48 protein-coding genes (2 of these 48 cut by a window edge) are annotated in these 57,671 nt (G+C 43.7%); 30 read left to right on the top strand and 18 right to left on the bottom strand.

All coding sequences use genetic code 11. From position 1 onward, the window contains the following. The 3 genes from BS614_RS26170 to BS614_RS26160 all read left to right on the top strand — a co-directional run. A protein-coding gene (locus tag BS614_RS26170; RefSeq protein ID WP_074096092.1) for a non-ribosomal peptide synthetase crosses the window boundary here: on the top strand, nucleotides 1–2,059 show its 3' portion. Its footprint begins 2,120 nt before the window's first position; 2,059 of the gene's 4,179 nt are visible here — the last part of the coding sequence; the start codon falls outside the window, past its left edge; it ends in the stop codon at nucleotides 2,057–2,059. Between the two features lies 1 nt (nucleotide 2,060). Continuing rightward, entirely contained in the window at nucleotides 2,061–3,188 is a 1,128-nt protein-coding gene (locus BS614_RS26165) for an acyl-CoA dehydrogenase family protein (protein ID WP_074096091.1), read from the top strand. Between the two features lie 130 nt (nucleotides 3,189–3,318). After that, nucleotides 3,319–3,741 carry a GNAT family N-acetyltransferase gene (locus BS614_RS26160; protein WP_074096090.1) on the top strand — a complete coding sequence of 141 codons (423 nt, stop codon included), beginning with the start codon at nucleotides 3,319–3,321 and terminating at the stop codon, nucleotides 3,739–3,741. A gap of 223 nt (nucleotides 3,742–3,964) precedes the next feature. On the opposite strand, the gene BS614_RS26155 is transcribed toward BS614_RS26160, so the two are convergent. The 5 genes from BS614_RS26155 to BS614_RS26135 form a co-directional block, all read right to left on the bottom strand. Next, a complete protein-coding gene (locus BS614_RS26155; protein WP_074096089.1) occupies nucleotides 3,965–4,957 on the bottom strand; it encodes a hypothetical protein in 993 nt (330 codons plus the stop codon). A 688-nt stretch (nucleotides 4,958–5,645) separates the two neighbouring features. Next, the gene (loaP, locus tag BS614_RS26150) at nucleotides 5,646–6,218 is read right to left on the bottom strand and encodes an antiterminator LoaP (protein ID WP_074096088.1); all 573 of its coding nucleotides are present in this window, start codon (nucleotides 6,216–6,218) and stop codon (nucleotides 5,646–5,648) included. A gap of 1,983 nt (nucleotides 6,219–8,201) precedes the next feature. Next, the gene (locus tag BS614_RS32640) at nucleotides 8,202–8,453 is read right to left on the bottom strand and encodes a transposase (protein ID WP_167544422.1); all 252 of its coding nucleotides are present in this window, start codon (nucleotides 8,451–8,453) and stop codon (nucleotides 8,202–8,204) included. A gap of 24 nt (nucleotides 8,454–8,477) precedes the next feature. Then, nucleotides 8,478–10,016: a DUF554 family protein gene (locus tag BS614_RS26140; protein WP_084174751.1), complete on the bottom strand. Its 1,539-nt coding sequence runs from the start codon at nucleotides 10,014–10,016 to the stop codon at nucleotides 8,478–8,480. 386 nt (nucleotides 10,017–10,402) lie between these two features. Beyond that, on the bottom strand, nucleotides 10,403–11,014 hold the full coding sequence (locus BS614_RS26135; protein ID WP_074096087.1) for a TetR/AcrR family transcriptional regulator: 612 nt from the start codon (nucleotides 11,012–11,014) through the stop codon (nucleotides 10,403–10,405). A gap of 318 nt (nucleotides 11,015–11,332) precedes the next feature. Here BS614_RS26135 and BS614_RS26130 point away from each other — a divergent pair, with 318 nt between their 5' ends. After that, nucleotides 11,333–12,628, top strand: a complete 1,296-nt coding sequence (locus BS614_RS26130; protein ID WP_074096086.1) for a hypothetical protein — start codon at nucleotides 11,333–11,335, stop codon at nucleotides 12,626–12,628. Then, nucleotides 12,591–13,811, top strand: coding sequence for an SIR2 family NAD-dependent protein deacylase (locus BS614_RS26125; protein WP_074096085.1), 1,221 nt, complete (start codon nucleotides 12,591–12,593; stop codon nucleotides 13,809–13,811). Before BS614_RS26130 ends, BS614_RS26125 begins: the two co-directional genes overlap by 38 nt. A 49-nt stretch (nucleotides 13,812–13,860) precedes the next feature. On the opposite strand, the gene BS614_RS26120 is transcribed toward BS614_RS26125, so the two are convergent. After that, on the bottom strand, nucleotides 13,861–14,076 hold the full coding sequence (locus BS614_RS26120) for a helix-turn-helix domain-containing protein (RefSeq protein ID WP_074096084.1): 216 nt from the start codon (nucleotides 14,074–14,076) through the stop codon (nucleotides 13,861–13,863). Nucleotides 14,077–14,185: 109 nt separating this feature from the next. Between BS614_RS26120 and BS614_RS26115 the strand changes: the two genes are divergently transcribed. From BS614_RS26115 to BS614_RS26100, 4 genes are all read left to right on the top strand, one after another. Beyond that, complete coding sequence (locus BS614_RS26115; protein ID WP_074096083.1) at nucleotides 14,186–14,455, top strand: hypothetical protein; 270 nt, start codon at nucleotides 14,186–14,188, stop codon at nucleotides 14,453–14,455. A 199-nt stretch (nucleotides 14,456–14,654) separates the two neighbouring features. Beyond that, nucleotides 14,655–15,692 carry an ROK family protein gene (locus BS614_RS26110; RefSeq protein WP_074096082.1) on the top strand — a complete coding sequence of 346 codons (1,038 nt, stop codon included), beginning with the start codon at nucleotides 14,655–14,657 and terminating at the stop codon, nucleotides 15,690–15,692. A gap of 306 nt (nucleotides 15,693–15,998) precedes the next feature. After that, nucleotides 15,999–17,198 carry an MFS transporter gene (locus tag BS614_RS26105; RefSeq protein ID WP_074096998.1) on the top strand — a complete coding sequence of 400 codons (1,200 nt, stop codon included), beginning with the start codon at nucleotides 15,999–16,001 and terminating at the stop codon, nucleotides 17,196–17,198. A 197-nt stretch (nucleotides 17,199–17,395) separates the two neighbouring features. Then, the gene (locus BS614_RS26100; RefSeq protein WP_074096081.1) at nucleotides 17,396–17,779 is read left to right on the top strand and encodes a YhfM domain-containing protein; all 384 of its coding nucleotides are present in this window, start codon (nucleotides 17,396–17,398) and stop codon (nucleotides 17,777–17,779) included. A gap of 174 nt (nucleotides 17,780–17,953) precedes the next feature. On the opposite strand, the gene BS614_RS26095 is transcribed toward BS614_RS26100, so the two are convergent. Beyond that, complete coding sequence (locus BS614_RS26095; protein WP_036617246.1) at nucleotides 17,954–18,559, bottom strand: DedA family protein; 606 nt, start codon at nucleotides 18,557–18,559, stop codon at nucleotides 17,954–17,956. Nucleotides 18,560–18,951: 392 nt separating this feature from the next. Between BS614_RS26095 and BS614_RS26090 the strand changes: the two genes are divergently transcribed. The 4 genes from BS614_RS26090 (at nucleotide 18,952) to BS614_RS26075 (ending at nucleotide 23,918) form a co-directional block, all read left to right on the top strand. After that, nucleotides 18,952–19,254 carry an AbrB/MazE/SpoVT family DNA-binding domain-containing protein gene (locus BS614_RS26090; RefSeq protein WP_017687001.1) on the top strand — a complete coding sequence of 101 codons (303 nt, stop codon included), beginning with the start codon at nucleotides 18,952–18,954 and terminating at the stop codon, nucleotides 19,252–19,254. Beyond that, on the top strand, nucleotides 19,251–19,586 hold the full coding sequence (locus tag BS614_RS26085) for a type II toxin-antitoxin system PemK/MazF family toxin (RefSeq protein WP_074096080.1): 336 nt from the start codon (nucleotides 19,251–19,253) through the stop codon (nucleotides 19,584–19,586). The genes BS614_RS26090 and BS614_RS26085 overlap by 4 nt, the downstream gene beginning before the upstream one ends. Before the next feature lie 299 nt (nucleotides 19,587–19,885). Next, the gene (locus tag BS614_RS26080) at nucleotides 19,886–23,053 is read left to right on the top strand and encodes a GNAT family N-acetyltransferase (protein ID WP_074096079.1); all 3,168 of its coding nucleotides are present in this window, start codon (nucleotides 19,886–19,888) and stop codon (nucleotides 23,051–23,053) included. Then, the gene (locus tag BS614_RS26075) at nucleotides 23,040–23,918 is read left to right on the top strand and encodes an amidohydrolase family protein (protein WP_074096078.1); all 879 of its coding nucleotides are present in this window, start codon (nucleotides 23,040–23,042) and stop codon (nucleotides 23,916–23,918) included. Before BS614_RS26080 ends, BS614_RS26075 begins: the two co-directional genes overlap by 14 nt. A 127-nt stretch (nucleotides 23,919–24,045) precedes the next feature. Here the strand turns inward: BS614_RS26075 and BS614_RS26070 are convergent, their stop codons facing one another. Continuing rightward, entirely contained in the window at nucleotides 24,046–24,996 is a 951-nt protein-coding gene (locus tag BS614_RS26070) for a phosphotransferase family protein (protein WP_074096077.1), read from the bottom strand. Nucleotides 24,997–25,099: 103 nt separating this feature from the next. On the opposite strand from BS614_RS26070, the gene BS614_RS26065 reads away from it, so the two are divergent. Continuing rightward, a complete protein-coding gene (locus BS614_RS26065; protein WP_074096076.1) occupies nucleotides 25,100–26,263 on the top strand; it encodes an iron-containing alcohol dehydrogenase in 1,164 nt (387 codons plus the stop codon). Between the two features lie 154 nt (nucleotides 26,264–26,417). Here BS614_RS26065 and BS614_RS26060 read toward each other — a convergent pair whose 3' ends face one another. Continuing rightward, a complete protein-coding gene (locus BS614_RS26060) occupies nucleotides 26,418–26,843 on the bottom strand; it encodes a hypothetical protein (RefSeq protein ID WP_074096075.1) in 426 nt (141 codons plus the stop codon). 275 nt (nucleotides 26,844–27,118) lie between these two features. On the opposite strand from BS614_RS26060, the gene BS614_RS26055 reads away from it, so the two are divergent. Further along, nucleotides 27,119–29,176 (top strand): methyl-accepting chemotaxis protein, encoded by a 2,058-nt coding sequence (locus BS614_RS26055; RefSeq protein ID WP_167544421.1) that lies wholly within the window; start codon nucleotides 27,119–27,121, stop codon nucleotides 29,174–29,176. 100 nt (nucleotides 29,177–29,276) lie between these two features. On the opposite strand, the gene BS614_RS26050 is transcribed toward BS614_RS26055, so the two are convergent. The 6 genes from BS614_RS26050 to BS614_RS26025 all read right to left on the bottom strand — a co-directional run bounded on the left by BS614_RS26050 (nucleotide 29,277) and on the right by BS614_RS26025 (nucleotide 35,874). Further along, nucleotides 29,277–29,663 (bottom strand): RidA family protein, encoded by a 387-nt coding sequence (locus BS614_RS26050; RefSeq protein WP_074096996.1) that lies wholly within the window; start codon nucleotides 29,661–29,663, stop codon nucleotides 29,277–29,279. 8 nt (nucleotides 29,664–29,671) lie between these two features. After that, nucleotides 29,672–31,057, bottom strand: a complete 1,386-nt coding sequence (locus tag BS614_RS26045; protein WP_074096074.1) for an amidase — start codon at nucleotides 31,055–31,057, stop codon at nucleotides 29,672–29,674. 193 nt (nucleotides 31,058–31,250) lie between these two features. Continuing rightward, a complete protein-coding gene (locus tag BS614_RS26040; RefSeq protein WP_074096073.1) occupies nucleotides 31,251–32,282 on the bottom strand; it encodes an ABC transporter substrate-binding protein in 1,032 nt (343 codons plus the stop codon). Nucleotides 32,283–32,316: 34 nt separating this feature from the next. After that, the gene (locus BS614_RS26035; RefSeq protein WP_074096072.1) at nucleotides 32,317–33,189 is read right to left on the bottom strand and encodes an ABC transporter permease; all 873 of its coding nucleotides are present in this window, start codon (nucleotides 33,187–33,189) and stop codon (nucleotides 32,317–32,319) included. Continuing rightward, complete coding sequence (locus BS614_RS26030) at nucleotides 33,189–33,965, bottom strand: ABC transporter ATP-binding protein (protein WP_074096995.1); 777 nt, start codon at nucleotides 33,963–33,965, stop codon at nucleotides 33,189–33,191. Before BS614_RS26030 ends, BS614_RS26035 begins: the two co-directional genes overlap by 1 nt. A 229-nt stretch (nucleotides 33,966–34,194) precedes the next feature. Then, entirely contained in the window at nucleotides 34,195–35,874 is a 1,680-nt protein-coding gene (locus tag BS614_RS26025; protein ID WP_074096071.1) for a PucR family transcriptional regulator, read from the bottom strand. 218 nt (nucleotides 35,875–36,092) lie between these two features. On the opposite strand from BS614_RS26025, the gene BS614_RS26020 reads away from it, so the two are divergent. Together BS614_RS26020 and BS614_RS26015 are read left to right on the top strand one after the other, a co-directional pair. Beyond that, complete coding sequence (locus tag BS614_RS26020; RefSeq protein ID WP_074096070.1) at nucleotides 36,093–36,569, top strand: hypothetical protein; 477 nt, start codon at nucleotides 36,093–36,095, stop codon at nucleotides 36,567–36,569. Between the two features lie 157 nt (nucleotides 36,570–36,726). Then, a complete protein-coding gene (locus BS614_RS26015) occupies nucleotides 36,727–37,371 on the top strand; it encodes a hypothetical protein (protein WP_074096069.1) in 645 nt (214 codons plus the stop codon). 297 nt (nucleotides 37,372–37,668) lie between these two features. Here the strand turns inward: BS614_RS26015 and BS614_RS26010 are convergent, their stop codons facing one another. Continuing rightward, on the bottom strand, nucleotides 37,669–38,883 hold the full coding sequence (locus BS614_RS26010; RefSeq protein WP_074096068.1) for a peptidase M56: 1,215 nt from the start codon (nucleotides 38,881–38,883) through the stop codon (nucleotides 37,669–37,671). 474 nt (nucleotides 38,884–39,357) lie between these two features. On the opposite strand from BS614_RS26010, the gene BS614_RS26005 reads away from it, so the two are divergent. Continuing rightward, a complete protein-coding gene (locus tag BS614_RS26005; RefSeq protein WP_167544420.1) occupies nucleotides 39,358–39,765 on the top strand; it encodes a hypothetical protein in 408 nt (135 codons plus the stop codon). 150 nt (nucleotides 39,766–39,915) lie between these two features. Here the strand turns inward: BS614_RS26005 and BS614_RS26000 are convergent, their stop codons facing one another. After that, the gene (locus BS614_RS26000; RefSeq protein WP_244898202.1) at nucleotides 39,916–40,290 is read right to left on the bottom strand and encodes an iron-sulfur cluster biosynthesis family protein; all 375 of its coding nucleotides are present in this window, start codon (nucleotides 40,288–40,290) and stop codon (nucleotides 39,916–39,918) included. A 277-nt stretch (nucleotides 40,291–40,567) separates the two neighbouring features. On the opposite strand from BS614_RS26000, the gene BS614_RS25995 reads away from it, so the two are divergent. The 8 genes from BS614_RS25995 (at nucleotide 40,568) to BS614_RS25960 (ending at nucleotide 53,820) form a co-directional block, all read left to right on the top strand. Next, nucleotides 40,568–41,596, top strand: coding sequence for a LacI family DNA-binding transcriptional regulator (locus tag BS614_RS25995; protein WP_036617286.1), 1,029 nt, complete (start codon nucleotides 40,568–40,570; stop codon nucleotides 41,594–41,596). Nucleotides 41,597–41,776: 180 nt separating this feature from the next. Continuing rightward, nucleotides 41,777–43,048, top strand: a complete 1,272-nt coding sequence (locus BS614_RS25990; RefSeq protein WP_036668615.1) for an ABC transporter substrate-binding protein — start codon at nucleotides 41,777–41,779, stop codon at nucleotides 43,046–43,048. Between the two features lie 101 nt (nucleotides 43,049–43,149). After that, nucleotides 43,150–44,037: a carbohydrate ABC transporter permease gene (locus BS614_RS25985; RefSeq protein WP_017687021.1), complete on the top strand. Its 888-nt coding sequence runs from the start codon at nucleotides 43,150–43,152 to the stop codon at nucleotides 44,035–44,037. Next, nucleotides 44,030–44,875, top strand: coding sequence for a carbohydrate ABC transporter permease (locus tag BS614_RS25980; protein ID WP_017687022.1), 846 nt, complete (start codon nucleotides 44,030–44,032; stop codon nucleotides 44,873–44,875). Before BS614_RS25985 ends, BS614_RS25980 begins: the two co-directional genes overlap by 8 nt. A gap of 90 nt (nucleotides 44,876–44,965) precedes the next feature. Further along, nucleotides 44,966–46,462: a glycoside hydrolase family 30 protein gene (locus BS614_RS25975; protein WP_084174746.1), complete on the top strand. Its 1,497-nt coding sequence runs from the start codon at nucleotides 44,966–44,968 to the stop codon at nucleotides 46,460–46,462. Nucleotides 46,463–46,908: 446 nt separating this feature from the next. Then, a complete protein-coding gene (locus BS614_RS25970; protein ID WP_074096065.1) occupies nucleotides 46,909–49,947 on the top strand; it encodes a beta-galactosidase in 3,039 nt (1,012 codons plus the stop codon). A gap of 439 nt (nucleotides 49,948–50,386) precedes the next feature. Then, nucleotides 50,387–51,739 carry a glycoside hydrolase family 43 protein gene (locus BS614_RS25965; protein WP_074096064.1) on the top strand — a complete coding sequence of 451 codons (1,353 nt, stop codon included), beginning with the start codon at nucleotides 50,387–50,389 and terminating at the stop codon, nucleotides 51,737–51,739. Nucleotides 51,740–51,975: 236 nt separating this feature from the next. Further along, nucleotides 51,976–53,820: an RICIN domain-containing protein gene (locus tag BS614_RS25960; RefSeq protein ID WP_074096063.1), complete on the top strand. Its 1,845-nt coding sequence runs from the start codon at nucleotides 51,976–51,978 to the stop codon at nucleotides 53,818–53,820. 130 nt (nucleotides 53,821–53,950) lie between these two features. On the opposite strand, the gene solA is transcribed toward BS614_RS25960, so the two are convergent. Continuing rightward, entirely contained in the window at nucleotides 53,951–55,042 is a 1,092-nt protein-coding gene (gene solA, locus BS614_RS25955; protein ID WP_244898201.1) for an N-methyl-L-tryptophan oxidase, read from the bottom strand. A 177-nt stretch (nucleotides 55,043–55,219) separates the two neighbouring features. Here solA and BS614_RS25950 point away from each other — a divergent pair, with 177 nt between their 5' ends. From BS614_RS25950 to BS614_RS31650, 4 genes are all read left to right on the top strand, one after another. Further along, the gene (locus BS614_RS25950; protein ID WP_074096061.1) at nucleotides 55,220–55,468 is read left to right on the top strand and encodes a GNAT family N-acetyltransferase; all 249 of its coding nucleotides are present in this window, start codon (nucleotides 55,220–55,222) and stop codon (nucleotides 55,466–55,468) included. 129 nt (nucleotides 55,469–55,597) lie between these two features. Then, complete coding sequence (locus BS614_RS25945; protein ID WP_074096060.1) at nucleotides 55,598–56,353, top strand: exodeoxyribonuclease III; 756 nt, start codon at nucleotides 55,598–55,600, stop codon at nucleotides 56,351–56,353. Nucleotides 56,354–56,587: 234 nt separating this feature from the next. Then, nucleotides 56,588–57,571 (top strand): alpha/beta hydrolase, encoded by a 984-nt coding sequence (locus tag BS614_RS25940; protein WP_074096059.1) that lies wholly within the window; start codon nucleotides 56,588–56,590, stop codon nucleotides 57,569–57,571. 50 nt (nucleotides 57,572–57,621) lie between these two features. Continuing rightward, a protein-coding gene (locus BS614_RS31650; protein WP_017687030.1) for a hypothetical protein crosses the window boundary here: on the top strand, nucleotides 57,622–57,671 show its start. It continues 97 nt past the right edge of the window; only the first 50 of its 147 coding nucleotides appear in the window; it begins with the start codon at nucleotides 57,622–57,624; the stop codon falls past the right edge of the window.

Genomic DNA, 57,671 nt, shown 5'->3' with positions numbered 1-57,671 from the left:
GAGTTATTTGAACAAGTTAGACTATTTACTTATTGGTGGTGAGGTACTTCACAACAATACGCTAAATGAGTTGTATGATCTGACGAACCCTAAGTTGCTGAATTTGTATGGACCAACAGAAACGACAATCTGGTCTGCACTTAAGGAAATTAAAGGTGAAACGCGATCCAATATTATTGGAGTGCCGATTGCAAATACTCAGATCTATATTACAGACAGAGACATGAAGATACTTCCGTCAGGTTTAATTGGCGAATTATGTATAGGTGGCGATGGGTTAGCTAGAGGTTATTTCAACAAAGAAGATCTTACGAAAGAGCAATTTCCGTATGTCAAGTCACTTAATCAACGGCTATATCGCACAGGGGATATGGCGAAGCTATTGCAGAATGGTGATATTGAATTTATCGGAAGAATGGACAACCAAGTTAAAATTCGCGGATATCGAATAGAGCTAGAAGAGATCGAAAGTGCATTGCTTGGTGTTAGTGGAATAGAGCAAGCTGCTGTTGATATTTTTACAAATATGGATGGAAGTAAATACGTTCGCTCCTTTTTTGTTACAAACCAGGAGTTAAATATTGATGAGATAAGATTATTTCTTGGCAATAAGCTCCCTGAATATATGATTCCTTCTAAATTTATCAGGTCAAAAGAGTTACCGCTTACTCCAAATGGTAAATTAAACAGAAGAGCTTTATCTACTCTTGCAGAACAATATGAACTAAATATTGTGAATCTGCCAAGGACAGAAATGGAGAAAGCAATAGCTGAAGTCTGGTCGAAGCTATTGGATGTTACATTGATTGATGTTGATCAATCTTTCTTTGATATTGGAGGGCATTCTATTACGGCTCTTAGATTTGAATATGAAATGGAGCAACTTGGTTTACCACTAAAAGTAACCGACTTAAATAAGTTCAAAACAATAAGTAGGCTCGCGTCCTTCGCTGTTGATAATCAACATATAACATCAAGTAGAGAGAACGCAGATGAGGGTGATTGGCCGATAGTGGAAATCATGGAGGAGAAGGATGAGAGTTCTGTCATCATTGAAAATATAGAGCCATACAATAAGGTGTTTTATAAAAGCTGTTTTTATAATTCGTTATTTCCATTGATAGAGCTTTATCGTAATAATGTTGAAACTTTTCTTTCTAATGATTGGATTGTTTTCAAATGGGACAAGGAGGATCCATTTTTTGCAGATATAAATAACTATCTCCCTATGCAGTCGCTAGAAGAGTTGCTGAGTCAGCAAAATATTTCGATGGTAACCAAAAAGTATACTGAAGACATTATAGATGAAATTATAAGATCGTTGAAACAGAAAAAGCCAGTTATTATATGGGTTGATTGCTATCATGAGTCAATTCGACAAGAAACTTATCAAAAAGTTCATTTACCGCATACGTGGCTAGTGTATGGATACAATGCTGATTTGAGAGTTTTTTATATTATTGAGCATTTGAATCAATTTAGTCTTAATTATGCTCCGCAAATGATTTCGTATGAAGATTTAAAGAATTGCTACAATGGTTTTAAAAATCAATTTGGGGATCATTATGATGGACCTTTATATTATGAATTCTGTGATTTCATGGACCCTACAATACAACACGAATCGAAAATAACAGATAGAGGGGAGCAGCTCCAAAAGCATTTACAGTGCAACAGGCAATTGGCAGACCAAGGAATTGAGGACTTAAACTCGTATATTTATTTCTTTGAATCTACATTATTATGTGATTTCCAGTGTCTGTTGGATCATGCTGAAGAAGTAATTGATCAACTTACCCGCCAAATGAATACGAAACATTTGGAGAGAGTTCGTGATGAGATTATCTTTGGCAAACATTCCTGTATGCTAATAGAACGATTGGCTGAATTATGGACAGAAGTACGCAATAATGTTGTAAAACTAATTTATAGCGGCAGAATAACCGAGAGACAAAAAGAAACCTTGAGCGAGACTTTTGCGAACATCCTTCAATTTGAAATGGATTACCTTCATGAATGGTATGAGGGAATACCAATAAAAACTAGGGAGATAAACTAATATGACATTCACATCTATATTTCTAGACGAGGCTAAGGAGTTTTCGGAATGCCATATAAGACCGATAGCCAAACAAATGGATGAGAAAGAAGCCATCTCTCTAGAGTTAGTCACTATGTTCGCTCAAAAAGGATACTTATCATTGCCTTTTTCTGAAAAATTTGGTGGAAAATCGATGAGTCCTGTACAATATGGATTATTCATTGAAGAAATAGGAAAGGCATGTTGTACAATGAGAACCCTTCTTACTGTCCAAACTTCATTGGTTGGCGAGACATTGGCGAAATATGGTTCCGAGGAGCAGCAAAACAAATGGCTGACGCAAATTATAACGGGTAAAGGTATCGGAGCCTTTGCACTGACTGAGCCTGAGATTGGAAGTGATGCTTCTCAAGTTAAGACAACATACGAGAATTGTGGAAAAGGATATAAAATCACTGGCAAGAAAAAATGGATATCATTTGGGGATATTGCAAATTTCTTTATTGTAATTGCACAAAATGCAGGTAAAGTATCGGCTTTTATAATTGATAAGGAAACAGAGGGGGTCACGACATCACCTATTAAAGGATTATTAGCTGGTCGGGCGACTCATATAGCTGAAATAACGTTTGACCAAGTTCTGATACCTAAAGAAAATTTAATTGGTCCGGAAGGAGGTGGATTTTCTTTTGTAGTAAATTCTGCTCTAGATCAAGGACGCTATAGTGTTGCATGGGGAGGTGTTGCGATCGCACAAGAATGTTTAGAACAAATGGTACGTTATGCATGTTCAAGAACTCAATTTAGTACTCCAATTATTAATCATCAGTTGATTCAGAAGATGATAGGTGATGCTATAACTGAAATAAATGCTGCACGAGCATTTTGTAAGAGTGTTGGAGGGCTTCGTCAAAATAATGATTGGACAGCTATAGAAATGACGGGAATGGCCAAATACTTTGCATCAAAAGTGGCAGTAACAGTATCAAGTGATGCTTTACAAATTCATGGTGGCAATGGGTTTTACAATGAATATTCCATTGAAAGACTCTTTCGGGAAGCGAAAGTATTAGAGGTAATTGAAGGCACATCGCAGATTCAACAACAGAGTGCCTCGAAATTTGCCATTCAAGTGTATGGTCATTAACCGAGGAATACTATCATCAAATAGTTTTTTTAAGAAGATTCTAAAAACATTTAGTGGAACTTAAAAAAAATGTTAATCAAATTGATTATTAATCATGACTTTCTTTATTATGAGAGGAGAAAATAAAACTATGAATTATAATATTGTGGAGAGTAACATGGAGGACGCTAATTTTATTGAAGAGAGAATCGTAGAATTTAATGCATCAAATGTACCATTTACTGCACCTATACCTTTCTCAAAAATAAATAAGAATATTAAGAACGAGAACGGGGAAATTATTGCAGGGATAAATTGTGTATACTATGCTTGGCATTGTTTACTCATCGATGCCCTTTGGGTAAATTCCGATTATAGAAATAATGGGCTCGGTACGGATTTGTTAAACAGTATTGAGCTTAGCGCAAAAGAGTTTGGAATAAAGCTAATTCATGTTGATACATTTGATTTTCAAGCTAAAGACTTTTACATCAAACTTGGATACGAGGTTTTTGGAGTCCAAAATGACTGCCCACCTGGACATAAACGTTATTATCTGCAAAAAACAATCTAAGTAATTCCTTTCAAGTTTTGATTGATACAAATCTGACCCGAATGATCAAGAAGATAGAGCAACATTAAGATCTTCCGGGTCGGATTGGTAAAGTCCTCGTTGAAAAGTTTCAACGAGGACTTTTTTTATTTCTTCTATTTCATAGATAGAATTATCTTTGTATAGGTGTAGAAAAATTATACATTGTAATAACTTATCTATATGCGATTTTTTAGCTTGTGGATTAATATAACAGTAACCCTGATAGTCTTATCTCATAGAGAATCTTATTCAGAGCATTAGTTTCTTTAATTACTAGTAAGTCTATGGAGGACAATAAATTTGATAAAAGATTGGAATCACCAGTTAGGATATACTTCAGTATAATATTCCTTTGAACTTTAGCTAAGTTTTCTATTTCCTGATATTCGGAATAAATACTAGGGTCTCTTAGATATTTCTTTTCTTTCAAATATACTATTCTCTCAACCATACACGACTTATGTTCTAATAAAATATGGAAGGGACGTATATCTGCTTGATGAGAACTTAATTTAATCATTTCGATATATTTCTTGATATACTCATATGTTCTGATTCCAAATACAGGGTTAGGTGGCAAAAAACCATTTCCTTGATTGGTGTTTATAGATAATAGGTAATCATTTATGGATCTAACTATACTCTGGATATTAGTTTGTGGCTTAACATAATTGTTATAGCAGTACAAAATCGTAAGTTTATAATCAGCATTAAGGTATGCTTCACCAAATTCTTCAAAAGTTACCTGAGTTTTAGCGAAGTTTTGATTTTGATCGAATCCTAAAATGTTAAATTTCTCATTTTCATATCCATATATAAAAATATTATGGGTAAAGTGGTTATGTGAATTTCTTTCAGAGATATAGAATTCGTCAACATGTGTATAAACATAACAATCTTTATTAATACTATTGATAACATAATCAATAATATTAATATCGCTATTTAGAAATTCTGGTTTAGAGGCAAAGGCCTCCAAACAGGGGTAACTAAATAAACGATCATTAGGAAAATAAAAATCGATAAAATGATCATTTTTAAACTCAAAATATTCAGTGTTACATACTAGTTGAATAAAATTATTATGAAACCATGGAAGATAATCATTATAATTCCCGATAATAGATAATGGATAAGCATGGTGTAAAAAACCAAAAACTTTAGGATTGGAAATAGGAAGTACTTTAGAATTCATTGTATAACTCTCCTATGTAAAAAAAATTAAAGCAAAGTTAGAAATATTAAACAAAAGATTCTCTGCTTTATTATAAAAAGTGTCTTTCTTGCGTAATCATTCATGTATTAATGATAACCGTTCATTATGGAATAACAACATGGTATATTCATACATTTTAGTAGATTTCAAAAGAAATTTTTGAATATAAGATAAGTAATAAAAATTGAGTGACTGAACATAACTCGATTGAATGATACACCTAGATATTACTTTAAAAGATCGAAATACATTAACTTCATGGGGATTATATACATACGGTTAACGACCTTTTGCACTACTTACCACCATTAAAGCGACTTTCGTCCGCGACCCTTAATGTACGAAAAATACTACACTGTATTGTAGCAGGGGAGGAGTATCTGTATGCCACATGTTGTCTCATATGACGTACTTCTTTTTATGATTGTTTGTGTAATTCGAATGGCTAACTATTAGTCTTCGATGATTTAAATCATCATATGTTCATTGATCCTTTGCATCAGATATCTGAATTCCCAACTCAGATTTTATGATTTTATCAATATAAGGAAAAAACCAAATTAAAAAAATAATTACAAATGCTTGTGTACTTCTTTAAAAAAATTGAATCAAATCTTTTGAGAATGTATTCGTTTTGTTGAATAAGCTTTCCTCAAAGGTATTATTCTTAACTTAGCAAATCATCTAGCCTAGTATCCGATGCTTCGAAACCAATATCAACATATTTCTCTTTACCCATAATATTAATTGTGATTTTTGCTCGTTGCTTCCGCTTATCGATTTTCCTTATGCGGTCCTCCTTTCCAATTAATGGCCCAGATACAATATTCAGATTCCCTTGATCCAAGCAAAATTTCGAATATTCCATAGTATCATTTTGAGGATTTAATAGTTCTAAGAGCAATTTCATTTCATTATCTGTGATGGACTTGAAAAATGCATCTTCATTTTCAACAGCGGCATCAAATATAATATCCTTTTTATTACAATAATTGAGGAATGCAATTATGTGAGGTATTTTCTTGAGTTTGTTGTATTTGCAGAAGTCCATCTTTGTTTGTATAAAAACGTAGCCAGGAAACATTTTTTTTACAACATGATTGACCTTACCATTTTTCTTTTCCGGTACCATTCTTTTCGGAATGCAACAATTGCATCCTATTGTTCCTATATAATTTTGAATTTGAAGTTTCACATAGTCTTCCTCACCATTTTTAACAAATAAAACATACCATTTCATGAAAGTCCCACCCGCTTTTTTTGATAACTTAGTAATATGCTGCACTTACAAATTAAATAGTTTCATAAAAAGAAAAATTTAACAATAAACATACTTAATAATATTAGAAATGTAATTTATAGTCAACCACTATTATATAAATTTCAATATATTCGATAAAATATTTTTTTTGAATTTATTCTTGCTTTTTAAGAGCAATTTCCTGTGAGGCTTAGATTCAGAGGAATTTCATGAAAGAAATTGATGGCATATTCTACATTAAGCTCCGAGAAATATAGAAATAGATGAAACGGACTTTTAAAGAATACTCTTGGTTGATTAAGTCTTCCGTCAATTTATTGTAGGAAAGAATTAATTTCAGAGATTATGGAACCTTTCATGTAACAGGTGTATTTGAAGACGGCGCTTCTTGAGTTAAGGGGATTTCTGCATTACGAGAGAAAAAAGAGAAGCCTGGTTGCGATGGAGAGAGAAAAAAGGACTCTGATTGATGTCAACGGGGTGATTAATTAGGTTTAATATTAAACAGCCTGAGTTTTAATAAGAGACGACTTCAGTTCGCATGGTCATAGTTTCATAGAGGAAAGAGGAGTCCGGTTCGTTTAAATTGTGGTAGTCAAAATACTATTCGAAGACAGGGAGGTTACTTCGTATATTGATCTAGATGATTACTGTAAAAAAAGATCTTAATATCCTAGTATGTGACCACAATGATCGATCCACGGGCAGGGTAGCCGTGTGATCTCTGAGGATACACTAAACTAAAGATAAGCTTTAGGATGATTTTTCAGTATTAGAAGATAATTTACGTGTTCTTAAGAATGGTTGCTCTTAAGTTTATACTAACTGATATTCCAGATTTACTTCAAAACGTAGTTAAGTCAATCGATATACTGATACATACTGAGAGAGAGTTATGTCAAAGAATATTATTTAGTTTAAAGTGATAGTGGCTTGAAGGTATGTGAAAATTGTGCGTTCTTAAGAGATTAATGACTATGGGGATTCAGTGTTGTTTGAAGACGACTACGAGTATAAACAATAAAATTGATTTTAATACGTACCCTAAGGAGCTGGCTTCGCTCTCGTAGAGGTACGTATTGGATATGCAGCAACTTTGGCAGATGTTTTTTGGGTAGTGTTGGATCTAATACCAAGTATGATGTGTTTCATGTAGAAAAAGTTTTTCATCATGTAGTGAAAGATTTAAAAGTAATCTGCATCTGGTTCGTTCGCTAACGATGGCAGTCGCTGTATTGCACATGTTGAGGGTAGGAGGGGGAGTATGCCCCGCTTTATCCAGCATCTCAGGTAGAACGGCTCACGTTCGTGATTCAAAATGTTGGCATAACCAGTGTAGTTACGGAGCGTAGATCAAATTCCGTTTTTTTTGATTTATTCCCAATATGTTCTAAAATTTTATTCTTTAATACTATACAAATATATCCCCCCTAGAATTTCATCGAATAAACTGGGGCTTATTCTAATGTCTATTCTAATGTCTATTCTTAAGGGGATACCAATTCAAACGCCAGTTTACTGTCAAGCTTCTTTTTCAGTTTCCTGCAAAAAAAGATCTTGAACATCTAAATTGCATAGCTCCCTGCTTTGAAGACAACATAGCCTATCCGGTCTTTACGGGTCCCTAGCAGTAGTTGAGAAATAAATGATAGTCGTTATTGCTTCTTATCAGTTTGTAAATGATTTCCCGAACAAAGAGGTGTTTAAAATGAGGAAAATCGTACTCGTTAAATATACAAAAGTCAAATAAGATTTCCTAATGAAGTCCAGTTAATGATATGTGTTTTAAAAATATTACTTGGACGTGTCCGAAAACTCATTACTGAGTCAATTAAAAAATAGCAGCCACGTATACAAATGACAAGAATAACTTAGAAAGCTTGTTATAACGAGTGGCTACGCGGCGAAAATGTTTGTTTTATTGAAAAAGCACTCCACTAAGTGGCGTTCTTTGTGCAAAAACTAATCGACTTTCCATAGTTTTCGACTGTTAGCTTTAGGTGGAATGATATAGGAGGCCTGTTCCTTAATCCAATTCCGAATAGCTTCTGAGCGATAAGCTTTGTCTAAAAGAATATGTCTTCCCATAATATCAAATTCCCGAAGTAAATCTATCGCTGGAACGGAATCATAGACTCGGCCACCTGTCAGAAGAAATGCGAGTGGATTTCCTAATCCTTCAACTATAGTTTGAAGTTTTGGTTGTCTTTCCACCACGACGGATGCCGATGTGCTGATTTACTTAGTGTCCTTCTGCGTTTTTTTAGCACCGGCACTGTGTTGATGGTGAGAAGTAACTCTGTATCTTCCCATTTGCAAAAAGGTATTATCTCCCTGTAAAGCACTTTGTAGTGGCCCCAGAATCGGGATCGATCCCACGCACAACAATGAGATGGCAACCGTTAATCCTTCATTTAAACCATTGGACGAGAATTTGGTCATGATGTTGGACAAGATGTTCTCGAAATTAATCAGTTGCCCAATGATCCCGCCTAAGGTGAGGAGGATGATAAACATAATCTGATATTGGCTGGTGGATATGCTGCTCATGGTTGTACTCATGCTATGTTCCAGCGGATTTTGCTCCATGATAATCAAATCAGCATGTTTTCCGATATCCACCGTTCCTGTTACATCTTCAACACCGAGGATTTTCGCATTGGTTCGGGTCACCATGTCGATGACCTGTTTGTTGTTCAGGTTAGCCTGTCTCATGTAGTGGTCCATTTCTCTCCACATATCATAGTGAGTCACGTAAGGCATGGCGGCATCAGTACCTATTCCGATGGTGATGTCGTTTTCGATCGCTTGTTTTACGCCTTTGAGCATGGAATCGTAGACCAGTTTGGAATTTTCTTTTACCGTTGCACTTACCTTTGTTACGCTGGTATCCAGTGAAGCGGATGGATAAGCGGCTTGCAGGGTGGGGATGAGTGCGGTGTAGCCATTCAGGGTATTGGGATTATTTTTATACAAACGAATGATTTCGTCATCCATCTCCGAACCGTGCTCGATGGTATCGACGCCACCTTGTAACGCAACCCGTACGCCTTCCGTGCTTTCCACATGCGCTGCCACCCGCAAACCAATCTTATGCGCTTCATCGCAGATCGCCGCAACTTCCTCCACCGTCATCTGTAAACGGCCAGCTTCGCCGACCATTTTCGCATCCGTCACGCCACCCGTCACACAGATTTTGATCAGATCCACGCCGTGTTTCACATTGAGCCGTACATTTTTCCGTGCTTCCCACGGCGAATCGCCCACCAGAGCGAGGAATGGGGCACCATGTCCGCCCGTGACACTTAGGAAAAACCCGGAGACAAGCAGATTAGGGCCGACAAATTCACCATTATTAATCTCATCCCGCAGCTGGACGTCCGTGTAAAAGAATTCCCCCATACTGCGCATCGTTGTGACACCCGCATGGAGTGCGGTCAGCGCGTTGCGTTTCATTCGTTTTTTCAAAACGTTTCTACCAAACTTGGTGTTCAATATCCAATCATAGGCAAACTGCAACAAGCCTTCACTGACCGAGAGACTGAACGGTTTACCATCTGCAAAGAGGTGCACGTGTGCATTAATCAGTCCTGGCATCACGTATTTCCCTGAGAGGTCAATTGTTGTGTAGTGACTTGGGATGACCAGCTTATTATCTTTGCCGATATCCTGAATCAATCCTTGTTCATTGACGAGAATCGTCATGTTCTTTTGCAGATTGCGGTTCAGATCGCCGTGGATCAGATTGACGTTTTTTAATGCGTAAGCGGTGTTCATGTTGTGTTCCTCCTTAGAATGTGGGGGTGAAGCTATATAAGTTGAATGATGGGTATGTACACTTGTCACTCCGATGACAGTACAACCTTCGGATCTCTGTTATCCCCAAATCTTATTGATACCCTCTTATTAGGGGGAAATCCGGTGATAAAGGCGAACGCTTCGCTTCCTCTGGTTATTTCTGTCCTCTCCGTTATCGTGTAAATGTAGGCTCAACTTAGATAGTTTGGTAAATGGTAAATATCCAACTTGAAAAATGAATTGATAATTCGTTTTTGAGTCAAAAAAATAGGCTGATCTATGATGAGGTTTTTTTGCGTGCAAACCAAGTGAAGTTGATCTGATCTGCACGCTTTGTCAACACAGTTTAAGTGATGAGAGGAGCATTATTCGTTGAGACTCTTCATGCCGTACAGTCTGTATACATACAACGCATCAAAGATTTGCTTCCGGCTGTCCTCACTCATCTCTCGCTTCAATAGATCCAGGTTCATGTCGATCACGTTGTGTGCGAGGATGTTCAGCAAGATCAGGTTCTCCTCGGTGCCAATCTCATACCGTTTATATTGGTTCTTGAGGTAGGCCTTCTTGGTTTCGATCATCAGCTCAACAAGTTCATTCTTGGCGTTGGTGTAAATGGTGCCTTTACTCTTTTCAAAGATAATCACGATCTGATTCCGGTATTTCCGTAATACGTTCACCTGTTCCTGCAACAGCGCTGACTTTCGCTCGCTATCTGTTTCCTCGAACAAGGTCTGGTTATCAAAGTGAATCGTCTCCACCAGCACATTTTTCAAATAATCCACCAGATCCGGCGGCACGACGGCGTAGAATAGTTCCTTCTTGTTCTTAAAATAAGTATAGATATTGCCCACGGAAATATTGATCTCATCCGCGATATCGCTCATTTTGGCATCCACATAGCCTTTTTCAAAAAAGACTTTGAGCGCCGCATATTCAATCTCTTTCCTGACTTCGTCTTTCTTGGCTTGCACCATCGGGAACGACTCCTTAATAGTGAATGGTTGGTTCGTTATTAGATTAGACTTTTTTGAGGGAGGTGTCAAATGGGAGGTGCATTACTTAAGTATTGCTTCTAGATATATAATAATCTGTAATAAGGGTATATTTAGAAATTATAGATAAATGATAAAAATATAGATTTGAAATTAATATTTAGGTTTTAATTCAAATATAGACTTTTATTTATAAAAGTAAAATTCTAACAAACATATGCTCTCTTGGTAATACAACTTTATTGTTATAAGATGATAGTACTTTAAGGTATGCATGTAAAAAACAGATGGAGGCATTTTATGGAACCAGAGAAACTGTACATTTTTAATGGAAAAAAGTTTATTGACCATATTAAGCCTGAAAATTTTGTGAAAAGATTAAACACGGAGTTAAATATAAACGAAAATTCAGATGAGGGTTTCGCAGTTCTATACGAAAACCTGATTAATAATCATAGAAATCTAAAGAAAGATTTTGATAAAATTTTTTTTGAAGAACTATTTTATGGTAGGCTCACTCATACTTATATTCATAAGATTGCTACAAAAACTCTTCATCCTAAAGAACTTTTCCTAAAAAGGGTTGAAAAGATTATTGATGGATTCAAAGCGAACGTCACGAATGAACTACATTCTTTTATGACGACACGAGGATTCTATATTATGGATTTGCTTCATGTAACAAGAACAGATGCTAGTTTTATGGCGGGATTTGATTACACTGAAAAAGAAGGTTTGATTGAAACAGTTAGGTTTCTTATTGGTCGGAACGTAATGAGAAAAAGAGTGCAAAAGAATAAACCTAATGAAACTGTTCCTGAGTATTTACTAGCAGGAGTGGAAATAGACTTTAATAAGCAAAGTATTTTGGTACTGCATAAACATACAACTAATGTGCAAGATGAAGCAGATAATGAAAAAATGAATACTCCCTCAATCTTATATAATTTCATAATGGAGAAGGTAATTAACCCATTAGGTATTGATATTGAATTTTCACAGGAAAAAGATCAGGAAGGGATGTCAACTTTCTGTAAGTTCTTGTTTAATAAGCTGATTGATGATGTTAGAACAGATTTATATGAAAAATCGAGAGCTGAAATCAATAGATTTAGTACAAATGCAATAATCTTGCTAAACGATTGTAAGAACCCGGTTACTGAATCCCAGCAAAAAGAGCTTGAAGCAAAAGTTTCAGCCCTTCTTTTAGGGATTTATATAATGAATAGCATTAACGAAAAAGAAATGAGTCTAAAAGCCAAGTCAATGGGTCTTCAAGGATATCCAACTAGGATCTCTTATAAAAATTCACGAGCAAATAAAAGTTCTACAGGAAATACAAGAGCAGATAAATCTATTGCTAATGCAGATACTCTATATAGTTTATTGACAGATTTCGAAAGTACCAAGTATTTAGAAAGTTGGTCTATGTCTTGGTTTACTGAACCTAATAAAGGTTCAAACATTGATACGATTCAGACTACTATAGAAGCGAAAAAAAATTATTTTAAAGTAATTTTTGGTGCTAAACGCCATTTGAATAAGGAGATCATCCACAATGTTATTGACAACCTTAATTCCTATAGAGTTTATTGACAACTCTATTCCAAAGATAATTAGATTTTTAGATGAAAATCAAGTCCATGGATTTAGTGATGACTTCATAAACGAGCATTTTGTTGAAGAACATTTCAAACAAATGATAATGTGGATCTTGGAACAAAGCTCCAGAACTATTTACTATACTTGTGATTTAGAGAACAATGAATTTGGCTACGTTTCAGAACAAGAAAATGAATCCTGTAGTGTTTGTGGCGAACTGGTCACCAACAGACTTGCACATGATTTAAGTAATTTATATACTTTACCTTCAGAAAATGTAGAAGCTTTAAAACAAAGCATTAAAGAATACCAACGGAAGAAATACTTTTATGCACCAACCTACGATAATCTTCAAGACTTAAAAGAGGAGCAAAAAAATCTTGTGCCGTTCATAGGGGCAGGGCTTTCAGTTCCATTAGGCCTGCCAAATTGGACTCAACTACTAAAAGAGTTGGCGCCAAAGTTTCCTGAGGAACATCAACGTTTAACATACTTAGAATATACAGAATCAGGAGATCTTCTTAAAGCATTGAGCTATTTAAAAGAAAAATCTACACGTTTGAATCGAGACGATCAAATAAAAGATAAAATTATTGAAATTATCAAAGCTTCAAAGAATAATGATGTACTTGTAACGGAACATAACATAGGGGATATACTAAAACTTAAAGCAAGCGTGTATATTACAACAAATTACGATCATTGTATAGAGGATTTTAGCTCCCAACAAAACAGTTACTGTCCTCCATTATGTTTGCAAGATATCGACAATATGCCAAATCTCTTCAGTGCAACAGGGCAAGTTCTTCATATACACGGTCACATTACTAGAAAAGAAACGATGATAGTGACTGAGGAAGATTATGCTAAGCTATATGAAGAAAAGGAATTAATGGACAAGTTAAAAGTTATTCTGGCTAGTAGAACTTCTTTCTTTGTTGGCTTTTCTTTTAACGATAAGTTCTTCGAAGATATGTATGAAAAATTCCATGATGTGTTTAAAGGGCACCATTATATGGTGATAGCAAATCCTACTATTGAAGAAGTTAGAAGATATAATCGGGATAAGGATATTAGAGTAGTTGGTTTAAATCTTGGAAAGAACGAAGATGGTTCAACAAACTATAATGATTTTATCCCAGCATTCAGGACTCTTATTAATTATATTGTAGAATAAGGTTATTCTGACTGTTTATGCGTAATTGGATTCAAATAAGTTTAGAAACCTAAATATCCCGAATCTCAATAATTTCCCTAATATCATCAATATCCAACGCTTCTGCAATGCGCTCAATATGAGCAAAGTTGATATTCTCACGTTTCCCAGACTGCAACTCACTCAACGCAGCGTGTCGGATATCAGACAATCTTGCCAGTTCGCGCAGTGAGATATTATGTTTTTCCGTAAGTTTATGAATATTAACAACGACTTTCTTTGCCATGCTGAATCACTCCTAAATTTTCCATATGGTCTTGACGTTACGCATGAGCGTACCATATACTTTTTGTATAACTGGTACTCTTATGCGTACCAATTTTAGGAGTGGTGACATGACAAGTACCAACAGCGAAGACCTCGCTTTGCAGTACGTACAACTCATCGAACAAGAAGACGATTACTTGAGTCAACTGGTCACATGCAACAAACTCATCCTAGATGCCATGGACATAATCGCCAAGCGAGCAGGAGTCTTGCACATGGACACAGTAAAACAGGCTGCGTATCACCTTCATGCCATGGAACAGGATCTAAACCGCAAGTTATTTGAAGTTCGACTGGAGAAGAGCATCTTGGCAAATCAAATGAGCCAGTCTACATAAAGTCAACTTAACTAAAGGACAGTGCAGGATCACACAAGATGATCTTGAACTGTCTTTTTGCCTTCCCATCGAAACGTTTTTCCCTCCGAATTAAGCATTGACTTTCTTCCCAAATCCCCCTACACTTCAATTATTAAAATACTTTTAAAAACATTCATTGAATGGTTCGAAATGAACGAAAGGAGGCATATAACTTACTATGTTACCCACATCACACAACACCCAGCAGGTGAAGCGCATTAACGTTGAACTTGTGAAGAATACACTCCGATCAATGGGCGTAGGCACGAAGGCTTCCATCGCAAACCTAACAAAACTCAGCGTAGCGACATGCGGCACGATCCTGAACGAATTACTCCAAACGGGCGAGATTATCGATCTGGGTCCAGACGAATCAAGCGGGGGAAGGCCAGCGAGTCGCTATCAGTTTAATGCGGAGTACGCCAGCGTACTGTGCCTGATTATTCGAACGGAGGGCGGTATTCACTCGATCACACATACATATGCCAATCTGAACGGAGAGATGACGGAGGAACAAACACTCTTTTTGGATGAGATTAATGTCACGGGGGTAGAGGATCTGATTGCGAACCTGATCGAACAACATCACAATGTGCTGGCGATTGGTATTGGCATACCTGGTGTGGCACACAACGGCGTGATTGGGATCTGTGATGTACCGGAGCTGATGTATCAGCCACTCGGGGCAAGGCTTAAGGAGCAATATGAAGACGTGGAAGTGGTCATTGGCAACGACATGAACCTGACGGTCTACGGGCTGTATAACCAGCAGCAATTTGAGGAAGAGAAGAACTTTGCGGTGGTGACGTTTCCGGAGAATCATTTTCCGGGTGCAGGCTTTATCATTGATGGTCGTCCGCTGACCGGGAATACGCAATTTGGGGGCGAGGTGTCCTTTTTACCTTTTGGCGTGTCACGAGAAGAGCAACTGCGCATGTTGAAAACGACAGAGGGTTTGCAGGAGCTCGTCGTACAGACGCTTGTATCCATCATCGCGATCATTAACCCCGCTACGATTGTAGTCACAGGGGATACGACGGACCCTGCTATGAGGGATGACCTGACGCAAGGTTGTCTGGATCGAATGATTCCACTGGAGCATATGCCGGAGTTGATTATTCAGAGAGACACTCGGCGCGAATATGTGACTGGTCTAGTCGCTGTTACACTGGAGAGCCTGACCTACCGCATTCAGGTTATTGAGAAGCAGTGGTAAAGGAAAAAGGAGCTTTTACGAGTATTCTATTTTTAGGAATAAAGCTTAACCATGTTTCCTATTTCAAATGTACAAATCATTGACACGATAACGTAGAGGGCAGAACCAATCTGAAGAACGCCTTTATCACTGTATTTTCACCTTTAGGAACAAATCAAAAAATACAGGGATAACAGCGGTCGGAAGATGGTACTGCAATCGTAGTTATAACGTGCAATCATTTTCCTGAACACACTGGAGGAACTTATTTTGAATCAGCAAGCAGGTACGCAAGGGAACAAACGAAAGTTCAACAAGCTGTACGCCATGCAGCTGGCAACGATCTTTCTTGGATTTATCGTATTCGGTATATCGGAAAATATTAAGGGGCCGGCCATTCCGCGCATTCAATTCGACTTTAATCTGGATGAGAAACAGCTCGGGACGTTATTGTCCCTGAACGCACTGGGTTATCTGATCGCCTGCTCCTTCACGGCTATTCTGGTTCGCAAATGGGGCATCAAGGCGGTTAGCATCATTTCGTTTACATCCATGATCCTATCGGGTGTGTTCATTTATGTGTCTCATACCTATCCACTCTTTGCTTCATCGTACTTCTTCATGTACATCGGTAACGGCATGCTGGAGATTGCTTTGGCGATTCTGGGTGCACGGATTTTTGTGAAAAACACAGGCACGATGATGAACCTGTCCCATTTCTTCTATGGGCTGAGTTCAACGGTAGCACCTTTGCTGGCAACAGGTGTCATGTCCTTGAAGGTGTTTGGACACGAACTGGACTGGCGCGGCATGTATCTGGTGATGTTGTCACTCTGTCTGCTGCCGATTATTGCGGCGCTGCGCAGCAAATTCCCGGGGGACGATCTTCCCCATGAAGATCGGACTTCACTGAAGACGTTAACACGTGATCCTGCCCTTTGGCTGATGGTGCTCATTCTTTCTTTTGGCGTGGTGTCGGAACTGGCGGTTGGGGGTTGGCTGGTTAATTTCCTGGAAAAAGCCTACACGTGGGACACGGTCAAAGCCTCAGGGTTATTATCTGCATTCTTCCTCACGTTCTCGCTGGGACGACTGCTGCTTGGACCATTGACGGACCGGATCGGATTTGTATTGTCACTGATTCTGTTCTCGGCTTTCTCGGGAGTGTGTACGTTCGTGGCGCTTGCAGGGGGAGAGCGACTTGCGATTTTCTTTGCGATATCTGGCGCGGGAATAGCGATGATCTATCCAACAGTTATGGCGTTTATCGCACGCAGATATCCGAACGGCAGTGACACCGCGATTACATTCACGGTTACCTTGATGGGGGTTGGCAGTGTCATCGGTAACTATGTGATTGGCTGGGTGATTGAGGGCGTGAAGAATTTGTACGGTTCAACGACTCAGTTGGGACTGCTGCGTGGACTTCAGGCGGGATATGGATTCATTGGTCTATGTGCTGTGATCTGTGCGGCATCTGGCGTAGTGTTGTATATGTATTTGAAAAGACGACAGGAACTGATTTAAATACTTAAGGCATAAAAATATTGAAGAAACATGCGAAAAAAATAATTTAGGATCTTTAGATGAACTAATTACCTGCAGAGAAATAATTATGGATTGTTGTATAAACCAAAGCAATGAATAATTTTTATTGGCTCTTTTCTCACTTAAACATTAGAGTGGGAAAAGAGTTTTTTTATGAACAAGGAAGGAAATGCAAAATGAAAAGGATAGTATTATTGTTTTTAATTTGTTTATGTCTCCTTATCATTGTAGCTTGTAATCAAAAAAACAATGACGATGTTGTGGCAGAGATAGAATATCATAAGGAAGGAAATGTAATCAAAATCACTCAAAGAGACACTGTTAATCAAATTCTAAATATTTTAGAATCTGCTCAAAAGAACAAGAAGGTTATTGATGTAGGGAAAACAGACGAAAAAATAGTTGTTAATTACAGTAGCAATGATATCAAAATTTTTGATCTGTACATCGATTTTGATAAGAGTGTCGGTATGGTCGTAATGGAATCTGACAGCAATTATGCTTATGAGCTATCAAGTCAGTCTATAAAAGACTTAAAAACAATTCTAAAAGGGACTTAAAATAGAAATTAATTTTTCTATCAGTATCTTATTAGTTAGATACTCATTAAACCGATAAAACCCCACTGATCCTTAGGATCGAGTGGGGTCTTACATATAATCAGATGAATTTTAGCATACGACTATTTCAAAAAATCATCAAACTGCGCATCTCATTTCCTTACTTAAACAAGCCTATGACTTGTTCAAAGCCGTTCTTCTTTTCCAACGTTTCAAAAGCACGTAAAATCCAAAAGCACCTAAGAAAATAACCGCTGCCGGAACGATATAAGGCTTAACAATCTCGTCCACGTGCTCCCATTGAGAGCCTAATTTGAAGCCTAAGTAAATGTACAATGAGGTGATCGGGAGCATGGCCAAGAATGTAAAGATACTGAACTTAAACACATTCATCTTCGCCATACCGCAAGGGATGGAGATCACAGTCCGAATGCCGGGCACAAAACGTCCATAGAAAGCTACCCCGCTGCCATACTTCTCGAAGAACTTATCGGAAGCGTCTAGATGGTGGGGGCGAATCAAGAAATACTTGCCGAATTTTTCGACCATCGGTCTGCCGCCGTATCGTCCCAAGGCATATAACGTCAGAGGTCCAAACGTACCTCCTACGGTACCAGCGAGTATAGCCAGCCAAAGTTTCATATCCCCAAGATACACCCAATATCCCGCCATGGGCAGTACAAGTTCAGCAGGTACGAATTCAAACGACAAGGCAATAACCAGACCTGCGTATGACAAATCTTTAAAAAAGAGTATAAATTGCGTGATCCATTCTGTCATGCTTTCCCTCCATGAATCTATCTTTTTTATATATAAAAGAAACACTCCTGTACAAAGAGTAACAATAGCGAATAGAGCTTGTCAAAGTTCACATGAATGTCCATTTCAGGACACACTGCGGCAATATGTTTACCCGTACATAAGGCCTGGATTCATTGACACTTCATACAGAAGTGGATACCAGCTGTTTTTCATTGTTGGGGATGATCTGACGGGGAACCCTCGTTTCGACCAAACGAGGGTTTTTATATGTTCATTTTGCTTTATAGCAATGGTATATCTATTCGTAATCATAGGCTGTACAATCATTATTTTATGGTTGAATACAATGTATCCTTTTATTGTTTCATGTATATCATATAGATATACAACTGTAGGGAGGTGAGGTATAATTGGAGCATCAATCAAACGAAAGGCGTGGGATTGCCATGACTACAGCCACACTTAGCAAATGGGGAAATAGCAGTGCAATTCGCATTCCTAACCAATTGCTTAAGCGTCTTAATCTGGAAGAAGGCTCGGAAATCGAGATTTTGGTGACAGAAGATAATGAATTGTTGTTGCGTCCAAAAACCAAGCCTGTAGAGTCCAATGAGGAACTACGTAACCATCTAAAGACTTTGCTCTCTAAAGTGAAACAGGATACAAGACATGAAGAAATAGACTTTGGTACTGAAGGGAACGAGTTACTTTGATTATTCCCAAACGAGGCGATCTGATATGGCTTGACTTTGATCCTCAAGCGGGTCACGAGCAAGCCGGGAGACGACCGGTTATTGTTCTATCGGAACTTGAATTCAATGAAATAACGGGTTTTGCCGTTGTATGTCCCATAACGAGTCAAGCCAAAGATTATCCTTTTGAAGTTACACTACCAGAGGAGCTGCCATTTTCAGGTGTTGTTTTGACGGATCAGTTGAAGAGTCTTGATGTGCGGCAACGACGTATCCAAATTGCGGGGCATACCGAACCAACCTCTGAATTTATGAAATCAGTTCTACGCAATGTCCGTTCTATATTGGCATAATTGAAAATTAGTAGCTGATCATATTCCTAAATCCACGTCTAACTAAAAGACGTGGATTTTTTCTTTCATGCCTAAATAGATTGGTCCATCCTTGACGCTTCTAACAAGAGCTTCCGAAAGGCACATATAAGTTGGAAAGAAAGATTTTTAATTCTCTGAAAATGCTTCCATTTATAGTATGATAAGACTATCGCTAGCTTCTTCAAACATGGCATGTATTATCTCTGCGGCTATCGGGCAAAGGCCATATCGAAAGTTCACAAAGACCATCCTATAGATAAAGATAAGGAGATCCAAATATGACAGTAACTTCGATTATTGATCAAATCCATATTATTGAATACGACCCCTCTTACGCTGCCGCACTTGCGGATATGTGGAACCGTAGTAACGAAAGCTGGGGAGGTGGCACCAACCTTAGAACAGAGGAAACAGTTCGCCGGGAGATGGAGAGTTCGTCCAATCTTTATGCATTTCTAGCTGTTCATGAGAAAGAGGTTGTTGGCTTCTGCAGTTTTGCTCATTACCGCTATGACGAGAGAGCCCTATATGTACCGCTGCTTAATGTACGTCCTGACTATCACGGTTACAAGGTTGGACGCAACCTGATCCTGAATGCTGTGCGCAAGACCGTGGAGGCCGGATGGCCTCGCCTGGATCTGTTCACGTGGGCAGGGAATACGAAGGCTGTACCGATGTACAAGAAATGTGGATTCTTCTGGGAGAAAAAAGATGATAATGTGCATCTGATGAATTTCATCCCTACCATCTTGCAGACCGAAGCACTCGCTCCTTATTTCGAGGATTTAGATTGGTATGCAGACAGCACGCGTGAACTCGTGATCGAGCCGGATGGCCGACGAGAGCGTGGTTTTGATTTCTTTGACTACACGTGGAAAAAGGGAGATGTCTCCCTGCGGGCTGAATTTGAAAAGTCGGGTCGCGGACTGACTGCTCTCGAAACACCGGATTACGAAATCTCAACAGAAGTCGATGATCATGATCTGGTATTCGGTTCCAGCTATAAGGTTTGCTATCGCATTAAGAACAATTCAACTTCCGAACTGGCGATTGAGATCAAGGGTGAAGATAACAAAAATATTCGATTTGCGCTGGACGTTGCACGAGCAGTGGCTCCGGGAGAAACCATCACCGTGGAAGGTGAGTTTCACCTTGATCCGATTACAGAGGAACAGAATAACAATAAGACCCATCCCGTTGTTGCCACCACATGGTTGATCGGAGGGAAGAAAGCGGAGTTTCGATTGGGTATTGCCCCGAAATTCCCGGCCAAGATCAAGACTATCTTGCCTGTGAAGGAGCTCTATCCAGGTATCCCGGCGGAGTTGGTTTTGAACGTGGAAAATAATGTGGATGCAGAAACGGAATTCAGCTTGGACCTGCCTGAGGATGAATTCCTTGAATGGGCGGAGCGTGCGGTGCGCTTTACGGTGCCTGCCAAAGGCAAAGTATCTGTGCCAGTACCTTTCACCTTGCGTTCGTATGGTCTCTATTCCCAAGAAGTAGAAGTGACGGCAGTCCCAGCGGGGAACCATGCGATCTCTTTTACAAGCAAACTTTCTGTACTAATGAAGGGAATCGAAGGGAAATATGGCGGGCAGATTGAGGATCAATGGGTGGCTGTTAATGGCGCATTCTCTCTTCATATGAGCAAACAAGATAATAACATGTGGATTGAATATCCGGGTTCCCGTCATTCGTTCTGGTGGACTTATCCGAAGCTGGGTAAGCCGTTTGCCGAAGAGTTATCCAAGAAACAAGCAAAAGAAGTGAATATCTATCCCGAAGGTGAACGTCAGGTTCTTGAAGCACTGTATGATTCGGAGGATTTCCTTGGCTTGCAGATCAAGTCGGTGGTCAAGCTGTCTGCGAATGGAGTCGTCGAATTCCACCACGAGGTTGAAAATACACGAGACACCGCCTGGGAAGAGGACCTGTACCTAATGAATAACTTCGGTTTCTACGGAAACCGGTTAATCCTCCCGTACCAAGATCGTTTTGTGGATATGGGGGATTCTTACGCTGGCGATCCGAGTCATTGGGACAGTTCACAGATTACGGAAAACTGGCTGTTTTGCAAGGAAGAGTACGGCGCGTGCGGCATCTATTGGGACCCTTCTCTGAAGCTGCTTCGTCCGGAATACACGCTGGGGTTGCAGCATGAGCTTGGACGTTTGGAAGCTGGGGCCGTTGTGCGGACCAAGGCAACTGTATATGCTTTGAACACGTTTGCCAAGTGGCAGGATTTCCGTGCGTTTGCCCGGAAGCAGCGTAACCCGGTCATTGAGTTGCTGGACAATCATCTGGATCTGACACTGAGTGAGGGGAATCCATTTGCCCCAGACGTGCTGCAAGCAACGTTGACTGAACATAAACTGGTTTCGCTTGCGGGCAAGCTGGAGCTGTATGTACAGCAGGGTGGCAAACCGGAGGTTATGGCCAATGTGAAGGAATTCAATCCGGAGCACAATCTAAACTCCGCCGAGCTGACATTTTCACCAGACGAAGCGGACCGAGACCAGCACGTGAGTGGTTGGAAAGTTCGTGGGCTATATCGGGGCGAAGATCGGATTCAAGAGCGAACGGCCCTTTGGTTCCCGCAGAGCAAAACAGAGATTAAGCAGATAATTGAAGAAGGTTCATCTGGACCAGTGTACACCGTAGACAATGGAGTATTGTCGATCTCCGTTGCCCCTGACTTCGGAAGTGTAGTACACTCTCTGAAAGTTGCAGGAGAAGAATGGCTTGACAGCTCGTACCCTGAACCGGCTCCACGCTCGTGGTGGAATCCGTGGTACGGCGGGCTGGGTGTTGGGGTTCCAGGCATGAATGGCTTCAGCCGTCAGTTGGAACAGAGAGCCGCTTCCTGGACAGAGCAGAAGGATCAATACGGCAACGTCTGGAAAGGCATAAAGCTGACCACCCGAATTGAGAAGCATGAAGCGAATCGTGGGATCACGATCCACCAACATTATCTGATGCTGCCGGGTGTTCCTGTGCTCTGCACCCTGCTTGAAGTGACAAACGAAAGCGGCCTGACGCTGACGAATTACTCGCTTGCGGAGGAACGTTTCCTCCAGCCATCCTCTGTCTTTGCGGAAGGTTGGATTGAGCAACCGGGTAAAGATCGGTTCCCGCTAGGCAAGGTGGATGTGGGCCTGCCACTTGAAGACCTTTTGCGAGTCGGATCGGTTTCGCGTGAAAACATGCTGCATGCGGTCCATCGTTACCCGAATCAGAGTGCATGGGCTTTTGCCAATAATCAGGTGACGGGTCTGCACGTGAATCATCATCTGACAATCAAGCACGGGGAAACAGTCTGGACGGAGCCGAGTTATCTTGTCCTGGGACAGATTCCACTGAGTTCACCGGATGTACGTGACCTTCTCAAACTGAATTTTGCAACTTCTACCGATGAAAAGGAGGCTCCACATGCCGATCATTGATATTCATATTCACCTGTCGGACATAGACAGCTTTCACCAAACAGCGATTGATCTGTCCAAAGTGGATTACTCTGCCGCTGGTCTTAAAGCGGAGTTTGATAAAAACGACGTCATTCTGGGCATCGGAATGGGGGTTACGGAGCAGACAAAGGGATCGTTCCCGGATTCCAGTTCCCCTAACCCGATGGGACTGGACCTGGAAGAGAAGGTTCCGTCATTCCTCATGGAATGTGTGGGGATCAATCCCAATGCGCTGGACGGTAAAAACGCTCAGGACGAGCTTGACCGGATTGAAGCTAGACTGCAATCCCCGGAGGTAGCCGGAATCAAACTTTATGCCGGATACTATCATCACTATGTGTATGACAAAATCTATACTCCGGTCTATGAACTCGCAGCCAAGTATAACTTGCCTGTCGTGATTCATACGGGCGACACGTACTCCATGAATGGATTGCTCAAGTATTCGCATCCACTGACGGTGGATGAATTAGCCTTGCAGCAGCGCGGTGTGAACTTTATGATCTGTCATCTGGGTGATCCCTGGGTGATGGATGCAGCAGAAGTAGTGGCGAAGAATCCGAACGTGTATGCGGATTTGTCTGGTCTTGTGGTGGGGGATCGGCCTCATTTTGAACGGTTCATGAACGAACCTTTGTTCATGGATCATTTCCGCCGGGCTTTGGTCTATTCGGATCATTACGAGAAAATGCTGTTTGGCACCGACTGGCCGCTTGCGCCCATCGATCTGTATGCCGAATTTGTCCGCCGACTTGTACCGGAACAGCATCATGATAAGGTATTCTACGAGAATGCCTTTGGGCTGTTTCCACGTATTGGACAGCGGATTGCCGATCTGGGTTAGAACCTAAGTACCGAATTCTTAATATCTGAGGGGATGTAGACCATGTATGTCACGGAAGCATGTGATGTTTATGTTGAATCCCCGTGATGTAAGCTCCTGCCACTTTGCTGGCAGGAGCTTTTTTTGTTCAGGAGAACAAAGGTTGAGTAACCATTTTCATATACTTTTTTAAGTCGTCTTTTGCATGTGGGTATTGTTCCCAAACCCCAAGGTTCCAACTCATATAACGGATCCCGAGATATCGGGATGCCTGGGAAAAGTACTTTTCGAATTGATCTTGTGGAATATCGTATCCGTGAGAACCTAGGGCCTCCCGATAGATCTCAACTTGTCTCAAATGTGTACAGCGCAGAGGGATATCAAAGAATAGGGAGCCATACCTTGCTTCCTCCCAATCGATAAAATAAACATCCTCGTTGTTGTGTACCAATACATTGCCAGGATTCAGATCATTATGAATCATCGTATGTGTGTGTTCATCCTTAATGAGAATTTCAAGATCATCTACAATATGACTTGCTACAGCTTCAATTTCCGAAATGAGCGGTGATCCGAATTCCTCAATGAATGATGGGCTTTTTATGGCGGTGTTCCACAAAGGTCTCCAGCGTCTTTCCATCATTTCGATGATATGAGATCGATCCACAATAGGTACCCATGGCAGTTCTTTTTTTGACCCCATATTCGTTCCATGTATGTAAGCCAGTGCTCGTAATTCTTTATTCTGAAGCAGGTCTATATCCAGATGACTATAATCGGTTTGGTAGTCCACATCCTGAATGCAGATCAGACTGCGATCTTGAGTGTGAGCTTCATTCGATAGATGATAGGGTACATTGGCGCCCTGTAAAAATAATCTGGACAAGGCAGAGCGTTCAATGAACGTGGCCTTCTTTGTCACGAGAGAAATATCCCTGTTCACTCCATTTACAAGGAATTCAATATGATGTCGAAGCAATTCAACGGCTTGAAGTCCCGCACCGACAGGGTTACTTTTGATACTTCGAATGTGAATATCCGAGGATACATATTGATTAATGGTTTGTTTTATTAATTGTTGTAATGTGATAGACTCCATACTTATCTGTTATCTCCTTCTTGCCTGTATTTGTTTTTACGAATAAAGAGAACTATAATGGTGGATGCACAAAATTTCAGACTTCTTTGGAGGAACATACGTTATGAGATCTTTTCAGTTTTATAATCCGACCCGGCTGATTTTTGGCAAAGGGCAACTTCAAGCACTTCAAACCGAAGTTCCAAAATACGGAAAACGTATTTTGCTTGTATATGGTGGTGGAAGCATCAAACGTAGCGGGCTGTACGATCAGGTAATCAGCCAGTTGAATGAAATCGGAGCAGAGGTTACGGAACTGGCTGGTGTGGAACCGAACCCTCGTCTGTCTACGGTTCATAAGGGTGTAGAACTATGCAGAACACATAACATTGATCTGGTTCTTGCGGTTGGCGGCGGCAGTGTACTTGACTGCGGGAAAGCCATCGCAGTAGGAGCCAAATACGATGGAGACATGTGGGATGTTGTTGTGCGCGAAGCAACCCCGGAAGGCGGACTTCCACTGGGTACAATTCTAACGATGGCAGCGACAGGGTCCGAGATGAACAACGGTTCAGTAATAACCAATCAGGACACACAGGAAAAATGGGCATGGTTTAGCGAGTATTCTTTCCCGGCGTTCTCCATTCTTGATCCGGAGTACACATACACCGTACCACTGGATCAGACTGTATACGGCATGGTGGACATGATGTCTCATGTGTTTGAACATTATTTCCATCTGGATACGAATACGCCGGTTCAGCTTGGGTTCTGTGAGACGATTCTTCGTACCGTCATTGATACGGCCCCTCGTCTGATTAAAGATCCAGAAAACTATGAACTGCGTGAAACCATTCTCTACTGCGGAACAATGGCGCTTAACGATGTCCTGAATATGGGTCTTGCCGGAGATTGGGCTTCTCACAATATAGAACATGCCGTTTCGGCCGTGTATGACATTCCTCATGGGGGAGGCCTTGCAATCCTCTTCCCGCACTGGATGAAGCATAATCTGGATGTGGATGTAGATCGATTCAAACGTATGGCCGTTAATGTATTTGATATTAATCCTACTGGAAAGTCGGACAAACAAGTTGCTGAAGAAGGCATTGAAGCGCTGCGTACATTCTGGACTTCAATTGGTGCCCCTAGCCGTCTGGCGGACTATGACATCGACGACAGTCAGATTGATGTGATGGCTGATAAAGCGATGCGATTCGGTCCGTTCGGATTCTTCAAAAACTTGCAGCGTGAAGATGTAGTACAAATTTATCAAGCTGCACTGTAATTGTAAATCCCACAATCACTTTGTATAGTGAGTCACATTAAACAAGGACCTTCCTTTAATACTAAGGAACGTCCTTGTTTTTTTATTATGGCATCATATCTTGTGCGCTCTACCTTTTTTTCTGGACTTTAATGTCATGTGATCTCCTTTCGAATTAATCCTTCGGTTCAACTACGGCTTCATTGACAGGGGTATCCTTTCGTTGCAGATACATCTTGCTTGGACGATGCAAGAGCACGATGAGCAGGGCGAAGAGATGAATCAGGGTAAACAGGTTACTCTCATTCGGAATGGCAACGAATAGCGCCAGACTCAGAAACGTCACGGTGAGCTTGAACTTTCTTTTGGTGATGAATATAACAGCAAGCAGGCTGGGACCGATGATAAACAACATTCTGGCTAAGATTACGCCAGAGGCGTAAGCCAGATCATCTCCTTTGCGTAAGAAACCCAGATAGGCCTCCATGTTCTGGTTGAAGCCAATGAGGAACACGATGAAGGACACAATCACGTAGATCAGTTTCACACTCAATAAAATGCGCACGACATTTAATAGCGTAGGTAATGCTGTTTTTGCCATATCACTTCTCCTATTCGACATTTAATAAAGTAGGCATTTTCGGATTCAATGCGTTGTCCCTTTCCTGCACGATATGTATTTCATATATTATACGATGTTGATGTCATATTTTGTATTAACCCAAAGTCTTCATTTTCCAATCGTTTGCAGTGGCCTTTGACCTAGAATAACTGGGGAAACAGCTTACAGATTATTTGATATCGACCGATATAAAGTAGATACATAGAATTTGGACTTCATAATGACGAAAATGAAAATGGATGGTGAATGTAATCATGGTATTTAGCAAGGCAAGAGAACGCATGCGCAACATGTCGTTCAGAGTCAAACTGCCACTTATGATCAGTCTGCTGGTGTGTATCGTACTGGCGGTAACTGCGGTAGTATCCTATACTGTAGCGGCTGTTATCACACTCGACAAAAGCAAAGATGAGATTAAAGCAACCTCTGACCGGATTGGTGCGGGGCTGTTTACCTCACTGAATCTGGAGGAGCAGTCTACGTTTCTGATTACGACACATCGCACATTCCGTGATTTGCTGGAGATTCGACATACGGCAGGACAGAGTGATGAGTTATTTTTTTCTGAAAATAGTGAATTGCTGGACAAGGCCAATGGGATATTGGCAGACAGCCTGACAGGAATGGAGGGCAACAGCGTTCTTATTTTGCTGGACCGAAAAGGCGTCGTTGTTGCAGCAAACAATCCTGAAGTGGTCGGGGGAGAACGCGCCAGTCGTACGTATTTCCAACAGGCGCTGCAAGGACAGAGTGTCATCAGCGAAGGTGTGATTTCCGAATCTCTGGGGACGCTGGGAATCGTCTTTGCCATGCCGATCTACAATGAGAATCAAGAAGTACAGGGCGTGCTCGCGTCTACTGCTTCTACCTCTTTCTTCGTCAATCAGCTACAGAATATCAATATTAATGATGAGGGAAAAGTGATCATTCTGGACCGTGTAGGTATGGTCATCTACGATTCAGCGGATGAGAAGTTGGCAGGCCAGAAGATGGAGTCCGGCGAATACCAATCATTGATTGATCTTGCTCCTGGCGCTGAACTACAGCAAGGGGATATTAGCACAGATGAGAAAGTGGCGTATTACTCCAAAATCCCAAGATCGGACTGGACTGTCGTTGTTGAAGATAAACTGAGCGATGTGCAGAAACCTTTGCGTGCGATGGCCAAACAGATGTATATTGTTCTGTTTAGTGCTATTGCGGTTTCCGTCGTAGCGGGTATTCTGATCTCTTTGCTGGTAACCAGACCAATTACAAGACTAACTGTGTTGTTCAGACAGCTTGCGGGCGGCGACCTGACGGTGCAGGCTCAAGGTAAATATAGCGGAGAATTCAAACAATTGGTGGACAGCTTCAATACCATGGCAGCAGGCAATAAACAGCTGATCTCCAGCATGAACCATTCCATCGGCATCCTGAAAACTAGTACATCCGAGCTGGAACAGTCCACTCAGCAAACTTCGACCACGATTGCCGAAACAACGACAACAGCATTTGAGATTTCACGAGCGATGGAGTCCCAGGCGAACGATACAGAAGCCATTGTGGACAAATTCATGAATGTTGGTAACAAGATTGCAAACGTGAATGGAATGTCGCAGGCAGTGAAGTTCAAGGCAGATGAAATTACGGATGCATTCAAAAATAATCATGCAGTTATTGATGCGCTTATTGCTGTGAACGGGCGGAACGAGATTGAAGTTGGTAACATCTCCAAAACTACAGTGCAACTCGCCGAGAGTTCCTCCGGCATTCACCAGATCACGGGTACGATTGCTGAAATCGCAAATCAGACGAAGTTACTGGCATTGAACGCTTCGATCGAGGCAGCGAGAGCTGGTGATCAGGGACGTGGCTTCGCAGTCGTTGCTTCCGAGATCCGCAAGCTGGCAGAGCAGACGACAGCTCAATCGGAGGATATCAACCGAATTGTGATGCAGACCATTGAACATGTGGAGCAGAATAACCGGAGTGTTCAGGCTATTGAAGCGATTGCGGAACAGCATAAGAGCAGTGTTAGCCAGACGAAGGAGACATTCAATTTTGTCACCGAGAATATGAATGAGATGATGAGCCAGGTTCAGGCTATTGCCACGGAGATCGAATCCATTGAACGTGATAAGGATGACGTCATTGGAGCTGCACAGAACTTGTCCGCTTCCGGTGAAGAGGTGTCGGCTTCTGTTGAGGAAGTCACAGCAACAATGCAGGAGCAGTCCGGCATGACGGAACATTTGACAGATATGGTGCAGAGAATCGATGAACTGACCAAACAACTTGCCCAAGAAGCATCTCGCTTTAAAACAAAATAGGAATACGAAAAGAAACCCGTTTCTCCAAAGAGAACCGGGTTTCTAGAACAAAAAGAGCACTTGTACCCATCTATGGCTACAGGTGCTCTTTGGTGATGTGTTACTCTCCTCGAATGGAAGGCGCATACGCCAGCACTTCCATTTCAATTAAATAAGGGCCTAACCCGCTGAATACGGTAATACGGGCAGGATAGGGCTGCTTAATCATCTGCGCATATACTTCGTTGTATTCGGGCTGATCCTCGACTCTGGCCAGATGAGTGGTTACCTTCACAATATGATCGAGTGTAAGTCCGGCTTCTTGCAGGATCACCTCAATATTACGAATGCACTGCTCCGTCTGCTCCTTAATGCCGCCGATGGGCTCAAGCGTCTGTGGATCGACACCTACTTGACCTGCGACGTAGACTAAATCTCCTGCACGGACAGCATGGGAGAAAGGAAGCGGGAACTTGGGTGCTGCACTTGCATGTATGATGGTAGACATCGTAGCTGTCATTCCTTTCCTAATGAATGTGTATATGGTGTTAACTGATGCCAGCTCGTAGCCTGCTGATAATGATGAGCGATGGACAACAAGCGGTCTTCTCTCATGAGTGGACCGGCAAGCTGCATGCCGATAGGCAATGGCTTCCCTGAGGTGGTATCAAACCCGATGGGAACGGTGATGGACGGTAGACCAGTATTGGTGAACGGTCCGTTGAAAATCGGGCTGCCCGTCTTGTAGCCATATGGGGCCACATACGGTGTTGATGGAGTCAATAACACATCCACTTCATCGAACAACATCATCATCTCGCTCCGGAATATCGTTCGGATGCGCTGTGCCTGCAAATAATCGACGGCACTCGTCTGGTAACCGAGTTCGAGCTGCTCCCGCATCGTGTGGCCGTAACGATCAGAGGCTTCCGCGAAGCGTTCCTGATGGAAGGCGGCAGCTTCTGCCCGCATTACCGTACGATGAGCAGCAATGGTCTCTTCCATATAAGAAGGCAAGTTAACTTTCTTCCATTGCATGCCCAGCTTTTCAAGTGCAGCGATTGCCGACTCCACCGCTAACAAGATCGCCGGTTCATCAGTCTGGAAGAAGCTGCTCGGCAGACCGATCACCATTCCTGAAATAGGATGCTCAAGAGCACTTGTTAAGTCTGGCTTGCCATAAGGAAGCGTGAAGGAGTCCAGCTCATCTTGCCCGGCCATCGCTTCCAGAACGATTGCGTTATCTTGTGCGGATCGAGTGAAGGCGCCAATATGATCCAGGCTCCAACTGGCTGTGATGACACCGTTACGGCTAACCCTGCCGTAAGTGGGTTTCATACAGGTTAATCCGTTGTATGCTGCGGGTCTAAGCAGAGATCCAAAGGTCTGCGTTCCGAGTGTGAAGGAGGCCATGCCGGCCGCTACAGCAGCGGCGGAGCCTGAACTGGAACCGCCCGGGGTATGTTCTAGATTCCACGGGTTGCGGGTTGGTGGTTCTCCTCCTTGGAAGGCGTATTCCGTCGTTGTTGTCTTGCCGAGCAGGATAGCGCCTGCAGCTTGCAACTTATTAATCACAGTTGCATTCGTTCCGGGTACGAAATCAGGAAAGGTACTTGATCCGGCCGAGGTGCGTATGCCGGCGGTATGGATAATGTCTTTGGCTCCATAGGGAATGCCATGCAGAGGACCGAGATATTCGCCATTCATCAGTTTTTGTTCAGACTCTCTCGCGGCCTGCAAAGCCTGTTCGGCGGTGACCGTAACGAAGGCTTGCACAGCAGGTTCTACTTTCTCAATGCGATTCAAATAGGATTTTGTAAGCTCGACAGGAGATATCAACTTATTTTTTATCAGTGTTGCGGCTTCAGCAATCGTCAGCTCGTTCAGTGGTTTGGTAATCATCGCAGAGGCACTCTCCTATGCGGGGGATTGGGCCCTACTTCTTCTGGCAACTTGAAGTTTCGAATCAGCTCCAAGTCTGTTGTAAATAGGGCAAGCTCCTCGCTTGTAATAACTCCGTCCGCATATTTGGCGCTTTCTGTACGGCGGTGTGTGAGATAGTCGTCCTGGTTCAGAGTAATCACCCTTTCTCTCTCTATTTGGTGGTGAAGCTTGAATCGATAATCTCCTCGTAAGCGAGGTCTTCCTTCAGATTGCCGATGAAGCGCTGCATATCGATTGCGGTCTCGAATGCTGATTCATTGATGAGTCCCTCCGCAGGATAAACCTTGCTGTCGATCATGCGTTGTACCGCTTGCTCCACGACGTTTTTGTCCAGATTCGGGAATTCCTTCACGGCAACTGCTTTTGCGCCTTCAGGATTCGATTGAATGTAGTCCAGGGCTTGCTCAATAGAGGTGACAAAGCGCTGGGTGAGATCAGGATTCTTTTCAATGAAGCTTGCGGTTGTATTCATCGTTGCAAAGGCAAAGTCAGGGTAATCCTTCGTAAAATCATGGACAATATGCAGTCCTTCTGCAATGCCTTGATCCAGCTGAGGTTCGTAAACGATAGCAATATCGGCTTTGCCGGCTAATACAGCACCAAGCTCGGAGCCATTCTGAACCTCAGTAATCGTCACATCCTTGTCAATATCAATGTTGTTGTCAGCGAATAGTTTCCGCAGTAAGCTGTTCGAGCTTGTAGGTGCCAAGCCCACCACGATGGTTTTGCCTTTGAAATCCGCTGTCGAGTTCACGGTTACTCCTTCTCGCGCAACTGCCCATACTGGAGCACTGCCGGATAGAAGGACCAGTGAGCGAGCATCTCCGCCCTTTGCATTAGCAAATGCGACATGCTCAGGACCGTGGAAGGAGAACGCAGACTCGCCTGAGATCACCGAAGACAATGCTGTTGGGCCACTTCCGGCAGCACGAATGGAAGATAGCTCAATGCGATTCTCCTCTAGGAATCCTTGGTTATTCGCTACATACAGCGGAAGGTAGAGCAGGTTGTGATACACCTCGGACACCATAATTTTGTCTACCTGCGTATTTGCTTGCCCTCCGCTATTAGATGCACCTGCACCACTCGCGGGTGTTGTGGCATTGCTTCCGCATGCACTGAGCAGTGTAGTCAATATAACCGTCATCGTTGCTAGAAAAGCTATCTTTTTGAATGTACGCATTAGTCATCAGTCCCCTTTAATGGTTGTAGGTCAGCTATACAGATGTGGATTTGCTGCTGTTCTTGTTGTCATTCCATGGAAGGAGACGGGATTCAATATAACCGACACAGGTGTAGAGGAGCATGGCGACCAGCATAAGCATGAACACGCCGACCCATACGGCCGGAAGGTTGAACAGGTTACCTTCGACGAATACCATATGTCCAAGTCCTTTATCTGAAGAGATGAATTCTCCACCTACAACAGACACCAATGCCAAACCGATATTGATACGGAAGGCTGAGATGATCCATGGCAGAGAGGAAGGAACGATAATTTTGCGGAAAATTTGTGATTTCTTTGCACCGAAGGATTTCATCAGATTAATCTGGGATTCGTCGATTTGATGAGTCGCTTGGTAGGCGGATAATAGCGCTACGATAAATGTTGCTACGGAGGCCAGAGCAATCTTGGAGAAGATGCCTGAACCAAACCAGATGATAATCATGGGAGCAAGTGCGATCTTCGGAATACCGTTCATCGCTACAATGAATGGATCGAGCACACGGGCAACGGACTTGGAATACCACATGAGTAGTCCTGCCAATGAGCCGATTAAGCTTCCGGCTACGAATCCGATAACGGTGGCATTCACCGTTGCAAACGCGTCTGTAAGCAGTTGCCCTGAGCTGGCCATCGTGATGGCGGCATCAAGAATGGCGCTTGGTGATCCCATGAGGAATCCGTTAACAAGTTTCAGACGAACGGCGGATTCCCAGATCACCAGGATGACCGCTACAATAATGAACCGCCACAGCATCGTCATCAGCCATTCTTTGGAGAAGGTGGACTGTCTGCGTTTGCTCTTGCTCTTCGTAACTCCAGCAGGCTTTCCGGCAAGGGTAACTTCAGGTGATGTGATCTTCATTAGCTGATCCTCCCCATTTGGATATCAAGCTCTGACCAGATTGATTCAAAATACTGCTTGAACTTCAGGTCGGAGCGGGCTTTCAGTGCTGAGCCATATTGCGAGGCGAGACCAATGTTATACACCTGCTTCACGGTTGTTGGTCTTTTGCTCATAACGGCAATGCGGTCGGAGATGGCGATGGCTTCCTCAATGTCATGCGTGATCAGGACGCCTGTCTTGCCCTCGGATTTCAGGATAGACAAGATCTCATCTTCCAGAATGAGTCTGGTCTGATAATCAAGTGCGGAGAAGGGTTCATCCAGTAATATAATATCGGGCTGGGTAACGAGGGTACGAATGAGGGCTACACGTTGGCGCATACCACCTGATAGTGTGGAGGGATAGGCTTCTGCGAATGAGGCCAGGCCATAGCGATCCAGATAATCCATGGCAATATCGCCGCGATCCTTTTTGGACATGCCCTTCACTTCCAAGCCTAACGTGACATTGTCCAGGATGCTTCTCCAAGGAAGTAACAGGTCCTTCTGCATCATATAACCGACATGTCCGGTGGTCTGATCGATCTCTTCGCCACAGACGATAACCTTGCCATTTGTTGGCTTAAGCAGACCTGCGATAATATTGAAAATCGTACTTTTGCCACAACCGCTCGGTCCCACGATACTGAAGAATTCCTGTTTCTTGATTTGCATCGAAACCTCAGCCAGGACCTGAATATCTTCTCCGGTTGCACTGACAAATGATTTGGATACGCCTTGTATCTGTATAGCCATGATAGGTAGCCCCTTTCCTACAGCCTGATGTTTTTTCGTTTCTTGATGTGATTTGATGTTAATTAACATGACATTAATGAATATATTCCTAATCATATAGACTGTTTGCATAATTGTCATTAGTTACTCTGAACATAAAAATAGAATTAAATCAGTTAAAATGCACAAATGAGTTTGGGCTGGAAAAGAAAAAAAAAGAACGTGTCATTATACATGACACGTTCTCGGTTTAAGACGTATGATTAGCTTCGCTAGGGGCTGGATTAACATTCAGAAGGGACTCAAGTGCGAAGGCAAGTCGGAAGCGCAGGCTTTCCATCGGGTCCTTGATGTTCCTGCCGGTCAGTTTCTCGCATTTCTCCAATCTGTAGATCACTGTATTGCGATGTACGAATAGCTCTTTCGCTGTATCGACGATCTGGCAATGATTCTCATAGAAGGAGGACAAGGTTTTCATAAGCTCGTTGCGCTCGTTTGGATCTCGGCCTTCGAAGGGTTTAAAGGTTTCTTGATGGAACTGCAGCATCTCATCGTGAGGAATCATGCGCAGCAGACGGCTTATATCCATGGTTTGATAGGAATGGGCGAAGCGGGTCTTTCGCATCTGATAGCCTAATTGGAGCGCCTTAACTGCTTCATTATAGGAGAGTCCAATATCCAATACATTGGTATAGGGATTACCTATTCCGAAGGATAGGCTGAGCTGCGACTCCGAATACAGATTGTTCGCCATCCGCTCAAGCTGCTGAACAACGGTGTGTTCGTCCCAAGACGAATCGGCCAAAAAGACAAGTATGCCGAACTGGTCGTTCTTAGTGAACATGACAAAGGAGAGATCCAATCTGGCGAATTCCTGTTTAATCAACTCGTAATTAGCGTCTCGTTCCGAGATGAACCGCTCTTCCCCGGAGGAAGTAGAGTTCTGCTTAGGTATGCCCGCTAAGGATTCATCCTTTTTGGCGATGATCAGAACGGAACTTCCTTTGGCTTGCAGCCCATATTTCTTGCCGCGATGCAGCGCTTCTTGTTCCGAACGAATGAAACCCTGAATGAGATCGGAGAAATATTCATTTTTGTAACGGCGGGAGCGCTCCTTGACGGCTTGCTTCTTGGTTAACTCGAGACCGATCACATTAACGGCTTGCTCCAGTGCCAGAGTGGAGAGCTTAGAGCTTGTGGAACTGTCGTATAGTGCGATCAAATAACCCTCGTGCCGATCCGTGAAGATGGGATGAAGCTCAGCGTGTCGATATTTATCAGCAGTAAGCAGGCAGATCGAGATTGCGGTGTGGAAGGAAGGGTGCTCATCTATAAAAGTCAGTAAGGGCGCGGCGAGAGACTGGTGATCCATCTGTTGTGCATAGTGGGAGCTTGCCGTAATCTGTTTCTTCGAACCAAGTAGAAGTACAGGTGAGGATAGCAACTGAGACAACGTATCTACGATGGATGGTATGCCTTTTCCCTGCATCACCATCGTGGAAAATTGCTTGTGAATAGATAAGGCGTAGTGTAGCTCATGGGTTTTGTTCTGAAGGATGGCACTGATCGAATGTTGAAATATTTCACCAAGTGTATTGTCTATCTCGGATAGTTCGATGATTGGGAAGCCCAGCTTGTCGGCCGTTTCAAGCAGTTGCGGAGATAATTCAAGAGAGAAACGCTGTGTCTTGACCGCAAGCGCTGCACAACCAATTTCATGCATGTCTGTAATGAATCCAAGATGAGCATCAGGGCGGTCTTTCAGGATATAACCGTTGGTCAGCAGCATATCTCCCGACTTCAGGAATTGGACAATATCTGGTGCGTCCATAATATTAATCGATTGCACCAAGCGATCAAGGCCACGATGTCCGGCAATAACCTTTGCTTTGGAGAGAATGGGGATAGTCAATAACTGTTGCAGATCCATCTTCAACCCACTCGCTTTCATAATGATATGTTATAAAATCTAACATTAAGTGGAGTGGGCGTAAAGAAGAGTTTGGATAAAGAGGCTGAAAGATAGATGTAAACAAATTTCTCATAAATATAAAAACTTTCCAATAATTCAATGCGTTATACTAAGTAGATCTAAAGAAAATTTGATCACTATTACCAACACTATCACTAAAAAGGAGTTCTCAATCAATGAAAGGAAAAAGAATAGTATCGCTTTTACTTGCTGGTGTTGTTGCTGGTTCTATTTTAGTAGCATCGACTACTACTGCAGAAAGAGTTGTAGCCCAAACTCCGATGGAAGCAGCAACGGAGTACTTTCAGGCTTACATTGCTAAGGATGTAGAGGGAATGATGTTCTATTCTGAAGATACCAATTATTTGGATGAGAAAAGTCGTGAAGAAGGATATGTAAAGGATCTTAAAACTAATCCAACTATAGGGTATGAAATTGTGGAAAGCAGACAAACCAACAAGGATGAAGTTCAACTTTATGTGGTTCAAAAGTATGCAGGACAAGACTACGAACAGTCACCACCACTCCCGTATAAAATTTTTAAAAGCGAAAATGGATGGAAGGTTTTAGTAGAGCCACTAGAAATCAATACATTGACAGGTGAAGTCACTAAAGGTACACCGATTCACGCTTTGCAGTATACAGATCATTAGTTGTGATTTTGAAAAGCGATTCCGAGGAATAAATTTATCAGAAAATAAGCTCGGAAAGGCGGTGTAGAAATGCCAGCGACCTGGACATTTAGTGCAAATAGGAAAAGAAACATTATCCCTTTTAAGAAATAATCTTAGACAAGGGGATGGTTATACAATGAAGATTTCAGACCGACTATTAAGAGAATATTTAGATCATGTTTATTGGATATGTGGAGGCCCTTGCGGCGGCAAAAGCACGATGACAAAGTTACTTTCTTCAAAATGGGATATGAATTATTATTCCTCAGATGACCATACTTTCGATTATCAAAAAAAGGCTAATCCACAGGATCATCCAGCAATATTACGACACTTCATTGATTGGGAATGGTTCTTTTTAGGGCGTGGGAACGATAGAAGTCACTGGTTAAATTCAGTGTTTGATGAAAGTGTTGAGTTTATTATTTTGGATTTGTTACAGATGGGGAAAGAGAAGCCAATCGTAGTAGATACTTTTATGGAACCTGCTTATCTAAGGGAGATTGTTAACCCTAACCGCGTTGTTTATATGTTTGCAGAAGATGACCTAATTCGAGCGGAGTATCTGGATCGAGATCATCTGAGAGGCATGGAGGATGTGTTCCCTAGTTTATCAGATTCACAACGTGCACGGGACGAAACATTAAACACGGTGGTTAGAGCATCGAATCATTACCTGCAACAAGCGGAGCAGTATCAATTAAAATGGTTTATGAGAACATCTCAGTCCAATAAAGAGCAGATGTTATTAGAAGTTGAAAAGCATTTCGGTTTTCGATGACTGAAGTGTCAAATTATATTAGTCGCCATTTGTTACACTAAAAGTATACGATAGCTCAATAAACCTCAGAAAGCAGTCGATCAGCTTGTGAACTGCACCCCATTTGTTAAACACGACTAACAATGGAGGTGCAGTTCACGTGATCGGTTGTTTTTGTTCAGCTAACGGGCAGGTTAACTTAGCCTTAGCTGAAAACCTCCGCTCCAATACTTATAATTCAACGTAATGACCGACGGTACGAATTGATCCTCCTTAAGTGCTAATCTGATTCTCATAATGTTGACCTCATTTTCCTGGTTATTGGACAGGAGCGATTACTAAAGCTTTAAGATTTTCTTCCTGGTGTTTGTCCACCCCAAGGAAAAAAGCCGTATAATAAATACCGTCTTGCTTCCACATGTAATACGTTTGAGTTTTGAACTTCAACTGATTGTTATCCGAATGGATAGGCTCCCAATAGATATGATCTTTATCTGCATATGCCGATATTTCGATACCGTTAATCACCAATTTGTGCATAAACGACAACTTGCTCACATCTACAATAGGCGCTTTGCTCTGATAATAATCAATCGTGTCATTTATTTCATAAATGGAGGAATTGTAAGGAACACGATAACTATTCTTCAAGGCGTCTGCGTCCGGTCTAATGTAGAACCCGGTGTTCTGATCATCAGCCTGCTGCATAACCGAATCGGAAACTTTAAGACCATAGTCTGACAGGGCAAACGGGAATTTCACTGGAAAGCCAAGAATATGTTTTGCTTCCTGCAAATCCGTCTCATCATATAAAGGGAATGAATTGCCCTCACCCTTATAATCGACATATTGAACTTGTTCTGGCAAAGCAAATGACTGAACGACTTTCACCAGTTCTTCTTGTGTAAGATCAGCGCTATAATAATTGATCGAATATGTTACACCGTTTTCCTGCCATACAAAACTTTTGGCTGTTTCAGGTTTTTTCTTATACTTGGGCCTTGTAGTGGTGTACATAATACCTTTCATACTGGCTATTGTCAGGTCTTCTTGCCGGTAAGAAGGAACACGGCCTGGTTCTTGGGAATACGAAGCCCCCCACAATAATTGATGTTCCAGCAAAGTGCCGTTTCCTTTAGAAGCTTTTATCTCAAAATTTTGCTCGTCTTGTTGGCCAAAGTTCGATACGAATGTGATCGTAACGAATTCAATCCAGTCTGCTTTATTGGCTTTACTGAAATTCTCATTTAAATCCACATTTTTTAGGCGATACCCTTCGGGCAGATAATCAGGCAGTTTAAAGTCAAACGTTGAAAAAGCGAGCGCCCGGTCCAGATTATGAAACCATTTGGAAGATGGAATCAGTCTGTCGATCTGAAAGGAGGAAACCGTATTTTCTTCCTTTGAATCCGTTGCTTGAGAAGCATTTGAATCGACAATGGCGTTGGTAACCAAAACTGCGCTTAAAACTAATATCAGCAAAATAGCCGTGGCAAATAGTTTGTATGAACCTTGTTTAAACTTCGTAATCATTGTAACTCTCCGTTTCGTCTCATTCTTGTTGTTGAAGAAAAATGAAAGATTAATAATCCGTGGATGAGAGCTTTGGAAAAAAACGAGACAGCATAAGAAGTGTCATGCCATATGAAAAAGATTCCCGCTCACCCAGCGCTTCAAGGACGACCTCATCACAGGTAATTTTTTGCCGCACCAGCCAAACAAAAGGATTAAACCTATTTAGCTATACCACAAGTCCATAAAGGATTGAACCCATTTGGTTAAATTTTGGTTAAATCAGTTAATAATTTTTCCATACTTTAAATTATACAACAATATATTCTAAAAAAGTAATAGTACGTTCGATACAACATTGATAAGATATCGAGGGACAGAACTAGAAATTACCTTTTTAAGAGAGAGAAAATAAGTCCGAGTTATTGAAACGTATCATTCGTTAGAGTAGGAGAGAGGTGATACGAAATTATTAAAATGAGTAATAGCATCTTAATGTTGGTATTAGTGGTATCCATGATAATAGCTGGATGTTCATCAACCGAAAAAAATGAGGATAATATTACTGAACATGTAGTAGCATCTGATTTTATTCTCGAAGTAACAACACCAACTGTTTTAGGTACTGGTGAGGCACTGAAAGTAAAAGGAATTTTAAAATATACAGGTATTAAACCAGTTGAAGTATCTCATGGAAAACCTATCATTCGTTTTTCCTTCTCCGGTAGTAACGAGCAGCGTAATTATGCGGATGTGGGATATGTAACTGAGTTTAAGTCAGGTCAAGTGGTTGAGGTTGAAGATGAGTTTATAGTAACCAAAAAAGGGAAACAAAATCTCATTGTGGATATGACCGCGGATATCTCTATGACCATGAACCCAATTGAAATTGTTGTGAAGTAATCTTAGTAAAATTGAACTGACAACAAACGTTAGCTCACATGAAATGTTTACGAAAATAATGCCTAATGAACTCATTAAAATCTTAAAAAACCTCCCGTCCCACGGAGCATCTGGGCTTGGGAGGTTTTGATTATAGTGCTAATTAAACGTTTATCGTACAAACCATCCAGTGGGCTGAGGGGCTACGTCTGCGGTATCTCGTAAATCATGGACTTTGACATTACTGCCATAGATCATGGAATCGCTGCTCAGTCGGAATGAAGGGAAACTGTGCTCGGATTGCAGACGCAGAGAGGGCTCAAAGTAAATCTGCTGCTGTTTGTTGATTACAAAGGGAAGCGACCCCGCTTCTACGGTAACATCATCGCTATCCGGTTCGTTCAAGATCAGAAGTACCGCAATTCCGTCACAACCGCATCCATCGGTATCATAAAACAATTTGAAATAGCCTGGTCGTTCTCCCAGCTTTTCAGTAAGTCTTGCTTCTGCCAGCGGACTGACTTGAATGATCATGACGTTGTTCACACTCCTCTAATCTCCAATGAATTCGCTTACAATTTAATATATGGACCATAAACGCAGATTAGAAGGTGAAATAAAGAAAAGCAAACATGTCCTGTAAAAATATTGACGCTAATGCGTAATGCAACGAACAATTCACGTATGAATGTTATACCCGGAATTTCTATGGGTTCAGTGTGAAATCATTCGCCCGTCAATGAAACCCATTTCATCGCCATACCTTATCTGGTATGATAAGCAGGGAAAATAGGGAAAATTAGAGAAAAAGGAAGGTTCCGCTATGACACCGATCACCATATACGACATCGCCAAAGAAGCAAATGTATCTGTAGCGACGGTCTCCCGGGTACTGAATGATACGGCACCTGTGCGTGCAAGCACCCGAGAGAAGATTATGTCCATCATTGAAAAACACCAGTTTCAGCCCAACGCGCAGGCGCGCAGTCTGATCAAAAAAGAGACGGGCACCATCGCCATCATCCTGCCGGACATCACGAACCCGTTTTTCCCGGAAGTGTTCTGGGGTGCGGAGAATGAGGCTCGCGGATTGGGGTATACGTTCTTTCTGTGCAATACAGCAGGCGACTACAACAGGGAATCTGAATATTTGTCCATCCTGCGAGAGAAGCGGGTAGACGGGATTATTTTTCTCGGCGGGCGAATCAACATGCAGGTCTGTCCGGATGACATGGCTCAGGAATTGATTGATATGGGCAAACGTATGCCAATCGTGCTGGTCAATGGCAATATTGCCAAAGGCGGGTTTCACCGGGTGTACACGGATGAAGGTGCGGGGGCAGCCCTTGCAGCTGAGCATTTGCTTGAACTGGGGCATCGCGATATCGCCTTTGTTGGCGGCCTGAAAGAGTTGTCCACCACCATGGTCAAGGTCAGAGCTGTGCAGAAGAAACTTCGGGAGCATGGGCTCGAAATACCAAAAGAACGGCAATTGCTCGGCAGCTTCTCCATCGACGATGGCAAACGGGAGATGTCCAAACTGCTGGATCGTGACAACCCGCCCACCGCAGTCATCTGCGTCAATGACAACACAGCGATTGGTGCGATCAAGTCGACGATTGAGCATGGGCTCTCAATTCCGAAGGATATATCCATTGTAGGTTTTGATGATACACCTCTCGCCAGTGCCGTTATACCGGAACTGACAACCGTATCCCAGAACACGTATCAGCTTGGCAAACAGGCTGTGGATGTGCTGCATGAGTTGATTAACCAAGGCAAACCGAAGAAGCAGATCATTCTGCAACCGGAGCTGATTGTGCGTCAAAGTACAGGACCTGCTGCAAGATAAAGGGCCTGTAATTGGAAAAGAAAGCGTTGACATTTCCTCGAAGGGTGAAATATAATGAGTGCGTGAATGAAACCCCTTTCATAAAGTGGAACGGGTTTTATGTTTCAGCTTAATGAAACCCATTTCATGAAACGGGTTTCAGTGTAGTCATCCATTCATTATATCAAGGGGGCGTAACGTATGAGAAGAAGTCTAAAGGTCATTTCGTTATTGATGCTGGTCATGGTAATGGGACTTACAGCCTGTAGCAGCGGGAGTAAAAACGGTTCTTCCGGCGAGTCCGGTGGCAAGGTTGATTTGAGCATGACAATCTGGGGCTCGGAGGATGAGAAAAAGATTTATCAGGAACGACTCGACATTGTGAAACAGACGTATCCCGATATTAACGTGAAGCTGAACGTGGTTGCAGGGGATTATGACCAGAAGGTACAGACCATGATCGCCGGAGGAACGGCGCCGGACATCATGATGATTGCCGAGAACTATCAGGCTTACGCCTCCAAGAATCAGATTATACCGCTGGATGACATGATTCAGGCGAACAATGTGAACATGTCCGAGCGTTATTCCGATGATATCGCAAACCTGATGAAGTATGATGGCAAACAATTTGGTTTGCCGGATCGGGCAGGTGCGATGGTCCTCTTTTATAACAAAGATCTGTTCGACAAGGCTGGGGTGGAATACCCAACCAAAGATTGGACGCAGGATGATCTGATGGCGGCAGCTCAGAAGCTGACGGTGAAGGAGAACGGCAAAACGACTCAATGGGGTTACTACCCAGGCAGCTGGTGGCCGCAATGGATGCAGCTCATCTACCAGAACGGTGGCTCATTGTTCGATGAGAGTGGCAAACCAACATTCAATACAGAGCCTGTGCGTAAAGCATTACAATTCATGAATGATCTGACCTTCACACACGGTGCGGGACCAACGCCAACCGAGATTGCCGACATGGGGAATATCGGAGCTGATCCGCTGTTCGCTCAAGGCAAGATCGCCATGGAAACGACAGGGTTCTGGAACATCGGTTCACTTGCCAAGGTGGAAGGCATTAATTGGGATATCTCTCCGGTATGGGGCGAAACGAACGCCTTCTTTAACGGGTTAACCATTACCAACGCATCCAAACACAAGGAAGAAGCATTCAAAGTAATCGAAGCACTGACCACACCGGAAGCACAGATGCCAATGGTCAAAGCGGGTCAGGATGCTCCTGCAACCAAAGCCGGTCTGTCCAGTGATGAATTCCTGAATGCTGAATACGGCGGCAAAAAAATCAACATGGCTGCTTTCAGTGAATCGACAATCTATGCAGAACCATTCAACCCGCAATGGAACGAAATGATGAAGCTCATTAACGATAAGCTGGGTGTGTACTTCAACAACAAAGCCACGCTTGATGATACCGTAACCGAAATTCAGAGTGGACTGGAAAGACTCTACAAATAGAGGGTTTTTCTGAACATGCACAAATAGCAGCGACAGCAGGACAGGTGGAATCGGCGTGAATGCGGGTTCCATCTGCTCTCTGCGTCATGGGAGGGCTTAACGTGAGAAAAAAGGACGGGAAATGGTTCTACATCTTCATCTCGCCTTGGCTGATCGGGTTTCTGGGGCTGACCCTGGGTCCGATCCTGTTTTCCATCTATATGAGCTTCACGAATTGGGATCTGTTCCAGTCCCCTGAATTCATCGGTATCGACAACTACAAAACGCTACTGACCGATGATCCGATCTTCTGGAAATCCGTCGGCAATACATTCTTCTATGCGCTGATATCCATTCCGCTGGGCATGTCGATCTCGCTCTGGATTGCCTATTACCTGAACAAAAAAATCAAAGGGATCACCTTCTTCCGTATTCTGTTCTACCTGCCTTCCGTTGTTCCGGTGGTTGCGAGTTCATTGCTCTTCATCCACTTGCTTGCGCCGACGGAAGGTTTGATCAACCAGGCACTTGCGATCTTCGGTATTCAGGGTCCTGCTTGGCTTCTTGATCCGAACTGGGTTAAGCCCGCATTGATTCTCATGTCCTTATGGGGTGTGGGTGGTGGCGTGGTATTGCTGCTTGCAGGGATGAAAGGCATTCCACAGGAGCTGTACGAGGCCGCTGCCATCGATGGGGCGAAAAGTACACAATCGTTCTTCCATATTACATTCCCAATGCTGACTCCCGTCATTTTCTTCAATCTCGTGACTGGTATGATCGGAGCGCTCCAGACCTTCGCGCAGGTATTCATCGTTACTGCCGGGGGACCTGACAATTCAAGTCAGATGGTTGTTCCCTACTTGTTCCAGAATGCGTTCCAATTCTACAAAATGGGATATGCATCGGCGATTGCTTGGGTATTATTCATCATCATCATGGTGTTGACACTCGTTGTATTCCGTTCATCGGCGCTATGGGTGCACTACGAGGAGGGAAAAGCCAATGAGTAATCCATCCACTGTGGAGAAGACGATATCCTATATTTTTCTGATTCTGGTCGGGGTGCTGCTTGCTTCGCCTTTCCTGTACATGATCTCTATTGCACTGGCAAGTGACGCAACAACCGTCAAATCAGCCTTTACCTTCGTTCCAATGGAGTTCCAATGGTCGAACTTTTATACCATCTTCACGAATAACAATCTTGGCACGTATCTCAAAAACTCGGTCATCATTACCGTCTTTACGATTGTCGGATCGGTATTATCAGCTTCGATCGTATCCTACGGCTTTGCCCGAATCAAAGCAAAAGGCAGCCGTTTCCTGTTTATTGTTTTGCTCAGTACGATGATGATTCCGGGTGAGGTGACGATGGTACCGCAGTTCATCATCTTCCGTCATCTGGACTGGATTAATACATTCTATCCGCTGATCGTGCCGAGTTTCTTCGCCGGAGCGTTCAACGTATTCCTGATTCGGCAGTTCGTAATGAGTATTCCAAAATCACTGGATGAAGCCGCCATGATCGATGGTATGGGTCACCCGGGAATCTATTGGAAAATCATCATGCCACTGACTTATCCGATACTTGCGGCCATTGCGATCTTCTCATTCTCCTATAACTGGGGCAACTTCATGGGACCGCTCATCTATATCAATGATCCGGAGAAAATGCCGCTGGCACTTGGAGTGCAGCTGTTGACTACGGTAGGTGGCGGGCAGATGCCACCATGGAACCTTGTGATGATTGCTTCCCTGTTCCTCACCATTCCGATGGTGCTGGTATATCTGTTCGGACAACGTTATGTCTATGAAGCCAACATTAGCGGCGGAAGCAGCGGAATCAAGTAACCGAAGTGTCTGTAGTGATTGTATGTGCTGAACCTGATGTTCAAGGTCAATGGAGTAATCAACGTACATGGAGAAAGGATTGTATAGCCCATGGCGCATAAAGAACAACGCAGCAGAGGCAAACGGAGTTATATCCTCATGGGTGTCGTCCTGATTGCTCTGCTGGCAGGAGGAGGAATTGTTATCAATCATTTTGCCAATGAATCATCCAAAACAATTGAGTTCCAAGGGGAACCAGTACGTCTGAAGCTGGATCAGTCCTATAATCATTTTGAAGGTTGGGGTACGTCACTTGCCTGGTGGGCCAACGATCTTGGCGGATGGAAGGATCAGACAAAGGTTAGTGAAGTGATGGATTTGGTCTTTGATCCGGAGAAAGGATTAGGTCTGAACATCGTTCGTTACAATATTGGCGGTGAGGAGAATCCAGAGATGAAAGCTCTTCGTCCCGGCGGGGATGTACCTGGCTTCCAGCCTGAACCTGGTGAGTGGGATTGGGATGCTGATGCAGGTCAGCGTGCTGTATTACAAGGCTCGATGGAGCGCGGCGTGAATATTGCTGAAGCATTCTCCAATTCACCACCTTACTGGATGACGATCAGTGGATCAGTTACCGGAGCCGTGGATGGCAGCAATAATCTGCGTGACGACCAGTATGATGCGTTTGCAGATTATCTGACCGAAGTTGTGAAGTATTATCGGGACGAGTGGGGGATTACCTTCCGCACACTGAATCCGCTCAATGAACCTTCCTCCGACTGGTGGAAGAAGGGCAATATGCAGGAAGGCAGTCATTTTACGAATGAGAAACAGGCCGAGATTATTAAGAAAGTTGCTGCATCGTTGAAGAGCAAGGGACTGGATGGAACCGTCATTAGTGCCGCGGACGATAACAGCATTGATGAGACGGTGTTTAATTTCAATCTCTATGATCAGGACACGCTGGACGTAATCCAGCAGATCAATACTCACTCCTATAATGGTAGCAAAATGGAAGAGCTGCGCACGCTGGCAGAACGCCAAGGCAAGAAGCTGTGGATGTCCGAGTACGGAACCGGCGGCAGCGAGCCGCACAGTCATGAGGATATGACCTCGGTGCAAGAATTGGCGGAGCGGATCATGTTTGATCTGAAAATCATGCAGCCATCCGCCTGGGTATACTGGCAGGCCGTTGAAGATGAGGGCGCCAATAATAATTGGGGCTTCATTCATGCCAATTTCAACGGAGAAGAGCAGTACGAGATGACCAAACAGTATTACGGCATGGCCCAGTTTACAAAGTTCATTCGTCCCGGTGCGACGATTATTCCAACGGATGGTGGACGCACACTGGCTGCCTATGACGCGGAACGTCAGAGACTGGTGCTGGTGATTCGTAACGAATTGTCAGCGGGAACAACGGCGTTTGAACTGCAAGGGTATACGTATGGAAAATCAGCCACCGCTCAGGTGTATCAGACTTCACCGGATCGGAACATGGAACAGCTTGAAGACATCCCGGTGTATACCAACGGACTTGAAGTACCTACCGCAGATAATTCCATCACAACGGTTGTACTGGAAGGCGTGACGTTGCAGGGGAACTGATGATTAAGGAATATAAGTTCAACTACAGATTTACACAGAAAACGGAGAGGACAGAAAGGACCTGAAAAAGCGGAGCGGTCGCCTTTATCCCCGGATTTTCCCTTTGAGAAAAGGGAATCAAAAAATCTGGGGATAACAGCGATTGGAAGGTTATTCTGTCATCGGAGTGCCAGTGTAAATATTCATTAGTTGAACTCATATTTTTAAAAGATTACAGGACATATGAACCTATATAAATTGAACTAAACATTTACACCGAACGGACAGGACAGAAAGGACCTGAAGAAGCGGAGCGGTCGCCTTTATCCCCGGATTTTCCCCTTTGAGAAAAGAAAATCAAAAAATCTGGGGATAACAGCGATCGGAAGGTTGTTCTGTCATCGAAGTGTGCAGTGTAAATAATCTTTAGTTCAATTTATATCAATAAAGAGAAGGAGGGGATAACTTTGACAGAGAAAGCATCCCTTTTGCTGCAGGAACAGGAGAAGAACATCGCAAGGGCTGAGAACGGTGTTCTATCTGAATTAACATACGATGCACGCAGCTTTTTCCTAAATGGAGAGCGTGTATTTCTGAACAGTGCCACGATCCATTATTTCCGTATGCCAAAGGAGGAATGGCGTGAGGTTCTGCTGAAGGCGAAGCTGGCAGGCATGAATTGCATCGACACCTACTTTGCGTGGAATGTGCATGAACCGGAAGAAGGACAGTGGTCCTTTGAAGGGGACAACGATTGCGGAGCATTTCTGGATCTATGCGCAGAACTGGGCATGTGGGTCATTGCGCGTCCAGGTCCGTTTATCTGTGCAGAATGGGATTTTGGCGGTTTCCCATACTGGCTTGGTACGAAGGACGGCGTAAAATTCCGGGAAAACAATGAGACGTATCTGCACTATGTGAATTTGTATTTTGACCAGCTTGTGCCGATTATTCGGGAGCGCCAGTTATCCGCCGGGGGCACGGTCATTCTTGTGCAGGTGGAGAATGAATACGGGTATCTGATGGATGACGCTGCTGCAAGTGACCATATGAATACGCTGAGAGATGGATTGTTGCAACGTGGCATTGACGCTACGCTGATCACTTGCGTTGGCGGGGCGGAAGGCACGATTGAAGGGGCTAATTTCTGGTCAGGTGCTGACGGGCATTATGAGAAACTTCGAGTCAAACAGCCGGACACCCCGAAGATGGTCACGGAATTCTGGACCGGATGGTTCGAGAATTGGGGAGGGCCTTCGGCTATTCAGAAGAAGGCGCCTTTGCTGGAGAGACGTATCATGGAGATTTTGCGTGCCGGGTATACCGGAATCAGTCACTACATGTTCTATGGTGGCACAAACTTTGGTGGATATGGCGGCAGAACGATGGGTAGCAGTGACATCTTCATGATTACGTCCTATGACTATGATGCACCGCTGAACGAATATGGACGGGTGACACCGAAATATGCAGTAATCAAGAATTTGTCCTATTTCGTCCATGCTTTCGGGGCCCTTCTGATGGAAACAGAGGGAATTCCAGAAGAACAGATCGTTGTACGTCATCCTGAGGGCATATCTGTACGAGGCAGACAGGCTGACAACCAGAAGATTTGGTTCTTGGAGAGTCACAAGGATGAACGGGAGACGATGCACATTACGCTGGAGGAAGGCCGTACTCTTCCCGTATCGGTGAATCCGGGTCAGATTGTTCCGTTGCTGGATCGAGTACAGATTGCTGAACACGTATACCTGACTGCGGGTACGATGATTACGGGCAATGAAATGATAAACGGAGAATTGAACCTGTTCATCGTGGCCGCTGCCGGGCAGCGTTCTGTTCTTGAACTGGAAGCAGGGGCATTGAACGTCACGGGCAGCACAGTGCAAGTGCTGGTCGAACATGATTCAGCCAGGAACGTATACCGCTTCGATTTGTTCCATTTCCAAGAGCCGGGAACGATCCAGCTGGAAGCAAACGGCACACCGATCCGATTCATCATTCTGGATCAAGAAACGATGAATCGAACATGGCGATTGGAAGCAACAGATCAGAAGGGACTTCGTTATGCGATCGGCTTCGATGACGTAGACGTATTACCATCGGGTCAGGTCAAGGGCATGATTACTGACCCAGATCGCACAATTACGCTGCTTGGTGACTGGACCGATGGAGAACGGACGTTAACAGGTCACGAGTTTCTCGTCAGTCAGGAGTCCATCGCTGGAATACAGCAGCAGCTTCCGTGGACGTTACCGAGTGCGCCGACGTTGTCTGATTCTCCTGAGCTGTCACGTGTTACGTTAACTGCGAAGCAGCGTCCGGCGAGTGGACAACCCGAAGACTTTTCTCGATACGGACAAGATTTTGGTTATTTATTGTACGAATGTGATTTCGAGAGTCCAACCGAAGGGATCACTAACCTCATTTTGCCGGATATCCAGGATACTGCCAGAATCATTGTTAATGGTGTTCAGCAGGCATTAGTGCGTCAGGTAGGTGCCGCTGGAGTGCAGTTGCAGGTGGCCAAAGGGAAGAATACACTTCAAATTCTGGTACAACATATGGGCAGATTGAACTTCTCCCCGTATTTGGGTGAGAGCAAAGGTCTGGCTGGTGCTGTGTATCTGGGCGGCAAAGCTCGGGATATTCGTCGGGATTGGCGTACGGAGAGTGGAAGTGTTCATCTCGATGAGGTGAATTCTCTCCAAGGGGCTCCACTTCTGAGCAGAAGCTTTACTCTGGATGGCATGGATCGGGCGATTCTTGTGGGTGCCTTGAGCAAAGGTCTTCGTATCAATGGCATCGAAGTTCCGATGGAAGGATATCAGGATTGGTTTGCCTTCCAGACGTTAGACATATCCTTGTATATCAAGCCCGGAGAGACAAATACACTGGAAATGCCGTATAGCCGCTCTTCGCTGAATCGACTGGAACTGATCACATATCCGAGTCAGGGAGAACTAAAGGATTGGCGTATGGCAGGGACGGATGCATTGCTTCCGCAACAATGGGAGAGCTACGAGGTAGGACAGGAATCGATCCATCCTGGAGCACAGGGGTCAATCCAGCGTGCAGGACAGCTTGGTATCGCCGCAGGTGGCAATTGTACTGCCAATCTGGTGCCCCACCCCACAAATGAATCGGTTAATCGTGCTACATTGAGTGAGAAGTCTCACCCTGTATCCAATCATACTCCAGTCCGAGGATCGTATGGTCAGCCGGTCTGGTACCGCTGGCGTTTCGCGAAGTCTGCGGTTTCAGAGCATCATAAAGTGAACCTGATGCTTCGCCTGACCGGGATGAGCAAAGGAACGATTCACCTGAACGGACATCATCTGGGCCGTTACTGGCAGATTGGTCCGCAAGAGGATTACAAAATTCCAGTAGCATGGCTACAGGAAGAGAATGAATTACTTTTGTTCGATGAAGAAGGCAGAACGCCAGAACGGGTACGATTCCTGTTGGACGCATTATCCCGTTATCCGTGGGTTGTGGTGGAATAGTTCATGTATGGATCGTTAGCTGTCTTACTGATCCAACTATGGTTGAGAACAAGAACTGGATCGAGATAGTTCGAGTTGGACGCAACATTTCACCTTTTACCATAGTCACACTACCTCATTTTCTTAGTCAAATAACCCGAGCTTGTGAATCTTTGGATTCAGTCTTGTGCGTGAATTAGCTAAGGGAATGGGGGACTGTGGTGATCAAGTCCGTACAATGAACCTAAGGTAACACTTGTAGCACAATCAATTGTAACCGTTTACATATATAAAGAGTGTTCATCCATGATCTGTGAAGGGAGTGATGCTTCATGTAATTGGAATTTGAACAGGTAGTCGTGAGGTGTTGATCTTCAGGGGCAGTCCCAGGTACGCTTTTTCTTTGGTAATACAGTAAGGTATTCCTCTGTTCATCACTCATGGATAAGGAGATGACCCAATGTTGACGAAGAAGGAAGAGGGAATAGGAATAGGAATAGGAATAGGAAAGTCCAAAGGTTTCAAGGCCGGAATGATTCTGCTGCTCGGAACATTACTTCTATTAACGATGTTATTCCCCAATACAGCCAGAGCAGCGACAAGTGTTTATACGATATCCGCCTTTACGAACACAAGTGAGTCCAATATGTATATCTATGAATCGTATAATGCAACCCACTATGGTTTGCTAAAAGGGCCAGCCTATACACCTCCGGCAGATCTGATTCGCGATCCCAGCATCATGAAGCACACAGATGGTCTATATTACGTCGTCTACACCACGAACTGGTCGGGTAACACCATTGGGATCGCCTCCAGCCCGGATAAGGTAAACTGGACATTTGTCCGTAACATTACGTTATCCACACCGACCACAATCGCACACACCTGGGCACCAGAATGGTTCAAAGACAGCAACGGCAGTCTGAACATTATCGTGTCCCTCTCACCAGGCAACTATCAGAATTTCAAACCTTATGTACTCACAGCTTCAGGTAGCAATCTAACATCTACCTCATGGTCTGCACCTACTGAATTGGCAGGCATTGCTCCCAATTATATCGACACTTTTATCGTGAAGACAGGCTCAACCTATCATGCTTTTACCAAAAACGAGACCACCAAATACATTGAATATGCGACATCCACTTCGCTAACGGGCCCTTATACCTTCAAAGGCACAGGGGATTGGGCAGGTTGGGGATCTTGGGTGGAAGGTCCGGCGCTTGTTCAGCTGGATAATGGTTCATGGCGAATCTACTTTGACGGCTATGCGACACAAAAATATTATTACAGCGACTCTGCTGACAACTTCCAGACTTGGGGTGCCAAACAAGAGATTGCAGGTCTTACCGGACTCGTCCGGCATATGACCGTATTGAAAGAATCCGGACAACCGGGGGATATCCGCAAGCTGGAGTCATTCAATGTGCCTGGCAGCTTCTTACGTCACTATAACTATCAGGCACGGATTGATGTCAATGTCAGTCCGGCGGAGGATGCACAATTCCGTATCGTTCCCGGGCTGTCAAATGCAACAGGCATTTCGTTTGAGTCCATGAATTATCCGGGTTATTTCCTGCGCAATAATAATGGCAACATTACACTTGTGAAAAATGACGGCAGCGCTACATTCCGAAATGACGCCACATTCAAACGTGTAAATGGACTTGCTAATGCTAGTTGGACATCGTACGCGTCATTTAGTAACCCGAACCTGTATCTGAGACATTACAATAATGTGCTGAAATTGGAAGCTGTCGTTACTGCACTAGATAAGTCAGACGCGACCTTCAGAGAGGTTGCACAATAATAGGTGTTTATTTTCTAAGTTAAACTATACATTTACACGATAACGGAGAGGTCAGAAATAACTTGAAGAAGCGAAGCGTGCGCCTAAAAAGCTTTCTAAAAGAAAGCTGCATCGGAAGCATACGCTATCCCCGGATTTTCCCCTTTTTAAGAATAATTAAAAATCAGGGGATAACAGCGATCGGAAAGTTGTTCTGACATCGGAGTGCAAGTGTAAAATGATAAGGAGTGAAGCGGATGAAGTGGTTAAAACGAATGAGTTCGCTGCTGCTGGCAGGAAGTCTGCTAACAGGCAGTTTGGGTCTGGGCACAGAGGTATCTGCTGCAGGAGCTTACACGGCTGTTGCCGATCCATCGAAGCAATATCAGACGATGGAAGGATGGGGAACATCCCTCGCGTGGTGGGGCAAAGTGGTTGGAGAATATTCCAATCGGGATGAGTATGTGGAGAAAATGTTCAACGCAAATACCGGACTGGGGCTGAACATCCTGCGGTACAACATTGGAGGCGGGGATAATCCATCGTCCAATATCCTTGAATATCGCAAAGCCGTTCCTGGTTACCAGCCTTCTCCCGGCGTGTACGACTGGAATGCAGATGCAAACCAACGATATATGCTGCAAGCTGCCAAAGCTCAAGGCGTGAATGTCATCGAAGCTTTTGCGAATTCCGCACCTTATTGGATGACGATTAGTGGTAATGTGTCCGGTTCGGCCAATGGTGGTAACAACCTCAAGCCTGATTACTACGATGATTTTGCCGATTACTTAACCGAGGTTGTGAAGCATTTTCGGGATAACTGGGGGATCACATTTGATAGTGTAACTCCGCTGAATGAACCGATCTCGACGTGGTGGAAGCAGGGCAATGACCAGGAGGGCATGCACTTTGACCGGGCGGATCAGAACACAATTCTGAGTCAGCTACAAGCTTCGTTGAATGCGAAGGGCCTGTCCACGAAGCTGAGCGCACCGGAAGAATACAGTATCGATGATACCAATGTGTCGTTCAACAGCTACAGCAATGCAGTTAAATCAGCGATCACTCAGATCAACACCCATACGTATGGCGGAAGCAATCGTACTGCTTTGCGCAACACAGCGACTTCTGCGGGAAAACATCTGTGGACCTCGGAATATGGAGATGGGGATGCAAGTGGACTTACGATGTCACGGACCATCCTCAAGGATATTCGTAATATGGGCGCAAGTGGATGGGTGTATTGGCAAGCCGTGGATAGTGCAGAAGGATGGGGATTCTTCAAGAACGTGTTGAACAATACGCAAACGACCAGTTACACCGTGAACCAAAAATATTATGTCATGGGCAACTACAGCAAATTTATTCGTCCTGGGTACAAGATTATCGGCATGAGTGATGCCAATACCCTTGCAGCCTATGATGCAGCTTCCGGCAAAGTGGTACTGGTTACAACCAATTCGGAATCGACAGATACAACGGTAACCTATGATCTCAGTCGTTTTACTAACACAGGAACGTCTGCTCAAGTATATCGGACCTCTTCAACGGAGAAGTTGCAGCAACTGACCAATATTTCGGTGCAAAACAAAACCTTTACCGCTACGGCCAAGGCCAATTCGGTCACAACTTACGTCATTTCCGGTGCAACTTACAATGGCGGTACAGGATATGAATCCGGGGCCATCTACAAATTAATCAACCGCAACAGTGGACTTGCACTCGATGTTAACGGTGCTTCTTCTACGGGTGGGGCAACAATCATTCAGTGGAATGATAATGGAGCAGCCAACCAGCAGTGGAAGCTGGAGTCCGCAGGTAACGGATATTACAACATCCGCAATGTGGGCAGTGGGCTTTTGCTGGATGTAAATTCGGGTTCCACACAAGGCGGAGCCGCTCTGATTCAGTGGCAGGATAACGGGGGCAACAATCAGCAATGGCTGCCAATTGATGTGGGAGGATATGTGGTACTTGCGAATCGAAACAGTGGCCTGACGGTTGACATCAATCAAGGTTCTCTAACCGCAGGTGCCTCCACGATTCAGTGGGCCGACAATGGCGGAGCCAATCAGCAATGGAGCCTAGTCAAAGTTAATTAGTGTGAGTACCCATGAATTAAACGTTGTTACGTGTCCTTCTTTCTTGGAGGTGCAGTGCTCTAAGCAACACTGCACCCTCAAGGAAAGTAGCTATTTTAGACATACATATATTCATCCACCCAGCTGGTACTTAACAAAAACGGGATAGGGCGAACCTGCTAATATCCTGATCCGTGTGTCCCGTTTGCACCAAGTCGGATAGAATCTGCCCAATGGCACTTGCGAACTTGAAGCCGTGACCGGAGAAACCGCCTGCGAGCCACACACGTTCATGGGCAGGGTGTCGGTCGATAATAAAATCTTCATCCGAAGTGAATTCATACTTGCACACACTACCACGTTTCAATTCCCCAGCTGCCTGAGGCATATGAAGTTCGAGCAGCCTGCGCAGATCCCCCTCGTCCGTTTCTTCCGTACCAAAAGGAGCCATTGGACTTCCTGGTGTCCACATTTGGCCCGTATCATGACGACCCATCTTCAGACCTGATCCGCCAATGCTTGGAAATCCATAATATGTACCTTCTTTTCCTGCCAGTGTAAAACCGGGGAAGTGTGCCTCGCCATACAATGCTTCTGGTGCATCAAACCATCCAACCGTTTTACGCACTGCCTGAATGGGGAGATCCACAAAAGGTTTTAATGTCTGAAACCAGGCGCCAGCGCTCAGGATGATTTGATTTGCATGGTATGTCTCACCACCTGAAGTCTGAACTGCAACGGAATGTGGTCCGTATTCGATATGCTCCACAAGCGTGTGCGTTAACAAGGTGGCACCGTGAGTCTCGGCTGCCTTGCGAAAGGCACGAATACAGGGTTCACTATACAGATAACCCGCATCAGGCTCATACATACCCTCGTAATGTTCAGGTATTGTAATACCTGGCCAGCGTTTCATTACCTCGGTTGCGTGCAACGTTTCATACCGAATACCTGCATCATCTGCATGGCTCAATCGGTTGTGGAAGGAATGAATCTCCGGATCAACCACATTTAGTACACCGGAAGGAACAAACAGTTGGTCTCCGGTCGTTTCTTCCAGCTCGTGCCATAACTTCTGTGCTAATAATGCCATGGCAATATAGTCAGGCCCGCCACTGTACACATGGCGCATTAGTCTGGTATCCCCATGATGGCTTCCTTCCGTGTGCGGAGGATCAAAGGCATCAATTAATAAAGTTTTGCATCCACTGCGCGATAGATAATATCCTGCACTCATACCCATGGAGCCGGCTCCAACGATAATAACGTCATATGATTGTGTGATAATAGCACGTCCTCTCCTATGTATCCTTTTCTACAGTAATGCCTTAATAGAACATATTAATAGTAAAAGCTTGATGAAGGCAAGTGTAGTAAAATGGACTTCTACAATGAATGTTGCAAAGGAGACCAAGCATGAGTGAGCAATTTAGGTTTGATCTATTTGTGTTCCTCTTTCTGGGGCCGCGGTGTTATGACTGAAGTGGCCCATGCTGTGTTACATTTTGGATTCACATGCATGCAGCTTAACAAGATCGAAGCAAAGGTTGAACCAGAGAACGAGGCGTCAATTCGCCTGTTACATATACTTAATTTTCAACAGGAAGGTGTACTGCGGCAGCATGAGTTTGAGAAAGGCAGATATATTGACCTTGCGGGTGTTCTCTAAGTTACGAAGCGAAATATAGGCAAGCTCGCCCCATCAGGATTCCAATGACTCCATCTCATTCCAGAGCCGTAAGGCTTGTCCCTCTGAATGAGCCCATGCTATATTGGAGAGATGTGAGGAGATGAGGATATGAAGCTGGTGTCCTGGAATGTGAATGGCTTAAGGGCATGTGTGACCAAAGGATTTATGGATTATTATCAAGAGAGTCAGGCGGACATTTTCTGCCTTCAGGAGACCAAATTGCAAGCCGGACAGATTGAGATGGACCTGGGGGAAGATGTTTATCAATATTGGAATTATGCGATCAAAAAAGGATATTCCGGTACGGCTGTATTTAGCCGAATCAAGCCTATATCCGTTCGTTACGGGATGGAGGAGGACAGCGAGCCGGAAGGACGGATGATTACACTGGAGTACGATGAGTTTTATCTGGTGAACGTTTATACCCCTAACGCAAAGCGGGATCTGACCCGGTTGCCTTACCGTCTGGAATGGGAGGATCGATTCCGGGGGTACATTCTGCAACTGGAGCAGACCAAGCCGGTTATCATCTGTGGTGACCTGAATGTGGCTCATCAGGAGATTGATCTGAAGAATCCGAAGCCCAATCTGGGCAACTCGGGATTTACCCTTGAAGAGCGTGGCAAGATGACCGATTTGCTTGCTTCTGGTTATGTGGACAGCTTCCGCCATCTATATCCGGATCGTACGGATGTATACAGCTGGTGGTCTTATATGCCGAAGGTTAGAGAACGGAACGTGGGCTGGCGCATTGATTATTTTCTGGTATCCAATCAATTGGCACCTAAGGTAGCAGATGCGCATATCGACTGCCACGTGATGGGCAGTGATCATTGCCCGGTGGGTCTTACGTTGCAACTATAGGTAAGGATCATCGTTAGATAGATTGAGGTAAGAGTTTTAGAAAACAAGTATAGATGAACTGCAAGTTTCCTGAATGGGAGATTTGCAGTTTTTTTTTGCGTTACAGGTAGGGGAGGGACACTGGACTTTGGTTGGGGAAAGAACTGGACTCGGGATTGTTTCAATCTCGCTATTTCTTGGGTACGATTGAAGCATACATATATAGATGAACCTTTGGGGTAAGGGGTAGAGAAGATGAAGAAGGGGTTACGGAGAGGGTTAAAAGTGCTGGGAGGCATCATGCTTGCCACAGGACTTTTGCTGCTGGCAGGTACAGCGTATGAAGCGTATCAATCCACGCAGGATATGAAGTCCTATCCCCCGCCAGGCAAGTATTATGAAGTGAGTGGTCGCAACATGCACCTCTACACCGCCGGCAAAGGAGAGGTAACCGTGGTGTTTGCCTCAGGCTGGGGTACACCTAATCCGTATGTGGATTTCAGTCCGCTATATGACAAGTTGAAATCACAGGTGAAAATTGCGGTATATGATCGGTTCGGGTACGGATACAGCGACTATACGGATGACCCTCGTGATGTTGATACCATCTCGGAAGAGATCCACCAATTGCTGCGCACTTCCGGTCAACGTCCACCTTACATCATGGTTGGTCACTCCCTGGGGGCGCTGGAGACACTGCGGTTTGCGCAAAGGTATCCTGATGAGGTGGCCGGCATGGTCATGATCGATGGCGGAAGCCCGGAATATTACAGTCGTACGGACTTGAATACACCAGAATGGATGATGGATTGGTCCCGTTTTCTGGTGAAAACAGGCATCGCACGAACATTGCTGCAATCGGATCGCATGATGGCATCTCTGGTCATTGACCCAAATCTGGTAACGGAACCGATGAAAAAAGCCGTCACGATATCAACGCTGAGACATGCGTACAATGACAATGTCATGGAAGAGGTTCGGAATTCCAGAACAAATGCAGCGTGTGTGCTTGAGAACAAAACGAAGTTTGGCTTCCCCCTGACGATCCTCACAGCCGGTTCGGAGGAGTCGGATGAGGTCAGTCAGGCTTGGCAGGCCGACCAAGCGAATTTTGCTTCATGGTCAAGACACGGAACACAGCTGACGGTTCCACAAGCGACACACAGTATCCACAACAGTCAACCGGATATTGTCGCCGCCGAGATCATGAAATTAGTGACACCGTCCAGTGACCTATGAGTAACATGATTCCACAAACACATGATGAACAGGATGAGGAGGAGGGATGGATGAAAAAGTTTAAAGTAATCACCCGCTTCCTGTCCATTCTTGTAGCCAG

This window comes from Paenibacillus xylanexedens (assembly GCF_001908275.1).
GTDB lineage: Bacteria > Bacillota > Bacilli > Paenibacillales > Paenibacillaceae > Paenibacillus > Paenibacillus xylanexedens_A.
Note: the sequence above shows the minus strand (reverse complement) of the source record. Positions and strands in the feature narration are given on the sequence as shown.

Excerpts from the sequence above, each read along its gene's own strand:
- loaP (WP_074096088.1), bottom strand. The coding sequence starts at position 6,218 with ATGAAATGGTATGTTTTATTTGTTAAAAATGGTGAGGAAGACTATGTG.
- BS614_RS26015 (WP_074096069.1), top strand. The coding sequence starts at position 36,727 with ATGAAGATTTCAGACCGACTATTAAGAGAATATTTAGATCATGTTTAT.
- BS614_RS26030 (WP_074096995.1), bottom strand. The coding sequence starts at position 33,965 with ATGGCTATACAGATACAAGGCGTATCCAAATCATTTGTCAGTGCAACC.
- solA (WP_244898201.1), bottom strand. The coding sequence starts at position 55,042 with ATGGGTATGAGTGCAGGATATTATCTATCGCGCAGTGGATGCAAAACT.
- BS614_RS25960 (WP_074096063.1), top strand. The coding sequence starts at position 51,976 with ATGAAGTGGTTAAAACGAATGAGTTCGCTGCTGCTGGCAGGAAGTCTG.
- BS614_RS25995 (WP_036617286.1), top strand. The coding sequence starts at position 40,568 with ATGACACCGATCACCATATACGACATCGCCAAAGAAGCAAATGTATCT.
- BS614_RS25975 (WP_084174746.1), top strand. The coding sequence starts at position 44,966 with ATGGCGCATAAAGAACAACGCAGCAGAGGCAAACGGAGTTATATCCTC.
- BS614_RS26105 (WP_074096998.1), top strand. The coding sequence starts at position 15,999 with ATGCAGCTGGCAACGATCTTTCTTGGATTTATCGTATTCGGTATATCG.
- BS614_RS26160 (WP_074096090.1), top strand. The coding sequence starts at position 3,319 with ATGAATTATAATATTGTGGAGAGTAACATGGAGGACGCTAATTTTATT.
- BS614_RS26020 (WP_074096070.1), top strand. The coding sequence starts at position 36,093 with ATGAAAGGAAAAAGAATAGTATCGCTTTTACTTGCTGGTGTTGTTGCT.
- BS614_RS26040 (WP_074096073.1), bottom strand. The coding sequence starts at position 32,282 with ATGCGTACATTCAAAAAGATAGCTTTTCTAGCAACGATGACGGTTATA.
- BS614_RS26060 (WP_074096075.1), bottom strand. The coding sequence starts at position 26,843 with ATGGCAAAAACAGCATTACCTACGCTATTAAATGTCGTGCGCATTTTA.
- BS614_RS26050 (WP_074096996.1), bottom strand. The coding sequence starts at position 29,663 with ATGTCTACCATCATACATGCAAGTGCAGCACCCAAGTTCCCGCTTCCT.
- BS614_RS26045 (WP_074096074.1), bottom strand. The coding sequence starts at position 31,057 with ATGATTACCAAACCACTGAACGAGCTGACGATTGCTGAAGCCGCAACA.
- BS614_RS26010 (WP_074096068.1), bottom strand. The coding sequence starts at position 38,883 with ATGATTACGAAGTTTAAACAAGGTTCATACAAACTATTTGCCACGGCT.
- BS614_RS25945 (WP_074096060.1), top strand. The coding sequence starts at position 55,598 with ATGAAGCTGGTGTCCTGGAATGTGAATGGCTTAAGGGCATGTGTGACC.
- BS614_RS26070 (WP_074096077.1), bottom strand. The coding sequence starts at position 24,996 with ATGGAGTCTATCACATTACAACAATTAATAAAACAAACCATTAATCAA.
- BS614_RS26165 (WP_074096091.1), top strand. The coding sequence starts at position 2,061 with ATGACATTCACATCTATATTTCTAGACGAGGCTAAGGAGTTTTCGGAA.
- BS614_RS26140 (WP_084174751.1), bottom strand. The coding sequence starts at position 10,016 with ATGAACACCGCTTACGCATTAAAAAACGTCAATCTGATCCACGGCGAT.
- BS614_RS26075 (WP_074096078.1), top strand. The coding sequence starts at position 23,040 with ATGCCGATCATTGATATTCATATTCACCTGTCGGACATAGACAGCTTT.
- BS614_RS26065 (WP_074096076.1), top strand. The coding sequence starts at position 25,100 with ATGAGATCTTTTCAGTTTTATAATCCGACCCGGCTGATTTTTGGCAAA.
- BS614_RS26110 (WP_074096082.1), top strand. The coding sequence starts at position 14,655 with ATGTTACCCACATCACACAACACCCAGCAGGTGAAGCGCATTAACGTT.
- BS614_RS26095 (WP_036617246.1), bottom strand. The coding sequence starts at position 18,559 with ATGACAGAATGGATCACGCAATTTATACTCTTTTTTAAAGATTTGTCA.
- BS614_RS25940 (WP_074096059.1), top strand. The coding sequence starts at position 56,588 with ATGAAGAAGGGGTTACGGAGAGGGTTAAAAGTGCTGGGAGGCATCATG.
- BS614_RS25980 (WP_017687022.1), top strand. The coding sequence starts at position 44,030 with ATGAGTAATCCATCCACTGTGGAGAAGACGATATCCTATATTTTTCTG.
- BS614_RS26120 (WP_074096084.1), bottom strand. The coding sequence starts at position 14,076 with ATGGCAAAGAAAGTCGTTGTTAATATTCATAAACTTACGGAAAAACAT.
- BS614_RS25965 (WP_074096064.1), top strand. The coding sequence starts at position 50,387 with ATGTTGACGAAGAAGGAAGAGGGAATAGGAATAGGAATAGGAATAGGA.
- BS614_RS26080 (WP_074096079.1), top strand. The coding sequence starts at position 19,886 with ATGACAGTAACTTCGATTATTGATCAAATCCATATTATTGAATACGAC.
- BS614_RS26005 (WP_167544420.1), top strand. The coding sequence starts at position 39,358 with ATGTTGGTATTAGTGGTATCCATGATAATAGCTGGATGTTCATCAACC.
- BS614_RS26055 (WP_167544421.1), top strand. The coding sequence starts at position 27,119 with ATGGTATTTAGCAAGGCAAGAGAACGCATGCGCAACATGTCGTTCAGA.
- BS614_RS26155 (WP_074096089.1), bottom strand. The coding sequence starts at position 4,957 with ATGAATTCTAAAGTACTTCCTATTTCCAATCCTAAAGTTTTTGGTTTT.
- BS614_RS25990 (WP_036668615.1), top strand. The coding sequence starts at position 41,777 with ATGAGAAGAAGTCTAAAGGTCATTTCGTTATTGATGCTGGTCATGGTA.
- BS614_RS26100 (WP_074096081.1), top strand. The coding sequence starts at position 17,396 with ATGAAAAGGATAGTATTATTGTTTTTAATTTGTTTATGTCTCCTTATC.
- BS614_RS26035 (WP_074096072.1), bottom strand. The coding sequence starts at position 33,189 with ATGAAGATCACATCACCTGAAGTTACCCTTGCCGGAAAGCCTGCTGGA.
- BS614_RS26115 (WP_074096083.1), top strand. The coding sequence starts at position 14,186 with ATGACAAGTACCAACAGCGAAGACCTCGCTTTGCAGTACGTACAACTC.
- BS614_RS26125 (WP_074096085.1), top strand. The coding sequence starts at position 12,591 with ATGTTATTGACAACCTTAATTCCTATAGAGTTTATTGACAACTCTATT.
- BS614_RS26135 (WP_074096087.1), bottom strand. The coding sequence starts at position 11,014 with ATGGTGCAAGCCAAGAAAGACGAAGTCAGGAAAGAGATTGAATATGCG.
- BS614_RS26130 (WP_074096086.1), top strand. The coding sequence starts at position 11,333 with ATGGAACCAGAGAAACTGTACATTTTTAATGGAAAAAAGTTTATTGAC.
- BS614_RS26025 (WP_074096071.1), bottom strand. The coding sequence starts at position 35,874 with ATGGATCTGCAACAGTTATTGACTATCCCCATTCTCTCCAAAGCAAAG.